This window comes from Paenibacillus sp. AN1007 (assembly GCF_040702995.1).
Classification (GTDB): Bacteria; Bacillota; Bacilli; order Paenibacillales; family Paenibacillaceae; genus Paenibacillus.
Genome location: NZ_CP159992.1, coordinates 5557844 through 5615514 on the forward strand (window position 1 = coordinate 5557844; position 57671 = coordinate 5615514).

General features: G+C 45.8%; 49 protein-coding genes and 1 other RNA gene (2 of these 50 running past the window's edge). 14 read left to right on the top strand and 36 right to left on the bottom strand.

Annotated features, from left to right (window positions below; translation table 11 throughout):
• From ABXS70_RS24995 to ABXS70_RS25040, 10 genes are all read right to left on the bottom strand, one after another.
• Positions 1-1340, bottom strand: the 5' end (the start) of a protein-coding gene (locus ABXS70_RS24995) for a glycoside hydrolase family 3 C-terminal domain-containing protein (RefSeq protein WP_366291724.1). 1444 nt of this gene lie to the left of the window's left edge; 1340 of the gene's 2784 nt are visible here — the first part of the coding sequence; it begins with the start codon at positions 1338-1340; the stop codon falls past the left edge of the window.
• A 298-nt stretch (positions 1341-1638) separates the two neighbouring features.
• Positions 1639-2727, bottom strand: a complete 1089-nt coding sequence (locus ABXS70_RS25000) for a low temperature requirement protein A (protein WP_366291727.1) — start codon at positions 2725-2727, stop codon at positions 1639-1641.
• A 148-nt stretch (positions 2728-2875) separates the two neighbouring features.
• Complete coding sequence (locus ABXS70_RS25005) at positions 2876-3835, bottom strand: ring-cleaving dioxygenase (RefSeq protein WP_366291730.1); 960 nt, start codon at positions 3833-3835, stop codon at positions 2876-2878.
• 176 nt (positions 3836-4011) lie between these two features.
• A complete protein-coding gene (locus ABXS70_RS25010; RefSeq protein ID WP_090924289.1) occupies positions 4012-4239 on the bottom strand; it encodes a DUF896 domain-containing protein in 228 nt (75 codons plus the stop codon).
• 360 nt (positions 4240-4599) lie between these two features.
• Entirely contained in the window at positions 4600-5622 is a 1023-nt protein-coding gene (locus ABXS70_RS25015) for an SPFH domain-containing protein (protein WP_366291733.1), read from the bottom strand.
• Between the two features lie 92 nt (positions 5623-5714).
• The gene (locus ABXS70_RS25020) at positions 5715-6515 is read right to left on the bottom strand and encodes a TPM domain-containing protein (RefSeq protein WP_366291736.1); all 801 of its coding nucleotides are present in this window, start codon (positions 6513-6515) and stop codon (positions 5715-5717) included.
• Entirely contained in the window at positions 6512-7543 is a 1032-nt protein-coding gene (locus tag ABXS70_RS25025; RefSeq protein ID WP_342553758.1) for a TFIIB-type zinc ribbon-containing protein, read from the bottom strand. The genes ABXS70_RS25020 and ABXS70_RS25025 overlap by 4 nt, the downstream gene beginning before the upstream one ends.
• A gap of 30 nt (positions 7544-7573) precedes the next feature.
• Entirely contained in the window at positions 7574-8281 is a 708-nt protein-coding gene (locus ABXS70_RS25030) for a PspA/IM30 family protein (protein ID WP_366291740.1), read from the bottom strand.
• A gap of 82 nt (positions 8282-8363) precedes the next feature.
• On the bottom strand, positions 8364-9200 hold the full coding sequence (locus ABXS70_RS25035; RefSeq protein ID WP_366291743.1) for an alpha/beta hydrolase: 837 nt from the start codon (positions 9198-9200) through the stop codon (positions 8364-8366).
• A 113-nt stretch (positions 9201-9313) separates the two neighbouring features.
• Positions 9314-9535 (bottom strand): hypothetical protein, encoded by a 222-nt coding sequence (locus tag ABXS70_RS25040; RefSeq protein WP_342553755.1) that lies wholly within the window; start codon positions 9533-9535, stop codon positions 9314-9316.
• 221 nt (positions 9536-9756) lie between these two features.
• On the opposite strand from ABXS70_RS25040, the gene ABXS70_RS25045 reads away from it, so the two are divergent.
• The 4 genes from ABXS70_RS25045 to pdxA all read left to right on the top strand — a co-directional run bounded on the left by ABXS70_RS25045 (position 9757) and on the right by pdxA (position 15075).
• Positions 9757-11445, top strand: a complete 1689-nt coding sequence (locus tag ABXS70_RS25045; RefSeq protein ID WP_366291746.1) for a PrpR N-terminal domain-containing protein — start codon at positions 9757-9759, stop codon at positions 11443-11445.
• Between the two features lie 290 nt (positions 11446-11735).
• A complete protein-coding gene (locus ABXS70_RS25050) occupies positions 11736-12722 on the top strand; it encodes a 2-keto-3-deoxygluconate permease (protein ID WP_342553753.1) in 987 nt (328 codons plus the stop codon).
• Positions 12723-12781: 59 nt separating this feature from the next.
• Entirely contained in the window at positions 12782-14077 is a 1296-nt protein-coding gene (locus ABXS70_RS25055) for a four-carbon acid sugar kinase family protein (protein ID WP_366291749.1), read from the top strand.
• Positions 14074-15075: a 4-hydroxythreonine-4-phosphate dehydrogenase PdxA gene (pdxA, locus tag ABXS70_RS25060; protein WP_366291752.1), complete on the top strand. Its 1002-nt coding sequence runs from the start codon at positions 14074-14076 to the stop codon at positions 15073-15075. The genes ABXS70_RS25055 and pdxA overlap by 4 nt, the downstream gene beginning before the upstream one ends.
• A 114-nt stretch (positions 15076-15189) precedes the next feature.
• Here the strand turns inward: pdxA and ABXS70_RS25065 are convergent, their stop codons facing one another.
• The 5 genes from ABXS70_RS25065 to ABXS70_RS25085 form a co-directional block, all read right to left on the bottom strand.
• Positions 15190-15513 carry a type II toxin-antitoxin system PemK/MazF family toxin gene (locus tag ABXS70_RS25065; protein WP_366291755.1) on the bottom strand — a complete coding sequence of 108 codons (324 nt, stop codon included), beginning with the start codon at positions 15511-15513 and terminating at the stop codon, positions 15190-15192.
• Positions 15514-15702: an AbrB/MazE/SpoVT family DNA-binding domain-containing protein gene (locus tag ABXS70_RS25070; protein ID WP_366291758.1), complete on the bottom strand. Its 189-nt coding sequence runs from the start codon at positions 15700-15702 to the stop codon at positions 15514-15516.
• Between the two features lie 4 nt (positions 15703-15706).
• The gene (locus ABXS70_RS25075; protein ID WP_366291761.1) at positions 15707-16333 is read right to left on the bottom strand and encodes a hypothetical protein; all 627 of its coding nucleotides are present in this window, start codon (positions 16331-16333) and stop codon (positions 15707-15709) included.
• 164 nt (positions 16334-16497) lie between these two features.
• The gene (locus tag ABXS70_RS25080) at positions 16498-17310 is read right to left on the bottom strand and encodes a hypothetical protein (protein WP_366291764.1); all 813 of its coding nucleotides are present in this window, start codon (positions 17308-17310) and stop codon (positions 16498-16500) included.
• Between the two features lie 156 nt (positions 17311-17466).
• Entirely contained in the window at positions 17467-17850 is a 384-nt protein-coding gene (locus ABXS70_RS25085) for a RidA family protein (protein WP_366291767.1), read from the bottom strand.
• A 105-nt stretch (positions 17851-17955) separates the two neighbouring features.
• On the opposite strand from ABXS70_RS25085, the gene ABXS70_RS25090 reads away from it, so the two are divergent.
• From ABXS70_RS25090 to ABXS70_RS25105, 4 genes are all read left to right on the top strand, one after another.
• A complete protein-coding gene (locus tag ABXS70_RS25090) occupies positions 17956-18291 on the top strand; it encodes a helix-turn-helix domain-containing protein (protein ID WP_366291770.1) in 336 nt (111 codons plus the stop codon).
• A 154-nt stretch (positions 18292-18445) separates the two neighbouring features.
• Positions 18446-19012 carry a TetR/AcrR family transcriptional regulator gene (locus ABXS70_RS25095; RefSeq protein ID WP_366291773.1) on the top strand — a complete coding sequence of 189 codons (567 nt, stop codon included), beginning with the start codon at positions 18446-18448 and terminating at the stop codon, positions 19010-19012.
• Between the two features lie 111 nt (positions 19013-19123).
• A complete protein-coding gene (locus ABXS70_RS25100) occupies positions 19124-20245 on the top strand; it encodes an ABC transporter permease (RefSeq protein WP_366291776.1) in 1122 nt (373 codons plus the stop codon).
• Positions 20245-20931, top strand: coding sequence for an ABC transporter ATP-binding protein (locus ABXS70_RS25105; RefSeq protein ID WP_366291779.1), 687 nt, complete (start codon positions 20245-20247; stop codon positions 20929-20931). The genes ABXS70_RS25100 and ABXS70_RS25105 overlap by 1 nt, the downstream gene beginning before the upstream one ends.
• Before the next feature lie 213 nt (positions 20932-21144).
• On the opposite strand, the gene ABXS70_RS25110 is transcribed toward ABXS70_RS25105, so the two are convergent.
• On the bottom strand, positions 21145-22080 hold the full coding sequence (locus tag ABXS70_RS25110; protein ID WP_366291782.1) for an AraC family transcriptional regulator: 936 nt from the start codon (positions 22078-22080) through the stop codon (positions 21145-21147).
• A 217-nt stretch (positions 22081-22297) separates the two neighbouring features.
• Here ABXS70_RS25110 and ABXS70_RS25115 point away from each other — a divergent pair, with 217 nt between their 5' ends.
• Positions 22298-25471 (top strand): alpha-mannosidase, encoded by a 3174-nt coding sequence (locus tag ABXS70_RS25115; protein ID WP_366291785.1) that lies wholly within the window; start codon positions 22298-22300, stop codon positions 25469-25471.
• Between the two features lie 186 nt (positions 25472-25657).
• Here the strand turns inward: ABXS70_RS25115 and ABXS70_RS25120 are convergent, their stop codons facing one another.
• The 10 genes from ABXS70_RS25120 to ABXS70_RS25165 form a co-directional block, all read right to left on the bottom strand.
• A complete protein-coding gene (locus ABXS70_RS25120; protein ID WP_366291788.1) occupies positions 25658-26509 on the bottom strand; it encodes an aldo/keto reductase in 852 nt (283 codons plus the stop codon).
• Positions 26510-26630: 121 nt separating this feature from the next.
• Positions 26631-28577 (bottom strand): AraC family transcriptional regulator, encoded by a 1947-nt coding sequence (locus tag ABXS70_RS25125; protein WP_366291791.1) that lies wholly within the window; start codon positions 28575-28577, stop codon positions 26631-26633.
• Between the two features lie 227 nt (positions 28578-28804).
• Positions 28805-30058, bottom strand: a complete 1254-nt coding sequence (locus ABXS70_RS25130) for a mechanosensitive ion channel domain-containing protein (RefSeq protein WP_366291794.1) — start codon at positions 30056-30058, stop codon at positions 28805-28807.
• 334 nt (positions 30059-30392) lie between these two features.
• Positions 30393-31013 carry a polysaccharide deacetylase family protein gene (locus tag ABXS70_RS25135; protein ID WP_366291797.1) on the bottom strand — a complete coding sequence of 207 codons (621 nt, stop codon included), beginning with the start codon at positions 31011-31013 and terminating at the stop codon, positions 30393-30395.
• A 265-nt stretch (positions 31014-31278) separates the two neighbouring features.
• A complete protein-coding gene (locus tag ABXS70_RS25140) occupies positions 31279-32157 on the bottom strand; it encodes a carbohydrate ABC transporter permease (protein ID WP_342553739.1) in 879 nt (292 codons plus the stop codon).
• A 15-nt stretch (positions 32158-32172) separates the two neighbouring features.
• Entirely contained in the window at positions 32173-33042 is an 870-nt protein-coding gene (locus tag ABXS70_RS25145) for a sugar ABC transporter permease (protein WP_342553738.1), read from the bottom strand.
• A 233-nt stretch (positions 33043-33275) separates the two neighbouring features.
• The gene (locus ABXS70_RS25150; RefSeq protein WP_366291801.1) at positions 33276-34595 is read right to left on the bottom strand and encodes an extracellular solute-binding protein; all 1320 of its coding nucleotides are present in this window, start codon (positions 34593-34595) and stop codon (positions 33276-33278) included.
• Positions 34596-34730: 135 nt separating this feature from the next.
• The gene (locus tag ABXS70_RS25155) at positions 34731-36350 is read right to left on the bottom strand and encodes a response regulator (protein WP_366291804.1); all 1620 of its coding nucleotides are present in this window, start codon (positions 36348-36350) and stop codon (positions 34731-34733) included.
• A complete protein-coding gene (locus ABXS70_RS25160) occupies positions 36338-38428 on the bottom strand; it encodes a sensor histidine kinase (RefSeq protein ID WP_366291807.1) in 2091 nt (696 codons plus the stop codon). Before ABXS70_RS25160 ends, ABXS70_RS25155 begins: the two co-directional genes overlap by 13 nt.
• Before the next feature lie 322 nt (positions 38429-38750).
• The gene (locus ABXS70_RS25165) at positions 38751-39113 is read right to left on the bottom strand and encodes a hypothetical protein (RefSeq protein ID WP_366291810.1); all 363 of its coding nucleotides are present in this window, start codon (positions 39111-39113) and stop codon (positions 38751-38753) included.
• Between the two features lie 402 nt (positions 39114-39515).
• On the opposite strand from ABXS70_RS25165, the gene ABXS70_RS25170 reads away from it, so the two are divergent.
• The 3 genes from ABXS70_RS25170 to ABXS70_RS25180 all read left to right on the top strand — a co-directional run bounded on the left by ABXS70_RS25170 (position 39516) and on the right by ABXS70_RS25180 (position 43725).
• Positions 39516-40628, top strand: a complete 1113-nt coding sequence (locus ABXS70_RS25170) for a DNA cytosine methyltransferase (protein WP_366291813.1) — start codon at positions 39516-39518, stop codon at positions 40626-40628.
• A gap of 110 nt (positions 40629-40738) precedes the next feature.
• Positions 40739-41878: a restriction endonuclease PLD domain-containing protein gene (locus ABXS70_RS25175; protein ID WP_366291816.1), complete on the top strand. Its 1140-nt coding sequence runs from the start codon at positions 40739-40741 to the stop codon at positions 41876-41878.
• Positions 41875-43725 carry a Z1 domain-containing protein gene (locus tag ABXS70_RS25180; RefSeq protein ID WP_366291819.1) on the top strand — a complete coding sequence of 617 codons (1851 nt, stop codon included), beginning with the start codon at positions 41875-41877 and terminating at the stop codon, positions 43723-43725. Before ABXS70_RS25175 ends, ABXS70_RS25180 begins: the two co-directional genes overlap by 4 nt.
• Positions 43726-43828: 103 nt before the next feature.
• Here ABXS70_RS25180 and ABXS70_RS25185 read toward each other — a convergent pair whose 3' ends face one another.
• Positions 43829-44926 carry an endonuclease NucS domain-containing protein gene (locus ABXS70_RS25185; protein ID WP_366291822.1) on the bottom strand — a complete coding sequence of 366 codons (1098 nt, stop codon included), beginning with the start codon at positions 44924-44926 and terminating at the stop codon, positions 43829-43831.
• A 305-nt stretch (positions 44927-45231) separates the two neighbouring features.
• On the opposite strand from ABXS70_RS25185, the gene ABXS70_RS25190 reads away from it, so the two are divergent.
• Positions 45232-45534 (top strand): DUF2089 family protein, encoded by a 303-nt coding sequence (locus ABXS70_RS25190; protein WP_366291825.1) that lies wholly within the window; start codon positions 45232-45234, stop codon positions 45532-45534.
• A gap of 439 nt (positions 45535-45973) precedes the next feature.
• On the opposite strand, the gene ABXS70_RS25195 is transcribed toward ABXS70_RS25190, so the two are convergent.
• From ABXS70_RS25195 to ABXS70_RS25205, 3 genes are all read right to left on the bottom strand, one after another.
• Positions 45974-46273 (bottom strand): hypothetical protein, encoded by a 300-nt coding sequence (locus tag ABXS70_RS25195; protein ID WP_366291828.1) that lies wholly within the window; start codon positions 46271-46273, stop codon positions 45974-45976.
• A gap of 746 nt (positions 46274-47019) precedes the next feature.
• Positions 47020-47586: a hypothetical protein gene (locus ABXS70_RS25200; protein WP_366291831.1), complete on the bottom strand. Its 567-nt coding sequence runs from the start codon at positions 47584-47586 to the stop codon at positions 47020-47022.
• Between the two features lie 219 nt (positions 47587-47805).
• Positions 47806-48123: an RNHCP domain-containing protein gene (locus ABXS70_RS25205; protein WP_342553725.1), complete on the bottom strand. Its 318-nt coding sequence runs from the start codon at positions 48121-48123 to the stop codon at positions 47806-47808.
• A 652-nt stretch (positions 48124-48775) separates the two neighbouring features.
• Here ABXS70_RS25205 and ABXS70_RS25210 point away from each other — a divergent pair.
• Positions 48776-49081, top strand: a complete 306-nt coding sequence (locus ABXS70_RS25210) for a hypothetical protein (RefSeq protein WP_342553724.1) — start codon at positions 48776-48778, stop codon at positions 49079-49081.
• A gap of 408 nt (positions 49082-49489) precedes the next feature.
• Here the strand turns inward: ABXS70_RS25210 and ssrA are convergent.
• The 6 genes from ssrA to gpmI form a co-directional block, all read right to left on the bottom strand.
• Positions 49490-49854, bottom strand: a transfer-messenger RNA (tmRNA) gene (gene ssrA, locus ABXS70_RS25215).
• Between the two features lie 600 nt (positions 49855-50454).
• The gene (smpB, locus tag ABXS70_RS25220) at positions 50455-50937 is read right to left on the bottom strand and encodes an SsrA-binding protein SmpB (protein ID WP_342553708.1); all 483 of its coding nucleotides are present in this window, start codon (positions 50935-50937) and stop codon (positions 50455-50457) included.
• Positions 50938-51206: 269 nt separating this feature from the next.
• Positions 51207-54020 carry a ribonuclease R gene (rnr, locus tag ABXS70_RS25225; protein WP_366291836.1) on the bottom strand — a complete coding sequence of 938 codons (2814 nt, stop codon included), beginning with the start codon at positions 54018-54020 and terminating at the stop codon, positions 51207-51209.
• A 600-nt stretch (positions 54021-54620) separates the two neighbouring features.
• On the bottom strand, positions 54621-54854 hold the full coding sequence (secG, locus tag ABXS70_RS25230) for a preprotein translocase subunit SecG (RefSeq protein WP_111270229.1): 234 nt from the start codon (positions 54852-54854) through the stop codon (positions 54621-54623).
• A gap of 270 nt (positions 54855-55124) precedes the next feature.
• Positions 55125-56411 (bottom strand): phosphopyruvate hydratase, encoded by a 1287-nt coding sequence (gene eno / locus ABXS70_RS25235; protein WP_123066178.1) that lies wholly within the window; start codon positions 56409-56411, stop codon positions 55125-55127.
• Positions 56412-56689: 278 nt separating this feature from the next.
• Positions 56690-57671, bottom strand: the 3' portion of a protein-coding gene (gene gpmI / locus ABXS70_RS25240) for a 2,3-bisphosphoglycerate-independent phosphoglycerate mutase (RefSeq protein ID WP_311281926.1). Its footprint extends 563 nt past the window's final position; the window shows 982 of its 1545 coding nt (coding positions 564-1545); its start codon lies off the right edge, out of view — the gene reads right to left on this strand; the stop codon is at positions 56690-56692.

Sequence of the window (57671 nt, forward strand, 5' to 3'; positions counted from 1 at the left end):
TATGATCCATCTGCCTTGCGAATGCCCGGTTTCATACGCGTAAAATCTTCTGTTGGCGCCATCGCTTCCTGCAGCTGCTCCACCAGTTGAACCGTATCCACAACGTAGCCATCTTGGCCATCGATGTCAACATGCTCTACCTGCTTCACACTCGTACCCACATGCAGACGGTATGTTCCCGCTTCAAGCACGTACGCAGAAGCATATCCGGTTACCCCCGCTTCATCATACGAAGCCATGCGATTTACCGGGAAACGGATCGTCAGCAGCTCGGAATCGCCGGGCTGCAGCAGTCCTGTTTTGCCAAAAGCCGCCAATGCTTTCACCGGTTGTCCCAGTTCTCCCTGCGGTGCTTCATAATAAACCTGAACCACTTCTTTACCCGCATAGGTTGTACCGGAGTTAGTCACGTTCACGCGAACCTCAATAGAAGTTTCCCCATTGTTGATCACCGTACGAGCTTCCTCGATTTGTGTGGCAAAGGTCGTGTATGACAAGCCATAACCGAACTCAAATTGCACTTTTTCAGGTCGAAACGTTTCGAAAAAGCGATAACCCACATAAATATCTTCCTGATACAGGTTCTTGAACTCATTTCCATAGTTGCTTGTAGAAGGATAATCTTCGATGGAATACGCAATCGTATCCGTCAGTTTACCGCTTGGTGTCACGTCTCCAGCCAGTACGTCCGCAATCGCGTTACCGCCTTCCATGCCTCCGTGCCAAGAATAAATCACGCCTTGAATCGGATGCAGAACCGTTTCGTTCAGCCAGCTCATATCCATAATATTGGAGACGTTGAGTACCACAATTGTATGCTCAAAATGGTTCGTCACATGCTTCAGCATAGCCTTCTCATCGTCTGTCAAACGATAACTTCCCGGTGCGTCTGCATTATCCTGGTCTTCCCCTGCAGTGCGTCCAATGACAATGATCGCTTTGCTGGATTTACTTCTGGCTTGAGCGACCAGCTCGTCTGTGAGCGGCATTTCCTTCTGATTCCACGGCTCGGCTGCCCAGACTTTTCCACCATCGTCAAACGGATTTTCCTCGATCCATCTCTCATAAACCGCTGCCAGTTCTTCATTAACGGTAATGTTCTTTTTACTGCGCAGTCCGTCCAGCAGATTCGTTGTATACGCGACATGAACGCTTCCGCCTGAACCTGTGCCGCTGCGATAATAATTCACTTGGATTCGTCCAAAAACTGAAACGTTTTCGGAATCGCGAAGTGGAAGTATCTGTCCTTCATTTTTAAGCAAAACCGCTCCTTCGGCAGCTACCGTACGGCTAAATTCTGCAAACCCTTCCAATGGAACACCAATTTGATTTGTACTCAAGTGATTTCCCTCCTGAATGTCATCTCCATATCTGTGAAACGGCTATTTATAAACAAGATTAGATCGTACCCCAATCCACTACGATGGCAAAATAACCTTATTATCGCTCTTTCCCCGGCTAAGCTCATTTAAAAAATAGAACTAACTTCATGGATATGGCAGATTTACTTGTACCTACTCCCATCTTAACAGATTGCAAGCATGAAAATATATGAGAAATATTTATGTTCTTATAACAAAAATAAAAGCTGCGAACAGGGGCTGTTCGCAGCTCTCGCTTCTTTTATATACATACAGGTCAGGTCGTCAGCTTCGCATACACCAGAAAGAACAGCATGTCCTCACCCATAATCACATATCCAGGAACACGATAGATCAGGTCCACTACTACAAAGACCGCTAACAGCCCCAACATGACCACCATATGAGTTGGACGAAGGCGAAGATGCGGGTGTCTGTAGCGATGAAATACCAAGGTTGTCGACAAGAAATACAGCAGTACCGAGCCAAATACAAACGCAATCATAAACTCATAGTTCAGCAGATTCTGGTACAGCAGTTGAATTGATGCGGCGATCATACTCAGGGAGATGTAGATAAATAGATGCCCGTAGATGATGGCCTGCCCGGCGGTCTGCATCTCTTTGCTCACCTTTTTTTCCACGTTATCGAAGTACTGCCACCACATGGCAATGACAAACAGGGACGTAAAGACCGTGAAAAGAATGGATTTCAGGTCCCATTGATCGGCTGACAGCACCGCGATGATGCTCACAACGGATTCACCGAGCAGAATGAGCGTAAAAAGAGCAAAACGTTCCAGCAGATGATGTGTCTGTACAGGTACTTTCACTAGATTTTTACGGCCCAGCAGCGGCAGAATAATATCAACGGCAATCCCCGCATACAAAATCACGTAACGCACCCACGAATCAAAGAACAGCGAACCCGATGAGATCACGATGCCAATGATAAACGAGAAGCCCAAGAAACGGGCCGCCTGCTGCTGATGCTCGCTTTTCGACTTGTGGATCGTCAGGTACTGAATGGCGGTAAACGCTCTGGAACCGATGTAACCTATGAAGAAGGAGAGATAGTGTTCGTCAAAATGAGTAGAAAGACTTGCCGTCATAATGAGAACGGACAGCAGTTGAAGGATGAGGAAAATCCGGTGGCTCAGAATATCCTGACCATAACGGTTAATGAATAAGGTCTGACCGACCCATGCCCACCATACCGGGATGAAAATTAACACGAACTTTAATAAATATTCAAATGTAATGACGCCGTGCTGGGCATGTAACAAGACATGGCCCGCTTTGGATACTGCCGCGACGAAAAGCAAATCGTAGAACAGCTCCAGCCAGGTGACCTTTTTCTCCATCATCCCTTAATGCTCCTTTGGGTCTAGTCTCATATTTCTTTGCAAAAAAGTTCAACTTATATTTAAGTTGCAAATATTTGGTGATATACCCGGAGATGTACTCCGGGTACATTTATCTTGAATCTTAATTCTACCTCTTTATATCTCTGCCTCACTCCGTTACAGCTGTGACAGGAGTAAGGGTTCTCACCTGAATTGGCTGCAGATTGCCTTCAATCTGAGTCCGGTAGGGTTCAAACCATTCCGGCAGCATCAGTTTCTGTCCAAGCGATTCGGCTGGTTCGTCCCGCGCAAAACCCGGGGGATCCGTTGCGATTTCAAACAGGATGCCGCCAGCTTCTCTGAAGTAAATCGCGTTAAAATACTGACGATCCCGCACCGGAGTTGGCTGGTATCCGTAATCACGCACGGCTTCACTCCACTGTGCATGCTGTGCATCATCGACTGCGCGCCATGCGATATGGTGCACAGTTCCTGCGCCGCCCATACCCAGCGGTACGCGGTTGACCGGCACATCCACGATGTTGCCAATGTCTCCGATGGAACGGAAGCGGGCAAACTCTTCATTTTCGCCCACTTTCACAAAACCGAGAATACGCTCAAGTGCATCCATCGTACGCTGCGGATTTACACTGAACAGTACTGCGCCGCCAAACCCTTTGATCGCATGCTCAGCCGGAATCCCTTCCTGTACCCATGTATTCGCAGCACCTTCCTCCCGCTCCACAAGCTCCAAACGGAGGCCTTCGCTGTCTTCAAACTGCAGCAGTTCTTCATCAAAACGTTGGGTTCTGGTTACGTCGATATTAAAGCTTTCCAGACGATTCTGCCAGAAGTTTATGGAGCCTGGTGGAATGACATACGAGGTGATGCCGACTTGACCGCCGCCAATCTGCCCCCGTGGCGAGCCTGCTGCCGGGAAGAAAGTAATGATCGTTCCCGGGCTGCCGTGTTCATCTCCAAAGTACAGATGGTATACATCCGGTGCATCAAAGTTAACTGTTTTTTTCACCAGACGGAGCCCCAGAACTCCAGCGTAGAAGTCGACGTTAGCCTGCGGATCTCCAGCAAAAGCAGTAATGTGGTGAATACCTGTTGTTTGAATGTTCATGATTATTTCCTCCTTGGTTTGAAAAATACGTATATATTTCATTTTAATTATCTTTAAATTAAGATATATAATCTGCTGCACTAGTGCTGGATCGGAATTGAAACCCGCACTAGTGGTACAGTGGTATGATTAGTCTAGCAATCAGGAATTTGTTTGATGCCTCTTCCGCGCATACCCTATGGATTCTGTCTGGAAGCCTGTTCTTGTTTCAACTTATCGGGAGTCACGTCATCGCCGTTTGGATCGTAGATGGTGGCATTCAGCAAAATGTCGTTGACCGAACCACGGAAAGTCTGCAAATACTCCTGGCGAAGGCGAGTCTGTTCTGCCTGCTCCATCTCCGTCAATCCACCCGCTTTCGCTTTTCTTGCGAGTTCATTAATTCGTGTCAATGTTGGGATCATCATCTGGATCTCTCCTCCTCTATATTGAAATTGAGATATTTATTTGAGTATATTCTTGTATTGAAGCTGCGGTCACTTACATTCAAATTAAATATCTTAATATAAAGATAAATGATTTCGGATTCATTGTCAACACTTTGTTTAATTTAAAAAATAAATCCTCCGTTACGCCCTACTCCGTTCAGCTCCTTAACGCTGAGACAAAAGGGATCAGCCCCACAGGCTGCTTATCTCCTGCAGAACTAATCCCCTAACTTCTTGATCCAATCAACGCCGTGCTCGATATAGTCTAACGTATTAAACCAACGATTCAGACAGACTACTTCGACAGCAGCTCACTTTCTAATTGGCAGTATTCCATTATGCAAGCTTTTGTCCGCAGTTCGAACAGAAGTTGGCTCCTTCATTTTTGGCGCCGCAGTTCGGGCAGAAGTTCGGCTTTTTGCCATCAGCATTAGATGATTGAGATGCACCTTCACTGCTGCTCTGCTGCTGGCCTTGGTTTTGATGATTTGAGTTCTGGTTGTTCTGATTTTGATTCGGGTTCATGTTCTTCAGCATTTCATTCGCCATGTTCATGCCCATCATCATGCCCGCCATATCCGAAGCCGCGCCGCCGCCCTGTACTTTACCAGAGGAGATGCCGTCCGTCATGCTTACCTGCTGGTACTTCTGCAGATTGCCGATCATCTCGTGGGAAGCCGTTTTGGTGATCATATCCTGAATTTCCTTCGGATAGTTGAAGCTCATCACCTGGAAGCCGGTAATGCTGATCCCGATATCCATCATCTGCATATCCAGATCCTCCTGAATACCGCGCGCAATATCAGAAGCATTCGCCTGCAGGTTAAACATATCCTTTCCTTCACGGCTGATCCACTTCATCAGCAGCTGATCCAGCACAGACGTGATACGGATTTTGACATCCTCCACCAGATAACTCTGTTTGATGCCTGCGATTTTATCGATCAGGGTAACATAGTCACTCACTTTAAAGTTAAACGTTCCGTTCGCCCGAATCGGCATACCGCCCGGAAGCTGCGGTGTCGGGATCAACACTGGGCTTTGCGTGCCCCAGCGTACGGTGAACTCTTTGGTGTTTACAAACAGTACCTCTACACGCATACCGCTGTTGAATCCGAACTTGAACCCTTTCAGCGTAGACAGAAACGGAATGATCTCCGAATCGATATTAAACGAACCTTCATCTTCAAAAATACCTTCCACTTTGCCGTTATTCAGAAAGATAGCATCCTGCCCCGCTCGAATAATCAGCTTACTGCCCTTCTTGATCTCCCGGTTACTCCACTTCCAGAAGATCATATCATCTCTGAATTCTTCCCATTCCACCACGTTGGAAAACTGATTTCTGAAAAATCCCATGCTCGATCCCATCCCTTCTATAGTAAACCTGTGAGGTCTCATCAACTTTACGCTATAACCGATTCATGCTTGTTATACTTCTATGAATGTATTTAGAAAGATCGGCTGCTGCCGCTGTGTGAATGTCCACCCGCGGTTGTACCTCCACCGCCGCCGCCTCCGCCGTTATTGTTATTCTTCTCGATTTTGGTCTTCGTGACCGTTGTGCGGATATATCGGTCCTGACGATCAATTACATGCGAATTCTCCGAATCCTCATAGGTTGCTCGATTTACCGTCACACGCCCACCCGAACGATACGTCATGACACCAACAACAATACCGCCAATGGCCAGGGATGCAGCAAGCTGAAACCATGTCTTAAACAGAATATTGTCCGGGTTCACCCCGGGTTTGAGATCCAAATACTCGTAAGACAGATTCAAAAACTTTTCAAAAGCCATCCGATAATTGCCGTCTGACAGATCTGGAGCAATTTTGGCCGTAATTTTATCTACCCTGCTGTTATCAACGTATTCTTCACCCTTATAAAAACCAGCTGCATATACATCCCGATTGTACATATCCAATGTCAGCATAACGGTGTTCCCATGAGGTTTATCATACCCTGGTGCCCGGTTATCATAGAATTCCTCGGTAAGCAGCTCATCACTTTTCTGTTCCTCGTTATTGGTAGTATAGATAATCAAGTCCGTCTGCCGTTCCGCCGAATACTGGTTTGCCAGTGCATTCAGCTCATTGCGGTCCTGCTCGCTTAGCAGATTGGCCTCATCAAAGATGAGATTTTTATTCTCCGCTGCGGATGCCGATGACATAGGGAAGATCGGAGCGAGCAGGGTGACTAGAAGTACAATTAGCACAGCCATCGCAACTAAGGGTCTTTTTTTGCTCACAGGAATCCCCCTCCCATCATCCAGGATACCAGTTTCAGCGACAGCAGCGAAACGGCAGATACCCCTGTGAACCATCCGGCCACTTTAGCTTTACTGATCGGCGGTTTGCCGACAACCTTCCCCGTCTGTCCATTCATGGCGAAGGTGTACTGTTTGCGGTTGTAATCATAGTTGACCATCCATACCGGTAACAGCACATATTCTGCATTCTTGAGCGTGGTATCGATATCTTTATTGGTGTAGCTCACACTTGTATATCCCGATACGGTAGAGGCAATGTAGGAATCAATATAGGACCTTGTTTTATCCTTGGCCCGTGGGAAAAGCTCATCTTCGGTATAGCTGTATTTTTCCGCAATATATCCCGCCAGATACGGAGTTTTGAACAATTTTAACTCATTGTAAGGAAACGGCTCCAGTTTATCCATCAGTTCGTCGTTCATTTTCTCCGAGGCATCGATGGGCAGATTCACATATTCCAACCGAATTTTACGGTAGATATCAAAATGCTGTGTCTCCGTATAATGGTAGTCACCTTGAGTATAGGACCGTACTTTGGTTCCTTGGGCGTGCACTTCAATTCGGTTATGTAGATCATACAGCCAGAACGGAACGTAGATGCCGGTAATGCTCTGGATGCGATCTGCGGTCATGAAGCCGCCTGGCGTCAGCAGACCGTTCCTGCACCACTTTTTGAAAGCCTGTTTCGCCTGCTCTTTGTTGATGGAAAAAGGAATCACCATCGCCGGGGCCAGACTGCCCGTAAGCCGATCACTAAGAACCACCGCCGCACCGCAGAAACTGCATGTCGTTGCACTTGTCTCCGGTTCGGTTACGATGTCTGCTCCGCAGCTGGTGCAGTGGTACTCTTTCACTTCACCCTCGGTGAACACCTGTTTCTTCAAGGGATCGGGCAGCTGCTCGATGTTGTCCTGACGCCCGCAGCTCGGACAGGATAATGCACCAGAGACACTGTCAAAGATCATTCCACTGCCGCAGTTCGGACATTTATACTCTAATACCGGCATTTGTTCACCTCCGTGTCTAAATTGGATGTTTTACTTCCGCAGCTTCTCCTGGATTGCCGCCAGTTCCTCATCCGCACTTGGAGCCTGATTCTCCTTCTCCCTATTACCCGCATCTGCGTTCATATCCCGCTCCAGTTGTGTAATAAGTTCATCCAGATCGTCTTCCTGCGTGCCTGCGCGAAGCTCTGCCAGGGCTTCGGCTTCGTTCAGTGCCTGATTCGCTTGATCTTCCATCGCTTTAAAGGCGGATTCAGCACGACCTGCAGACGCATTACGTTCATTAGACTGCTGCTGTGCCTTCGCGCTGGCCATGCGCCCTTTCAGCTCCGCATGTCTGGCCTCCAACTGCCCCAGATCTGCGACGAGCTTGTCGTTCATATGTTTCATCATCTGCGCTTTGGCAGAAGCACGGTCATAAGCCGCCTGCAGTTCATTACGTTTGCCCGTCAGCTTCACTTTTTTCTCCAAAAAACTGCGTGCCTTATCTGCATCGCCTGACTCTGCTGATTTCTCCGCGTAGCGCTGCAGCTTATTCACCTCAGCTTGGCACTCATCCAGTGCCCGCTTCGCCCGATTTTCATCCGACAGCACCGCTGCTGTCTCTGCTTTCACCTGTCCCAAGTCACTGTTCAGGTTGCGCATATACTCATTCACCGTTTTCTCCGGGTCGCCTGGCCGGCTAAGCATATGATTCACGTTGGCTTTCATCACGTCTCTAAACCTCGATAAGATTCCCATCGTTGTTCCTCCTTCGGGTATGTTCATATGACTATAATACATGAATAGGACGGCATACGTTTCATTTTTCATAATCGAATCATCACAGCTCTGCAATAAATTTAGCACTTTCCTCAGCTATTTGTTCCGTATTTGTATTATGTAGATAATGTCCACCTTCGATGATCAGGTATTTGCCATTCTTCAGAGCTTCGCTATACATAGCAAGATCTGCCTGCCAATTTTCTACGGGCAACTCTTCACCATTGGATATAAAAAAGTACATCGGCACATCCGGAACGCCTTGTTCAGCTGCCTTCTTGGCATTTGCCTTAATCATCCTGATTTCCTCATTCATGTTGGATGTCTGTGTGTTCCTATAGAATAAAGCCCGGTACAGCTCCTCATCATGGGGTGACAGCTGATTCTCCTGAATGGCGGCAGAGGAATCTGCGATCGCCGGAAAAAATCGTGTAATCCCTATGCGTGCTCCCAAAGTTACGACATTCAACATCAGCTTTGAGGGCAGTGGATATTTCTCATACACTTCTGGAATTGCAGGATCTAGTCCAATAATAGCTCTTACTTCATCAGGATACTTTTGTGCCCAATATACAGCCTCGACACCCGACATGGAGTGTGGAAATAGTATATATGGCGGACGCTGACCAGCCCTATTCAAGGCTGCACGTGTCTCTTCTAACATCATGTCAATATCCCGAGAGACATCTGCTGCTTCGCTAAAACCGTAACCCGCTTTCTCCACTACAGCAATTCGGTGTTGTACGGATAATTTCGAGTAAAGTGCCTTGAAGTCTAATACGGGTGCAGATGTACCCGCCCCTGAAAGAAAAACGAGCGTCTGCAGCCCGAACCCCTCAGTATAAACATGCATCATATGATCGTTTACAGAAACCATAACACCTGGTGGGCTTAACATTGCGGATTCCTTCTTTAATTTGATGTGATGGTTCGTAAAACTGATAATCATGAACAGGAACAAAACTCCAATTATTGCGCATGTTGTATACCCTATTCGCTTGAAAGCAGTTTTCATGATATCTCCTCTGGCAGGCTCTCTACCGCTGTAAAAAAGACATCCAGCAGCTCCACACCATACACAGTCCGCACGTATTCTGTGATTATCGCTAAGTCTTCTTCCTGCTGATATTCCAGGCAAGGCCGACCTTCACTCCACAATACCCTGCACGGGAACCTCTCCACAACATGTTGAATAATGTGATCCGGGTCTGCCGCTTTATGCATATTTGGCATGTGTACCCACTCCTTTTTCTTAAATTCACTTACAGCATCCAAATGTACCTCTCGCTTAAACGATCAAACACCCCTTTTCCATAATGCTTTAATTTTGAAATAGATGTTCTTTCGATTCAGTGCAGTTCATCACATCGCTCTTCGCATCGCTCCAAAGATGTCTTTCCTGTGCAAGTTAGCTATAATAAAGGGATCAATGATTTTATGAAGGCAGGAACATTATGCGTACACGAGTTCATTTCATCGCTCCTTATGAGTCGATGATTCCTATTATAGAAGAATGCATCCCTCGTTATCCTCAGCTATCCGTTCTAACCGAGGTGGGTGACTTGGCGAAAGGCGTTGAGCTGGCCGTACAGGCTGAGAAAAAGGGAGCAGAAATTATTATCAGCCGTGGGGGAACCGCCCAATTAATCAAACAAGCCGTTACCGTACCGGTTATTGATGTGCAGCTGTCGGGTTATGACATGATTCGTTCACTTACCTTAGCCAGTCAGTATAACGGACAGACCGCGATCGTTGGTTTCTCCAATATTACATCCGGTGCACAATCCATTATCGATCTTATGGATCTGCCGCTCAAAGTGTATACGATCCACAGTTCGGAAGAGGTTGCACGGCTGCTGCTGGAATTGAAGGCATCCGGTTACCAGCAGATTGTAGGTGACGTTATTACTGTTAATACGGCCAAGGCCTATGGTCTGGAAGGATTATTGATCCAATCCGGCACAGAATCCATTCGCAGAGCGATGGAAGATGCACAGCTGGTCTACCGGTATTTGAGTAAAAACCAGACCTTATCTGTCATTCTAAATGATCTGGTTACACAGGAGCATCCAAATCTGTTGATTTTGGGCGAACAAGATGATGTGGTTTTTGAGAACCTAACCGATTTTGACCGCAATCCGCTGACCGACAATCATCTGTACCTGATCAATACCAGTCTTGAATTCCATCAATCCAGAATCCAGAACGTGTTTATGGTGGACGACTACCAATTGACAGTTCAGGCGTACGAAACAACGCTGGATGACAAGAGTTACAAGGTATATCTGCTGGAAAAGGGGGAGCCCTATGCCTTTGCACAATTCGGCATTATGACCTACACGGATTCCTCCATGGAACCCATTGTTGCCGAATCTCCCGCCATGCAGGCACTGTTAAAAAACATCCGTGCGTTGTATGCCCATCATGAACCCATATATCTGCTGGGCGAAGCGGATTCAGGGAAATCTTTTCTGGTCAAACATATGCATCAAATGCACTCCGGCGGCGGCCTGTTATTACAGATTGATCTATCTCAGGTTCCCTCGGGCCATTTGCATAAAATCCCGCTGACCAAAGTGAAAACGGTAGAGCTGAATCAGATTGAATTGCGCCTAAATGACCCCGAGCTGCTGACCTTTATTGAAGCTTGTCTCCAAAGCAGCATCGGCCTGTTTATTCTGAGCGAGCACGTGCCTGACCCGAATTGGACACTTAAGCTGAGTCTGAACATGCTCCTTATGCCGAGCCTTGCAGACCGTGCTGAGGACCTCGAACCATTAATGCAGCATTTCCTGACGGGGTATTACAACAAATACGGAACGACCGCTGTGCGAATCAAGGAGGATGCGCTGCAGCTGATCCGGGATCAAGCCGCACATATGAACGTCAATCAGTTGAAACATCTGATCAAACAAGCTGCACTTAACGAGCCGGATTATGTAATCACAAGCGAAACGTTGAACCGGCTGCTGCACCAGCAGTCTGCTGCGAATGCAGGTGCAATGAAACTAAACGGTACTTTGAAGGAGATTGAGAAAGAAATTATTCAGCTGGTGCTGCAGGAAGAAAATAATAATCAATCCAAAGCTGCTGAGCGCCTGGGGATTAACCGGGCCACATTATGGCGTAAACTTAAAGATTAACTTTAAGTTTACGTCTTTTTTTGGCTTGTTTGAGGTTGTTCTGCCGGATGCTGCATGAATCTGCTGTAGATTAGGTTGGCTTTGATCTTCATCGGGATCCGGCTCATCCACACGATATTTCTCATGATATCTATCGTGGCTGCTCATATCATTAATGTGTTGCATTTTTAAACATTATTAGTCTTAATTTAAATTAGAAATAATTTATTGTTGCTAAATGAAACGATATGGGATAATATAATCCCTGCAAGCGCTTCAAGAAAACGATTACTTCATAAGGAGCTACGACTATGAATATTAAAGCAACTTTAGATCGCATCCCTGGCGGTATGATGGTTGTTCCCCTTTTGCTGGGTGCAACGATCAATACATTTTTCCCGAATGCCCTACGCATCGGGGGATTTACTGAAGCTCTCTTTGTAAACAGTGCCAGTACACTCATTGCGCTTTTCCTGTTAATTGCCGGTACGCAGATTACGTTCAAAACAGCGGGTTCCTCCGTGGGTAAAGGTTTGACCCTTCTTACATTCAAGTGGGCAATCGGTGCAGGTCTTGGTTTTATCGCTATATTATTTGCTGATTCGAATGGGTTATTTCTAGGACTAGCCCCACTGGCCATTATTGCAGCGATGACGAACTCTAATGGCGGTCTGTATATCGCACTTGCAGGCCAATACGGTAAAGAAGATGACAAAGCAGCCTACCCGTTCCTCGCACTTAGTGACGGACCATTTCTAACCATGGTAGCGCTCTCGATCTTTGGTGCCATGGGTTTTGCGAACGGTATGTTCTCTCCAATGTCCTTTGTCGCGGTATTGCTTCCACTGATTGTTGGTGTCATTATTGGTAATCTGGACCGCAACCTAGCTGAATGGCTGCACAAAGGCAGTGATAAACTTGTCCCGTTCTTTGCTTTTGCACTCGGTATGGGGATCAACTTCTCCTCCATTATCCAAGGTGGACTTGGCGGAATTCTGCTCGGCGTGCTGACCGTGCTTCTTACAGGCGGAGTTGGATACTTGCTCTTCAAAGCCATTGGCTGGAACCCCATTGTCGGTGCATCCGAGGGCTCTACAGCAGGTAATGCGGTGGGCACACCGGCTGCGATCGTAGCTGCCAACGCTTCATTTGGTCCCATTGCGGAGATCGCCACAGTGCAGATTGCTGCAAGTGTGGTTACGACAGCAATTCTGCTGCCGATCTTTATCGGCTTCCTCTCCAAACGACTGGAGAAATCAGGCGGTGTCGCCAAATATAATGAACGACCGACCACATAAACGTAGACGTGGATTAAGTAATTTCATTCATAATGGATTTTTAAAGGAGGGATGACTGCATGAAACTGGCCATTATTGCAGATGATTTGACCGGTGCCAATGACAGCGGGGTGCAGCTAGCCCGGCATGGCTTGAAGACAAGTGTTCTATTTAATATGGACGAGGCATCACTGGCCTCTTATGATACCGTTGTTTTTGATACAGACAGCCGTTCCATTGCAGCGGAAGAAGCTTATGAGCGTGTGTATCGTGCAGCCAAACTGCTGACAGAGAACGGGTTTGATACCATTTTCAAAAAAATGGACTCTACCATGCGCGGTAATATCGGCATCGAGATGGATGCCGTATACGATGCTGTAAAACCTGATTTTATGATGATCGCTCCGGGGTATCCGAAAAATAACCGCACCATTCAGGAGGGCATTCATTACCTGAACGGCGTGCCTCTTGCGGAGACAGAAATCGCTCTTGATCCGAAGACACCCGTGACCATCTCCTACCTTCCGGACCTGCTCAAACAGCAGACTAATTACAGCGTAGGTAAGATTACCGTCACCGATCTGGAAGCCGGATCGCAGCAGGTTCATGCCAGACTGGAGCAGTTGAAACAAAAAAGCGTCCCGTATGTGCTGGTGGACTCCACCGAGGAACGGCATTTGGAACTGATATTGCAGATGACGAAGAGCATGCCGTACACTTTTGCCTGGGCAGGTTCTGCAGGTATTGCCAACTACCTTCCGGCTCACTACGAACTGGAATCCAAATCCGCTGCACTAACAATCCCGCCGAATTCCGGACCGATCCTGACCGTGGTGGGCAGCGTCAATAAAAACTCTCGTGAGCAGTTATATCGCCTGCTTCGTCAGTCCCGGATCGCATCCGTGTCCTTCCACTCGTTCAAAGCCGTATCTGCAGAAGCAGACCGTGCAGCAGAGATGGAACGTGTCTACGACGAGATCAGAACCAAAGCGATGGAGGGACAAGATGTGGTACTCTACTCCACCGCTGAATCCATCGATATTGAACTGGCACGCGCCACAGGCGAGAATCGGGGCCTGAATCACACGCAGGTCAGCAACGAAATCGTACGTGCAATCGGTGAAATCTGTGCCCGGCTGCTGGAGGAAGGACTGTTCAAAGGAGTGTCCATGACAGGCGGCGATACAGCCAAACAAATCTGTCTGAAATGGAACATCAGCGGTTTCGAGCTGCTGGACGAGCTTGAAATTGGCGTCCCAATCTCCAGATTTATGGGTATTGAAGATTTATATGTGATTACTAAAGCTGGGGGATTCGGTAAACCCGACGTCTTTATCCATGCGATTCAAAAACTAAAAGGGGGCATTCTCGTATGAAACCCACAGTAGGTATAACAATGGGCGATGCCGCAGGCATTGGACCCGAAATTATTATGAAAGCACTAGGACATCAGGAGGTATATGACCAGTGCAATCCGCTTGTGATCGGTGATGCCAAGATGTTGGAGCGTGTGCTGCCCGTGATCGGTTCCAGCTTAAAAGTAAATGCCATCCATGAACCTGCGGAAGCAAAGTATGAGTTCGGCACCGTAGACGTCATCGATCTGAATCTGGTGCCTGCCGATTTGGAGTACGGTAAAGTATCCGCTGCAGCAGGTGACGCAGCATTCCAGTTCTTAGCGAGAGCTATTGATCTGGCAAAAAAGAAGCAGATTCACTCGATCTGCACAGCACCGCTGAACAAGGAGGCTCTCCATCTGGGAGGCCATCTATATCCGGGCCATACGGAGATTTTGGCAGACCTGACGGACACCGAGGACTTCTCCATGATGCTGACCACGCCAAATCTGCGCGTCATTCACCTGACCACGCATATGGGCCTGATCGATGCTATTGCGAGCATTAACCCGGAAAGAACCTATACAGTTGTGAAGCTGGCTCATGATACGTTGAAAAAAGCAGGCTTTGAGAATCCTCGCGTCGCGGTATGCGGGATTAATCCTCATGCCGGAGAGAACGGCTTGTTCGGTAACGGGGAAGAAGAAGAGAAGCTGCAGCCGGGCATTGAACGTGCGCAGCAGGAAGGCATTAACGTCGTTGGTCCACTCCCGGCGGACACACTCTTCTTCCGGGCGGGTCGCGGCGATTTCGATATCGTCGTAGCCTGCTATCACGACCAAGGTCATGCCCCAATCAAGGTGATGGGCATTGAAGAAGGCGTGAACATCACGGTTGGACTGAAAGGCGGCATTATCCGCACATCCGTGGATCACGGAACTGCCTTTGATATCGCTGGCAAAAACATTGCTGATGATAAAAGCATGCTGGCGGCTATCCGTTCCGCCATTGAACTTGCACCGAAGGATTTGGTGTAAGGGGAGCACTATTATCACGTATACCTATACAATCATAGTAAAGTTAGGAAAAGAAGCAAACCCGTTATTAGCGGGTTTGCTTCTTTGAATTTAATTTATGTATGACTCAGATGACTACAAAAACGTACGAATTTTGTTCAGACATTCTCTGATAACTTCATCGGAGGCCTTACCAACAATATCTATTTGCTTAGCTTTCCAGTCGAGATTCTTAATTTGATCTGTTAAAATGACCCCTTCAAAGAATGACCCTTCTGGCAGCAATACTTCAAACCCCCAGCCTCTTACCGTATGTGTTATAGGACAAACCGAGACAAATCCTGTTGCTTCATTAAATGCTGCTGGCGACAGCACAATAGCAGGCCATCTGCCTGCCTGTTCGTGACCGGTTTGTGGATTGAAATTTATCCAGACTAAATCTCCCCGTTCAGCACTCATTTAGATTAATTCTTTCCCTTCTCTGCCAAAATCAATTTCGTTATGGCGATTCTCTGGTTTGCACTGTGCCAGCAATTCTTCTAAGGTTGGTTTTTTCTTTTGAGGTACCACGAGAAGTGTGTGATCATCACTTACAATCAAGTCAACTTCAGTTCCTTGGTACACCTCAATTTTTTCAGCAACTTTCATCTTACTATTCTGCAATGAATTGTTTGCTATCCCGATCAAAACGGTATTCAACGGTTAAGGTATCTCCTTCTCCTCTGGTATCTCTCGTCGTTACAACCAACTTTTCATTTTCATTCTCAGGAGTGCTGACTTTTTCATAATTCACAGTCTCCCACACTCTTGCAGCATTTTTGAAAGTAATCGCAAATGCTTCTCCACTTTTTTTATCTATACCAAAAGCATAGGCATTATATCCTCTTGATGCTGTGTACTCAGGCGTAAGCAGGAATACATCCATCGCCTGGAAGCTTATCTTTTTGAACGAAGCAGGCTTCTCGGAAGGTTGAACAAAAACAAGATCCAGCAGCTGTTTTATGACCACTTTATCCTGGTTATGTTCGTAAATCACATCGTAATCCCCTTGATAAAAGTAGTCCCCTTCTACCCCCAGAACACTGGGTATGGCGACATGTCCAATGGCTTCTTTTCCGTTTGATACCACATATAACTCACCATTGTCTGTTTCGATTCGTGCTCGAACGGTCGGTGTTTCCTGATAAACATCAATTTGAACAACCTTACTGTAAGGAGAATCCGGTGTTAACGTTCCAACTTCATCGTGCTGACTCGTCTCCTCCAAAGTATGATCCATTGTAGGGGTAACCTGCTCTGAACTTACAGAAGAACATCCCGGTAATAAACTGCTTACCGATATGATGAAACTTAGGAACAACAAACACCTCTTATAGATTAGAACGACCTCCATTCTATGAATAGGAATCTTTAAGCTGTTTTATTTTACCTCATACTCCTTCTCTAACCAAATAACCAGCTCAGAACAATAATACCCAGCCAGATAAAGAAAGAGGCTCCGCAGGCTATAATTTCATAGAAATGAATCTGAAACAGCCTGAACGTCCCCTGCTTCGTTTGCCGAAGTCCAAAGAAATCACTGTGCTGGTTGATATAGATTAGTCCACAGGCAAAAGTTAAACCCGATGAAATGAAAGCAGCAGTGGGCAAACTCATGACATAAAGCGGATTACCTCCTGTCTCAAAATGGAGCTCCCATCCCAAACGTCTCGACATCAAGAAGGTCAGCACAATGATTATAAAGACAAAAAGCCCTAAACTGAAAGGATGCTGCCTATAATCAATCAGGCGTACGACGGTTTGCATGAAAGGACTCTCGGGCTTCAAGTCCTCTTCCTGTTCCTTTAAGTCGCCTCTATCATCATTCATAATATAGAAGAACGCAAATAATATCATACCCGCAAAAATACTGACCTGCAGCATATGTAAAGCCAAACCCAGATCGAAGATAGCAATCATAGCAAGGACCACCAGAAGAAACAGAATCATTTTGCCGCCTATCATCTCTCGTTCTCTCCAGATCCGATTTACAAATTGCTGCGCATCCGTCCTCTCTTCTTGTTTTCGGCTCACTTTATCCTTCGTAGAATCTTGCTGTCTCCGCTGTTGTTTATGTTGAATCATGAAATAAGCAAGCAGCATTAAACTCAGTCCGATCGCCAAGAGACTCCATGCTGATCCAGGGTAGTTATCATAGACATCATATGTCTGTACAATCCACAGCCCGTCCAAAATGACAATAAAAATACCCAGCATAAGTATGTAGGGTGATACTTTATAAATGATTCATCCTCACTCCTTTAAGGCATGTTATATGCATATTGAGAAATGTTTATTTTTACCCTGACGGGGAGAGGATGAATCGAGATAAATGATATCACGAGCAGTATTCCTTTGATTCCCTACTCCACACTAACGAACATGGGCAACGGCTCGAATCTCCACCCATTGTTCCGGGAATGCCAGATAATTCACCCCAATCAAACTGCCCGCTGGCCGATGCCCACCGATATATTGTTTGAACATTTCGATGGCGATTTCCCCGTGCTTCTGCGCCTGAGTCAAGTAAATTTCAACATAGGCGAGATTAGACTTTGCTGCACCAAACTGTGCTAAGACGGTATCCAAGTTCTCTAGTGTCTGTAATACTTGTGCCCGAATATCACCCTCTCCAACAAAGCTGCCTTCTGCGCTGTGGGAGAATTGTCCAGAGATGTACAGCGTATTGTCGACACAGTATCCTTGAGAGATGCCGTGATCCCAGAGATCATGATTGTACGTTTGAATTGTGGTCATGTAACTATCCCCTTTACTTTAAATTAAGGCTAGTATAGACTGGGCAAAAAGATTAGGATAGTACGCACAATAAGGATAGGTACTATCTGAAAGGATAGTGTAAACATGGGCATATCCGACTTTAACGGCGAGAATACAGCTGTTCAAGACACACCTTTTGGCTACACTATGTCAGTCATCGGTGGAAAGTGGAAGATGATTATTTTATACCTGCTCGCTGCCGAGCAGCCGGTTCGTTTCAATGAAATGCAGCGGCAGATTGGAGCAATTACGTACAAAGTTTTAAGTGCGCAGCTCAAGGAACTTGAGGCTGATGGATTAGTTACGCGTAAAGAGTTCCCGCAGATCCCGCCCAAAGTAGAATATTCGTTGACACCCAAAGCACAATCTCTCATACCTGTGCTGGAACAGCTGTGTGAGTGGGGCGAAAAGAATCGTTAGATGGGGATGTGGATTTGTTATCATTTCTTATGGGCTTTACTCGAGATTGGGTTATCTTATGCTAAACTGAGTATAATCAGTGAAATGGGCAGTACCCTGTACTATTTCAATACCAAGAGAAACGTTTTAAATCATATGAAGGAAGAGATTGTAAATGGGAAGAAAGCAATCGTTTACGGAGACAGAGCTGCTGGATATGACCAAAAAGTTGGTGCTGGAGCATGGGTACGACGGTTTTCACCTCAAGCTGCTCTCTCAGCATCTCTCTGGAGCTCGGAGTACCATCTATCAGTATTACGCCAATAAAGAAGAGATTGTGGCTGCTTGCATGAAGCGAGTCATCGCTAATGTATTGGAACATGCATCAGCCGTTGATGAGTCTGACCCATTAAAAGCGCTGGAAGAACTGCTCCTCGTTTACGTTGAAGAGGCTGCACTCCATCAGCTTCTGGGTGATGCGAGTAAAATTAATACCTCCAATTCTGCTGCGGCAGCGAGGGATCTTGAATTTATTGAAGATGCGCATCAGACACTCAAAATTCAATTATCACGTTTGTTTGAACGTGCTCAGCAGAACAAATCCCTCCGCCAAGATATCCCTCTACCTGTACTTATTGGTGTCTTTTTCAACTTGTTTAATACACCTAACATGATGAATTTGCCTACAGCTGATTGGGGCAGACTGCTTTTTCAAACATGGATTGGAGGGGCCAAGAGCTGAGTTTTTTCTTGGTATCAATTTGACACATGTGTCATTTATATTGTTTAATAAATGAGAACGTGTGTCGCGGCACTTCAAATCTGACACAAGTGTCATAAAGGAGTTGAGAGAGTGTTTTTAGCTGTAAAAGAGTTAATGCATAGCAAATTGAAATTTTTAATGATTATCATTATTTTTGTATTGATCGCTTGGCTGGTATTTATTTTATCTGGTCTAGGCAATGGGCTGTCCACGCTGGCTGCATCTACTTTTAAAAATATGAAAGCAGACTATGTCATTTTTGAAGAGGGCTCCCAGTCTTCCATGAGTAAATCTTTACTATCTGGTCAACGGGTGGCTGAGGCGGAGAAAATGCCTAATGTCGAAGCAGCTGCACCCATGGGCAGCACAATGGCGACAGCCATGAAGGGAGAAAGTTCAAAGAACGAAGATAAGGTCGATATTGCGATCATTGGTATTCTTCCAGGAAGCTTCCTAGAACCGAAGGTAGTCGAAGGTCAACCTTTATCTACGAAGAACCCCACTGATGTAGTGGTGAACACTTCCCTTAAAGATGAGGGCTTCAAACTCGGGGACACGTTTCAGTTAGATGGTACGACCGAATCCCTAACCATTATCGGATTTGTGGAGAATGAGACGTATAACCACGTTGCATCCGTATTTACACCAATGGATCAATGGCGGAAGATTGCCTTTGCCGCTCCAGGCTCGGATAAGGGTGTGGTCGAGCCGGTTAATGCAATCATGCTGCAGGGGGAAAATATAGATGCAGATGCAGTCCAAAACAAGTTGTCTGGTACGGATACCGTTACTCGGGGCGAAGCTGTGCAAGGCATGCCGGGATACAAGGAAGAGAACGGTACGATTCTGATGATGCTTGCATTTTTGCTCGCTATATCTGCCTTTGTACTGGGTGTATTCTTTTATGTCATCACGATGCAAAAGACGAATCAGTTCGGCATTATGAAAGCTATAGGTGCCAGCAATAAATTTCTGAGTAAAACGATCGTATCGCAAGTATTTGTCCTGTCGGTAACAAGCATTCTGGTCGGTATCTTACTGACTTACGGAACTGCTGCGATTATGCCTAAAGGTATGCCATTCAAGCTGGAGACTAGTCTTGTCGTGACCTATTCCGTCATCCTGCTCGTGATTGCGATGTTAAGCTCGTTGGTATCTGTTCGCAAAATTACAAAGATTGATCCGCTCAAAGCGCTCGGGAGGGTTGAATAATGACGAAAGGTCTGCAGATGAATGAAGTTACGATGATTTACGGTGAAGGCAGTAATCAGATGAAGGCTCTTGATCATGTGTCCCTATCTGTAGAACCAGGAGAGTTTGCTGCTGTCGTTGGACCTTCCGGTTCTGGTAAAAGTACATTTTTGTCGATTGCTGGGGCCATGCTTAAAGCATCTGAGGGAGAAGTCAGACTGAACGGAAATCTGATCTCGACGCTTACGGAGAAGAAATTAGCTGATATCCGGTTGAAAGAAATTGGTTTTATTATGCAGTCATCTAATTTAGTTCCTTATCTCCATGTCCTGGATCAGCTCCTCATCGTAAAAAGAATGTCTGGAACCCTTAGAAAGGATGATCAGCAATTCGCCACGAAGCTGCTGGAAGAGCTCGGACTCGGACAAAAGCTGCGAAAATTCCCAGAGGAATTGTCAGGCGGCGAAAAACAGCGCACAGCGATTGCTCGCGCTTTAATGAATGATCCTAACCTGATCCTGGCAGACGAACCCACCGCAAGCTTGGATACCAAGCGAGCCCATGAAGTAGTCAGCCTTATGGCACAAGAGGTCAAATCACGCCATAAAGCAGCCATTATGGTCACGCATGATGAGCGTATGCTCGCTTACTGCGATAAGGTATACAGAATGAATGATGGAATTTTAACGCTCGCTGCAACGTCTTAGTTGAAACTTTAACCCTATTATTGAAAATGAATTACCTCCCCTATATGGTGAAGAGTCAGCTCCCTACTTGGCAGTTGACTCTTCCTGTTTTTGCGCCAAATTTCCGTTGATCCCGCTCATACCCCATACTTCAGACACTCAATCCGACTCTTACTCATACCTAATTAAGATGATACAGTTTTCTTAATGCTCCTTAATCCTCCTTACCACTCCTTAAGTCACCCTATGCCCTTCAGCTTCACCTACAAAAACCAACTGACGCTCATCCTGCGCTGGTCTGCTTCTGCGATAGGCACTGGGCGACATCCCGTTCTGCTTATTAAAAATACGATTGAACTGCGAAAAGCTGGTGAAGCCGCATTGGGCAGCAATATCCGTAATTTTCTCACTGGAATGCAGCAGCAATTGTTGGGCATTTCGAATCCGGGTCATCTGCACATATTCCGTAAACGTGAAACCTGTGACTTTGTTGAACTGGCGCGATAAATGATGTGCACTGACATAAAATCGTCTGGACACGTCCTCCAGCGACATCTCCTGCTGATAGTGGCTGTGAATATAGGATGCAACAGCATACATTCGCTGGGTCATGGATGATCCTGTTTCCTCACGTACATAGCCATTCTCCGCCGCATAACGATGAAGACCACATAGAAATTCGATAAATTTATGATGGATAGCAACCGATTGAATGGGAGAAGGCTGCTCTGATATCGCAAAAATGTCGTTGATCGGTGCAAGGACTTCCTTCCTTCGCTCTTCCGAAAAGCGGAAAATGGGAACCTGCGCATTAAATATCGTAAACAGCTCGATGTAACCGTTCTCAAGTCCAGGCAAATGGCGAGGTATAGCAAAATTAATGATTAACCGTTTGGGCGGCAGCCCCTTTGGATATTGGGTTTTATGCAGCAAAGCCGGCCGGAGCAGTACGATATCATAGGGCTGAATCTCGTATAAACTCCCTTCTATAATATGCGCAGCAGTGCGATCGAGCAGAATGAAAATTTCATAAAAATCGTGAAAATGCTGAAACTCCATATTGAGATCATGTGAACGCTCATCATAATCCAGGTGATAAAAAAGCGGTTCCCCCGGCTGGTTCACATGGATCGCATATCCCCTCTCATATGCCAAAACCGATGATGTCATGGACAGGCTCCTTCCCTAATCATTCATACCTTCATTTTAGCATGAAATGCAATAAAAAGACGGCATTTTCAGCATACATTACATAGTTTCTAGCATTTCTCGTTTGATATGATGAAGTTAAAATGTCAGCGTTTTCAACGTTCTAGTCGAAGCTTCTAATGTTGTTCAAGTAACCCTCACAGCTTGTACTTACTAAATACCAAGGTGGGAAACACATATGAAATTGAATTCCTTGTCTACTCGAATCCAAACGATTGTGAAACACTTGGAAAGTGCGCGATTAACGTCAAAGACATATATACCCGAGCTTTACCATAAAGAGAGCGGATACCATACATGGGACCTCGTGCATGAAGACCCTTCCTCCTGGAACGTATTCCGCAAAGGGGACGGCTGGGGCGGCAAAGATGTACACAGCTGCTTCAAAACCCGCATTCGTATTCCCGACCACTTGGAAGGAAAAAAGGTGGTCTGCGCCATCGTTACCGGTGCCACAGATATCTGGAACTACGATAATCCGCAGTTTCTGGCCTTCCTGAATGGCGAGCTGATCTGCGGTCTGGATGTAAATCATACCGAAATCGACCTGACGCAATCGGCTGTCAAAGGGGAAGAATTCGAGCTGGCACTGTATGCCTACTGCAGCACTTCCGCAGCTGATGTTTTCCTGAACGTATATATTGCCGAGCATCATGAGCCTGTCTCGAATTTGTATTATGACCTGAAGGCTGCACTGGATGCGGCAGACCTGCTGCGCGAGGATGATCTGGAGCGCCTGAAGCTGATCGAACAGCTGAACGAAGCTGTAAATCTGCTCGATTTACGCCAAGAAAACAGTGCGGCTTTTCATGCATCTGTGCTGGAAGCACGCCAGTATCTGCAAAACCATATCTATGGGGAAACTCGTCCCGAAAGTGATCATATCCCGACCGTTCACTGCATTGGTCACACTCATATTGACGTGGCATGGCTGTGGACGCTGGATCAGACACGGGAGAAGGTCATTCGCAGCTTCGCCAGCGTGCTCTATCTGATGGATAAATTTCCGGAGTACACCTTCATGTCCTCCCAGCCTCAGCTCTATGCATATTTGAAAGCCGACTTCCCTTCTTTATATGAGAAAATCAAAGAAAAAGTTGCCGAAGGCCGCTGGGAAGCAGAAGGTTCGATGTGGCTGGAAGCGGATTGCAACCTGATCTCGGGCGAATCGATGATCCGTCAGATTATCTATGGCAAACGTTTCTTCAAGGAAGAATTCGGCGTAGAGAACCGTGTGCTGTGGCTGCCCGATGTATTTGGTTACAGCGCAGCAATGCCGCAGATTATGCGCAAGAGCGGGATCGACTATTTTATGACAACCAAAATTGCCTGGAATGATACCAACCAGATTCCAAACGATACGATGTACTGGAGAGGCATTGACGGTTCGGAGGTTCTGACGCATTTCATCACGGCCAAAGACTATATCCCACACCCGGAATTCGGAAAGCACCGTTTCGAAACAACATACAATGGACGTTTTAATGCTTCACAAGTGAAAGGCACCTGGCAGCGATACCAGAACAAAAACATCAACACCGACGTACTGCAGTGCTTCGGATTCGGAGACGGCGGCGGCGGGCCAACCGAGGAAATGCTGGAACATGGCAGACGACTTGAGAAAGGACTTCCCGGCGTACCAACGGTAAAACGTACATTTGTGCGTGAATTTTTTGAAAAATTAGAACAGAATTTGGACGGCGTACGCTCGGTTCCGCGCTGGTCAGGCGAGCTGTATCTGGAATATCATCGCGGTACGTATACATCCATGGCTCGTAATAAAAAGTATAACCGCCACAGCGAATTTGCACTGTCCGATGCCGAGCTGTTCTCTATGATCCAACGTCAGGCGGATGCACAAGCCGTATATCCAACCGACGCATTGGAGCATGCATGGAAGCTGACGATGCTGAACCAGTTCCATGATATTTTGCCAGGCAGCTCCATTGAGCAGGTATACATCGATTCGCAGCAGCAGTATGAAGAGGTGCTGCGTGTCACGGACGAACTGAAGAGCAGCGCCTTGAACGGAATTATAAGCCAGATTACGTCGGACGGCGAGGCCATCGTTGTCTTTAACCCAACCGGTTTTGCACGGACAGATGTGGTGGAACTGCCTGCTTTTGCGAAAAAAGTAACGGTACACGATGGAGAGCGTCCAGTACCAAGCCAGTACACCCCAGAGGGCGGACTTGTGTTCCTTGCAGAGAATGTGCCTGCATCAGGATACAAAACGTTCCGCATCATACCGGATGCCGCTGCTAATCTTGGCAGTGCAGGTGTATCGGCTGCCCAGTGGCAATCCGAGCAGCAATCCATCGAGACCCCTTGGTATGATATTCGCCTGAATGAAAGTGCGGAATTTATATCCGTGTGGGACAAGTTGGAGGGGCGTGAACTGCTTCAATCCGGTGAGCGCGGCAATGTGCTGCAGGTATTCGAGGATCGTCCTGCGGAGTATGAGGCATGGAATATTGACGATTATTATGAACAGCATATGTGGGAGATCAATGACCTGCAGTCGATGGAATGGGTAGAAAGCGGCCCGGTACGTTTCGTGCTTCAAGTGAAAAGACAATTCCTGGAATCTGCCATTGAACAAACGATCATTTTCTACGCACATACACGGCGGATCGACTTCCGTACCTTCGTAGATTGGAAACAGGAGCATTTGTTGCTGAAAGCTGCCTTCCCACTCGATATTTGGAGTGAAAAAGCCGTCTATGAAATCCAGTATGGTAACGTGGAACGCGCAACACACCGCAATACAAGCTGGGATCAGGCCCGGTTTGAGGTATGTGGTCAGAAGTGGGCGGATCTTGCGGAGAGCGGCTACGGTGCCGCCCTGCTGAATGACTGCAAATACGGATATGACATTCACAATTCGGTAATGCGTCTATCCCTGATCAAGAGCGCAACCTATCCGAATGAAAATGCCGACAAAGAGCAGCATGTGTTCACCTACTCCCTCTATCCGCATCAAGGTGACTTCCGTGAGGGACGTGTTATCCAGGCAGCTTATGATCTCAACCGTCCGCTGGTTGGTCTGGAAATAGGTTCACAAACCGGAACATTGCCGGGAACATGGTCGCTCGCTTCTGTGGATCAGGAGAATGTCGTACTTGAGGTCATCAAAAAAGCCGAGGATAACGATGACATGATCATCCGTGTCTACGAAGCTCATGGCCGCCGCAGTCGTGCCTCCCTGCGATTGCCTGAGGGAACAGGTGCCACAGCTTATGCATGTGATTTGCTGGAGAACATCGAAGCAGAGCACCGTGTGGAGAATGCTCGCATTGCTTTTGACATCAAGCCATATGAGATTCTAACGTTCCGTATTCCGCGTGTATAAGACATCTGGCTGAGCAAGATTGTCTTCAAGTGGTGAATACCAGAAGATGTCCAAGCACAGACGTGTTCGGGAATCTTGTTAGCTGCTAGCCAATAAATTGTTCTATTTATAAAAAGAGTGCCGCTTGTCCTTATGGACGAGGGCACTCTTTTGGTATGCGTTCTATTTTAAATGCTCAGTTATCTCTTAAAATTCCTCGTACTCACTCGGGTCTTGATTCCACAACCGTCCATCCGCACGATTAAACGAAGCAATAACCTGCATCTCCTCTGCGTTCAGCTCGAAATCAAAAATATTAATATTCTCTTGCTGATGTTCTAAGGAACCGGCCTTAGGAATCGGAATAGAGCCAAGCTGAATATGCCAGCGCAATATAATCTGTGTTGGTGTTTTGCCATGCGTTTCTGCAATGCGAATAATATTCTCGTCCTTCAAAATATCCTGCAAAGCATCATTACCGCGTCCAATGGGACTCCAGGATTCGTTCACAATGCCATGCTTTGCATCCTGCTCCCGCTGCTTCGCTTGATCGAAGAACGGATGCAGCTCGATCTGATTCAAACTTGGCGCGACGCCCGTCTCCTGTACCAGCCGTTCATTGTGCTCAGGCAGGAAGTTGCTGACACCGATGGAGCGGATGTATCCGCGTTTTTTCGCTTCGATTAAAGCCTGCCATGCCTCTACATACATATCCTGCTTGGGATTAGGCCAGTGGATCAGATACAGATCATAATAGTCCAGATCGGCTCTGTACAATGACTCCTGAATCGCGACCAACGCTTTGTCATAGGCATGATATCTGCCCGGCAGTTTGGAGGTAATGAGCAGTTCCTCTCTCGCGATAGAGCTTTGTTTGATTGCTCTACCAACTGTAGCTTCATTTTCATAGTTGTATGCCGTATCAATCAAGCGATACCCTGCATCAAACGCAGACGCAATGGATCGAACCCCTGCTTCCCCTTTCAAACTGTACGTACCGAAACCAATCGCAGGCACTTTCAAGCCATCATTCAACGTGTATTCCGGGATATGATTCATTCGAGAACTCTCCTTTGTAAAAGGTAGTATGATCTTTTCTGAGCAAGACTGGAAATATAAAGCATTCTCTCGTTATTCTACCCCTTCACGCCGGCTTGAATCAATTCAGGCAGCTCACGTTCTATTTAGCATTTCCGATAATTAAATCTGTGATGATATCCAACTGTTTCTCTACCGCAACAGGGTCACTCGGAAGGAACTGATCAAAATCAATAGTGTACACATGGCCTGCCTTTCCTGCTGGAGAGGCATCGATCAGTTTCTGTACATCCTTAAGCTTGTCCTCCGCACCCTTATTCACAGCCAGGAACAGATGGTCACCGATAAACTCGGGAATCACCTCGCTGGATACCTCCCACGTTTCGCCATGAATGACGTCGGACTCTACCTTGGCTGCCGGCTTCAATCCAAGATATTTATAAATAATATTGCCCCCCATATTGGTATCTCCGTATACAAAAAGGGCATCTGGACGTACGTTTAATATAGAGAACGTTTCATCCGAACGAACATGAGGGTTGATTTCCGCTTTGTACTCCGCGATTTTCGCTTTAAATTTCTCATTCCACTGCTTCGCTTCTTCCTGTTTACCAAGAATATCACCAAACATCTCTATATCTTTGATGGGTTCATTATTCTGCTCGATCACAATGGTTGGGGCAATCTTGCTCAGTGCATCATACCCCCCCTCCACAATCTCGGCTAATGCAGGTGTTGTTACAATCAAGTCTGGTTGCAGGGACAGAATTTTCTCCGCATCTGGCGGAATGCCGATATCGGTAATGCCTGTCTTATCGCTAATGTGTGGATTTTCCAAAACATACGTCGTTGTACCCACCGGCTTCACGCCAAGTGCGACAAGCTCACCCAGATGAAAGAAACTGACGACACGCTGTGGATGCACAGGAATTTCGGTCTCCCCTTTGAGGTGCTTGTACATCCTCGTTTCCGATGCAGTGCTGTCTGATGCGGTCGCCGTCGCCGTTTGGCTTGCAGGCTCTTGAGCTGCCGCACCCCCTCCTGTGGAATTGCTTGCCTGACATGCACTAAGAATCAACGATGTACATAATACCATCATGGCTCCAAAGGCAGGTCTTGAAAATCGAAACATGGATGTATCCCCTTCCTTATCCCATTGATAATAAGACTCATTCTCATTATGAGAATGAAAGGGAAGGGAAACAATGGACGATTCCAAACGGCGTAATGGATTATTCTGAACCTGAGCGGCTGGCTTATGTTCCGTGCGAAACTGCAGCGGAGAACGACCGGTGTGTTTTTTGAATAATCGACTGAAATAATATACATCTGCATACCCCACCCTGCCTGCAACGTCCTGAATTCGTGCGTCCGACTTCAAAAGCAGCTGCTTGGCACGGTAGATACGCTCATGGATCAGATACTCGATTGGCCCCAGCCCAATCTGATTTCGGAATAAACGAGATAGATAACTTGTACTGCAGTCATATCTGCCAGCCAGCTTCTCCGCTGTAATCGGCTCCCTATAGTGTGCCCGAATATACTGAATGGCCTCGGTAACGATGTTAGGTTTGATACTCTCTGTAGGCGTAAGTGTCCGCAGCTTTTGGCTCATAACCTCATGCACCAACGGCAAAAACGTGGAGTGGGCTTGCAGCTGGTCTAACAGCTCATTGCTTTTCCACAGGCGTTCCATAGCTTCACATTTTTCCTGAATCGGCAGAAGCGTGTAAGGCGCAAAACCATAAGAATGGGCCAAACCCTCCCGATCCTCGGTCGACGCAGACAGTACTGAATATAAAACCAGATAACCGGCCCATTCCTCCGTCTGATTCGACACTTCAAAACTTATGTTCTTGTTTTCTGCTCCATGGAATACGTAAGGTGAGCGGCAGCGATATCGTGCATCAGACATCCTTATTCCAATCTCTCCATGCGTAAGAATGAAAAAGAATCCTGTATGTGCTGCAAGCTCGAACAAATTCGGGACTACCTCATGCTGCGCACGATAAGACTGAATATACTGCAGCCGCACGGCCGACCTACTCCACTGCTCGATGCGGCTGTTCCATTCCATAGATCCCCTCATCCATCTTACCTCCTGTCTTTCCCTTCATCGGTTCGTTCTACGTCCTTAAAATATGCCCTATTATATCATAGACAAAAAGCCATCAACCGGAGAGGTTGATAGCTTATTTGAATATCTTATGAGCTGCGTATTGGAGCTGTATTACACGGCTGTATTAGGACTATATAAGAATCGTTCCAGCATATTTGAACATCAATAAACCGCAATTCAATAGACTTGGCTGCCCATCAATATTCACGTACGTACTCTTTGGTGTCCTTAAGCTGCACAATATCATGGCCTGTTGGATTCTGGAAAGCACGCAGTCCAAACGTTGATGCAACCGCAAAGATATGGTCAAAAATATCTGCCTGCACATTCTCATACACAGCCCAGTTGGTGTCATTACTAAAGGCATAAATCTCAAGAGGCAGCCCCCGATCCTCAGGGGCGAGCTGTCTGACAATCATCGTCATATCTTTGTTAATCTTCGGATGATGTCTCAAATATTGATGGATATATTCGCGGAACACACCAATATTCGTGAGCTGTCTGCCATTCACATTACTTTCCCGGTTCACTTCGTGTTCGATATTGTACGCCTCGATTTCCTTTAATTTCGACGTGACATAATCGGCCAAATAGTGAATCTTCTCGAACTCGGCCACCATCTCTTCATTGCAGAAACGGATACTGCTGATATCGATATAAACACTTCGCTTGATCCTTCTGCCGCCCGACACCTGCATGCCTCTCCAATTTCGGAACGAGTCTGATATCAGTGCGTAACTGGGGATCATGGTGATCGTTTTATCAAAATTCATGACTTTCACCGTATTCAGAGTGATGTCGATAACATCCCCATCCGCGTTGTATTTCGGCATCTCGATCCAATCGCCTACACGCACCATGTCATTGGACGACAGCTGCACACCAGCGACCAGACCCAGAATAGAGTCTTTGAAGATGAGCATCAATACTGCCGATAAAGCCCCTAGTCCACTGAGAATAATCAACGGATTCTGTCCGACCAGACTGGAGATCACGATAATGCCACCAATGATGAACAGAACGATCTTAGCTACTTGAATATAACTCTTGATCGGACGAATTTTAGACACTTCATAGGTACGATAAATATCGTCAAATACATTAAGCAGCGCATTCAGCACCGTAATCATGATGACAATCATGTAAGTCATTGCCGCTTTTTCAATTAAAGCCTGATAGGCCGGGAAAACGTACGCCGTATAATAGATGATAACAGCCGGTACGAGGTGTGATAATCTCTGAAACAGCTTCTTCTGAACGACGATGTGCCCCCATTTGAACCGATTATGGCTCACAATCCGATGCACGGTCTTCAGAACAAGTCTTTTGGCGATGTAATTGGCAATCATCGAGACGAGCGCAATAAAAATGATCATAATAATATTGGAAAGATACCCGATGGAGGGTTCGGTCATGCCAAGTTCCTCTAGCTGTTTTCTGATAAAATCCATAGTTTCCTCCTGACGCAGTCTAGTTTAGCCTACTATTATAGAGTAGATACGGTTGTAAAGTAAAATGAAGTGCGATGATCCCGCTTGAGATGAAACCAGGCTCCACCGCAGGCTGCATTAACCCTTAACATACCCGAATATCCTCTCCTGTTAACATATGAAAACCTTGAAAGAGTAATACGCCCAATGAAACTTTCCGTGACTTTTCAGTTCAACATTTCATTTCGATATTTCATATGGAGGGAATCTTCCCAAATCAAAAAAAGACCCACTCATTCTATAGAATGATGGGCCTGCTCTAATTAATGCCACTTCATCTTACAACCTACAGCACTCACTTCGCCAATTTCAGCAGTTCACTCACTGTAACTAACCGATACCCTTGCGCTGTCAGTTCTTCCACCAGCACACGCACGGCTTCTACGGTCTGGGAACGATCCCCGTATCCGTCATGGAAGATCAATACACTGCCGGGCTTTACCACGGAACGGGTATGCTTCAAAATGTGTTCAACCCCGGGATTGTCCCAATCCTGTGCACCACCGTTCACCGCAGCAATGGAGTGATATCCATGCTCAGCAGCCAGGGCCAGAATGTCCTCATTCACACCAAAATATGGAGGTCTGAAGCTGCGGGCTGCACTGCCCGTGACTTCTTGAATAAGACGTTCAGCCTGCTGCAGCTCCTTTTCGGCCTCTTCCAGCGTAAGCTCAGTGAGGTTCGGATGCGTGTATGTATGATTGGCAATCTCATGCCCTTCACGGTGCACCTCTGCCGCAATATCGGGATATGCCTCCATCTCTTTACCAATCATGAAAAATGTCGCATGCCCGCCTGCACGGCGTAAGATTTCCAGCACTTGATGGGTGTATACCGGATGTGGACCATCATCAAACGTAAAGGCCACAACCTTTTCCTGCACAGATACCTGCTCGACTAACGAATGTTCCATCATGTAACCACATTCCCCTCTCTGACTGCTCGGATCAACTCCACCTTATTATTCCACGGCTGTGAGCCAGGGTCTAGTCCATATAGGTTGAACTTGATATGTTTACACGGACACTTTAATGACAGAATAACGCTCCGAGCTGTTATCCCCAGATCTTTTGATTCTCTTCTTTAATCAGTGAGAAATCCCGTGATAAGCTTATGCCTCCGATGCAGCTTTCTTGCAGAAAGCTTTGAGGTGAACGCTTCGATTTTCCTTTTTTTTAAAACTAACCTTTGATTGCACCTGCAATCATACTTTTCTGCACCTGTTTATTGAGCAGCAGGTAGATCACAACTGTCGGCACTGTCGTAATCATAAGACCCGCTCCGATAATCCCCCACTGCGTAATGTACGTCCCAACCATCGACATCATGCCGACTGTGAGTGTCTGATAGGCTGTGTTATTAATAAACGTGACGGCAAACATCAGCTCATTCCAGCATGACAAAAACGTGAAAATCGCTACCGTAGAGATCGCCGGGGTCACGAGAGGAAGAATGATAGAGAAAAATGTCCGGTATATCCCGCAGCCGTCAATGACTGCCGACTCCTCCATCTCTCTCGGGATGCCTTTGAAAAAACTGCCCAGAATGAAAACCGCCATCGGAATACCGAAGGCCACATAGGGGATGATCAAGGCCCAATAGCTGTTGAGCAGGCCCAGGTTTTTCAAAATAATAAACAGCGGCAGCAGCGCCGCATGAATCGGCACCATCATACCCATGAGAATCATCGTCATGGTCAGCCCGCTGAGCTTCCAGTTCATTCTAGTAATTGCGTACCCCGTCATCGAGGACAGGATTAGCACCAGCACGATCGAGACTACCGTGACCAGCACGCTGTTCATAAAATAGTTCAGTACATGCCCGTCAGAGAGTGCCTTGGTATAGTTGCTCCATAGAAAGGCTTTGGGCAGCCCAGCCACATCTCCGCTAAAAATCTCACTGTTATCCTTCAGGGAGAACAGTGCCAGCCAGATCAACGGGTAGATCTGAATAATTGCGATAAGAATCAAAAATGCCTGCAGCAGCACTTTGCCGATGGTTCCGCCGCCGGAACGCTCTGGCCGGGTCTTTTTTTGCAGCATAACATCCATCGTACTCATAACTCTTCCTCCCCTCTACTCTGTCTTGAATAATGAATTAATGAGGATGGTACACACCAGACATTCCACAATGATAAAGACCGAGATTGCACTGCCATATCCGTACCGGAATGTATCAAAAATCGTAGCGTACATCAGCGTGCTCGGTACCTCCGTGCTGTAGAATGGTCCACCGCCTGTCAGTACATAAATCAAGTCGAACACCTTGAATGCCCCGATCACGGAAAATACAAGGCACACCTTCAGAATCGGTTTCATCAGCGGAATCATAATGGACCAAGCCACACGCAGGCGGGAAGCTCCGTCAATTCGTGCCGCTTCCAATACATCCTGAGATACGGATTTGGCTCCCGCATACATCAGCAGCATATGATATCCCATGTACTGCCAGAGGGTTGGAATGAAGGAAGCTGCCAGGGCCGTATCCTTCTGACCCAGCCAATCCTGCGCCCAGCTGGATAAACCTATATGCTGCAGCAGTACGTTCAACAGACCGTAATCGGCATTGTAGATTTTCGACCACAGCTGGGCTATAACTACCGTCGAGATCAATACAGGAATAAAGTATACAGTCCGGTAGAAGCCTTCCCCCTTCACGTTAGATGCCAGTATTAATGCAAGCACCAGCGAGATCGGCAGCTGAATGAATACGGAGGCACCTGCAAACAGCAGGGAGTTTTTGATGGAGTTGGTCACGCGAGTATCCTTAAACATCTCTACATAGTTGTCCAGGCCGATAAATGCGCCTTTCCCTACACCATTCCAATCGAGCAAACTGTAATAACTGGAGACAAAGATCGGAATCAGCACAATGCCGCAGAACAGAATCAGCGTAGGCAGGACAAAGACAGCAATCGTGCCTTTATTGGAAAATACAGAGTTCATTGCTCTTCTCCTCTCAAAGGCGTGACCGGAATATTCCGGACCACGCCTTGTTAGGGCTTTATTTTCATTGTTATAGATGGCAAATGGGTTAGGCTTGGGAAGTCTAAATTTACAAGAAAGCCTATACGTCAGATAGGACACTCCAGCAGCTTCACTCAGAGATCTGTAAGGACATGTTAGGGTTTATCAGCTTGCCCGCGTACAGATTTGCCTAAGCTCGCTGCCAGTTTAACCTACAGACTCAGCTCCGTTGGTTTCAGCTGCGCCATTTGTTTGCAGAATTCTTCCGGTGTCACGTCACCAGCCAGCAGCTGGGCAATCAGATTTTTATGTGCCTCGGCAGACTCGGCAGGCAGAATGTTATCCCACCAAGCGATGAACGACGTTGCCGTTTTCATGATATCGGCCGCAGACAGATCGAGAGAGGACAAGCTGGAGGTGTCGAGTGAATCGGTTTTCCAACTTGGCAGTCCCGCTCCCGCCAGGAAACCCTGCGTGCCGAGCTGCTCGCTCAGATACATCAGGAATTCCGCAGCTTCCTTCGGATGCTTGGTCGTCTGGCTGATATAGAAACCGTCGACTGCTCCGCCGAAGATTTCAGTACTGGTGCCTTTGCCATCCTCAAATACCGGGAATGGAATCACCTTCACTTTGCCTTTGACTGCGGAGGAAGACGGGTCTTCAATGCCTGCATTGACCCAGTTGGCTTGGAACATCATTGCTCCTTTGCCCGCATTAAACGCCCCCAGCATCTCGTCATAGCTCATACTGAACATACTGCTGTTGAATGCTCCGGCCTGAGCCAGCTGCTGCATCTTGGCTGCCGCCGCAACAAAGTCCGGTGAGTCCCACTTGGACGGATCTTTGAACGCTTCAATCACCGCCGCATTGCCTGCCTGACGCATCGCAATCATGTCATACCAGTACATGCCCGGCCAGCGGTCTTTCTCACCGATTACTGCCGGAGTGATCCCTGCTGCCTTCAGTTTGGTCACAGCATCTAATAGCTCATTATATGTAGTCGGAATTTTGGCACCCGCCTGCTCGAACAGTTCTGTATTCACATACAGGTTGGCAATGTGTGTGTACACAGGAAGCGTATAGATTTTGCCGTCCATATTGATTGCTTCAGCCATCCCTGGGCCCATGCGCTCCTTGATATCGTCTGTCAGATAACTTGTAATTTCGAGTACGTTACCAGATTTAATATACGGCTGCATAAAGCTGCCGCCACCCATGCCGTAGAACAAGTCTGGTGATTCCCCCGCTGCGATAGATGTTTTAACCTTGGTCTTGTATTGTTCGCCAGTTGTGCCTGTACGTTCAACCTGGATGTCGGGATGCTCGCTGTTCCATTTCTCAACAATCTCTGGCAGCAGCTTGGCTGATGGGTCCGTCGTGCCAACGGATTGATCCCACAGTGTCAGTTTGATCTTGCCATTGCTCTCCCCCTGTGCCCCGCCGGATGATCCGGACGAACATGCCGCCAGACTTCCTGTAAGCCCCAGAGCCAGAAACAGACTTAAAGATTTCTTTAATAGCGCTTTCATCATATGACCTCCCTGATCTTTGTATTGGTTCTATCCACATTTTAGTAATTGGACGCGATGTTCTCCATTTAGAAAACAGGCATTTTGTTGTAATATTCAAACACAAATGAAAGCGTGACCATTGAATAAATTATAAGGTTAACTTCTGACGTTCCGATATTCATTCATTGATCGGCCGACATGTTTTTTGAACAGCACGCTGAAATAATGCGGGTCCGGGATGCCTACCTGCTCTCCGATCTCGTACCCTTTCAAATCAGTCTGCTTCAGCAGCGATTCTGCTTTTTTCATCCGAAGCTGTGTTAAATATTCCACAAAGGTCTGGCCGGTTTCTTTTTTCATCAGCCGCCCCAAGTGGCCCGGACTCACATAAAAAGCTGCAGCCGTACTCGAAAGCCCCACTTCCGCATTGCCCATCTGCTCTTCAAGATATGCCTTAATCTGATCAATCAGATTGCCTTCCTTGGCTTGACGTTTTGCTTGAATAACATCCGCGACCGCGCGAACATGCTGCTCTAACATCATTCTCAGCTCGGGTAGATGCTCTGCCATAAACATCCGGGTAACCGCTTCTTTGTTGAACACCTCTTCACCCTCAAGCTGCTGTTCCATAACGGCACGCTGGCACTCCGTAACCACATCCATGGCTGCCATGCGGAACTGGGCTGCGTTGGAGAATGGGGCAGCTAGGATCTGTTCAAGTAAAGACGCAGCTTCCTCACCAGCACCAACACTGATGCAGAACTGCAGCTGCTCTAGAAGTCCTTTATCCGATCGATACGGCTGGCTGCGTTTATCGCTTTGGATCACGAGATCCTCGAAGCAGATGACCTGGTTTTTCCCCGCAAACGTCTGGTAATCCAGAGCACGACAAGCTTCACGGTAAGCAGTGCAGACTCTCCCCCACCCGGAGTACAGCTGTCCGATCCCGATCGTTACGTCTGCCTCAGTACCGTCAACCTTAAGCAGACATCGAAGTTCTTCCAGAAGCTGCTCAGCCTGCTCGGTTAGCTTGGCATCAGGGTTGGTCGCGAGAATGACAATACGATTATGTGTGTCCATGACAATGATTGTGTATATATCCTGCTGGTAATAGGCCTGTACGTGCTTCAAACCCTCCATTCGCATCAAAATCTGGACTTCCTCTGCAGCAGTCTCCGCTTGTGTAGGTGCAGATGCCTGTACCTCGATGATGGCTATTCGAGACTGCGGATGGTCCGCAGCGATTGGAATGCCGTAGAAACGCACCTGCTCCCGTACTTCATCCTCATGCATCAGGCCTTGGAGCCATTGATTCACGAATCTTTCCTTGAGATACGGCAGACTGCGCTTCATTTCTTCCCGCAGCTTAGCCAGTTCATATTCGCGCCCTTTCTCCTGTTCAATGCCCGCTCGCAGCTTGGCTGTAACATGTAATAACTCGGAGGCACGAATTGGTTTTAAAATAAAATCGGATATGCCCAGCTTGATACTCTGACGTGCATATTCGAATTCGTTATGTCCTGTCACAACTACGATTTTGACGTTGGGATATCGCTCCAGAATCAATCCACTCAGCTCAATCCCATCCATCCGCGGCATATAGATATCTGTGAACACGATGTCCGGCCGCAGCAGCTCAACCTGCTGCAGTGCCTCTGCAGCATCGGAAGCTTCGCCAACAATGGTCATGCCCTGCTCCTGCCAATCGATACGCATACGCAGCAGATTTCGGATGAGATATTCATCATCTACAATCAAAACTTTTAATGGCTCCATAATGTACCTTCTCCCTTCGGAATCGTAATCGTTATAGTGGTGCCCTTTCCTGGAGCACTCTCCAGATTCAACACATCTTCTCGATCATAGAATATTCGCAGCCGCTCCGCCGTTCCCCAGAGGCCAAAGCTGGCATTTACATGAGAGTTCGCATTAGGGTTAGGTGCTGGAGTCAGCGGCGAAGAAGATTTATAGGAATCCGGAGCATTGGTGGGATCTGTCTGGTCATTAAGATAACAGGAATGAAGGGGATCAGCCTGTATCGACTTTGATAACGGCACGTTGACTATGTTCTTCTCTGTACACTGGATCTGCTTCATTTGTTCCTCGGACATACCCGCCCCATCGTCAAAGATGGTCACTGTGACAGCATCCGCCGTCTGCCGGGCCTGAATACGTATAATGCCTGAACTGCCTTTGGCACGAATACCGTGATACAGTGAATTTTCCACCAGCGGCTGCAGTACCAGCTTGGGCATCATCACCTGCTCGCAGTCTGGAGCTATATCGAACTGCACTTCGAACACATCCGGATATCGAACCTGCTGAATGGTCAGATAATGACGTACAATCTCGACCTCTTCCTGCAGTGTAATGACTTCATTGCCTTTGCTCACACTAAGCCGATAGTAACTTCCGAGAGCCTCCAGCATCTCGCACACCTTGTCGTTCATGCCCGACATCGCGAGGGAAGTGATCGAATCCAGTGTGTTGTACAGAAAATGCGGCTTGATCTGCGCCTGCAGCATGTTCAGCTCAGCTCGGCGGATCAGCTGCTGTTCCTGAATAATGCGCCTCAGCATCTGATCGATCTGCTCAATCATCTGGTTGTATCCACTATACAGCTGTTCGAATTCGTAACTGTTCAGCTCAACTTTGACTTTGCGAAAATTGCCGCTTGGCGCTTTTTGCATGGAACGAAGCAGTTTGTGAATCGGCTTGATAACACTGCGGGAGATGATGAAAGAGCTGATGAAAAATACAGACCCGTTCACTGCCAGCAGCATGAGGGCTAGAAAAACCAAGGATTTATTACGCGTGTCTGCCGCACGAGATGGACTTATACTGACGTATTTCCACTGATTTTCACCAGCAGAGCGGTAGGTCACCACATAATCCTGACCACCCGAATGCAGCATTATGGAGCCAGAGGGCTGCTCTTGAAATGCTTGTTTTAACTCAGCTTTGTTGGCTTCCAAAATGCTGTGTATACCTGCTTGTTTCTGAGCCGCAGGCGTAGATGCTTCAGCTTCAGATGCTGCAGGTACGGATTCTTTCGGCGCAGTTGAATTGCTGGCAATGACTTGCTGATGCTCGTCCAAAATAGCCACCTGAAACGAATCCTGTGCCGGCAGATTGGCATAGGCCTGAGCTATAGACTTCTCCTTAATGTTCATGACAAGGAACCCGAGCGGGGAGGTATCATCCAGATCCCGCATCAAACGAATGAAAGAAACGACTTTCTCTTTTTCTGTGCTCTTCGTGTTGGCTGCAATTTTGCTGTTATTTTTGATATCATTGCTGTCGTTCTCCACGATCGTATTGTCGCCGCCATTGAGTCTGAGCAGATATCGCCCTTTGTAATTTAATGCCTGCTCATACCAAGGCGCATCCTCCACGTTAGCTTCAAGAAATGCAGGCCACTCCTGCGTACCTACCGAAAATCGATGCCCCGAATTGTCGTAAATATAGACCGAATCAATAATTGGAACCGCTTGCATAAGATTGGTTAAATACGCGCTGACCTTGGACTGTGTCTGCAAATTGGAATACACATTCCCCTGCCGAAGCAAGTTCTGCAGGTTGGGATCGGAGAAGATCATTTTCGAGTAATTGTTCACGTTCTCCATCATGAGATCCACGTTGGTCTGGATGGACGTAATCGTCTGCAGAGATGCTTCGTTGATCTTCTGCTGCGCGTCATTTTCCGAAATCCGGTTCAATACCAGGGCACTGAACGCCACCGTTAGCAGAATAATGACAAAGTACGCAAAGGGGATTTTAAAAGCGAGTGTCTTGGGCTTGCGCAGCATAAGCTCTTTCAAACGAAATGGTAGATTAAACTTCCTTTTCAACATTAGACCCTCCGTTAGCTCAGATTCCGGGGCTTGATGCTCTCTCGGATTTTATACAATTGTATATTATATGCCTGGTTCTGGTGGACCCTCAACTATTTTTATCGCTTTCTGCTGGTTTAGGTTAGTGAAGTAGGTTGGGCCTATGATGCTGGCAGAGAAGGGTGGAACGTCAGACGGATTTAAAAAAGCGACCTTCACTATGAGATGTGAAGATCGCTCCAATGATATCTTGAGAGGTGAGGAGACAAGCAGGGGATACGCAGGTGAATACAAATATAAGTAAGCGTAAGCTTCGTTTCGTCCGCAGTCTCGTCTCGTAGATCTAAAGCGAGAATTCGGTAACACCCTTTTTGGAAGCATATTTCAGCGTATAGTTTCCTTCTGTGCCGTAAGGCATGGTACCAATCTGGAGGCGGGTGTAATCCAGCCGGCTCTCCCGCAGCACTTTTTTGACCAGGGCTATCGCCCGTTCTTCGTCGGTGACCACACAGAAGATGTTCATTACATATTTCGCTGGATCGACTGTACTGCTTCCCTGATCACATCCATCGACTTCCCCCAGCTCATGCTCAGTCAGAGCAGCATCCAAGTATTCCATCACCTTCTCTTTCAACCATTGATCCCGCTTGCTGCCCTTCGCACTCTTCAGCGGATACTGTACGGCAAGCCAGTGTTTTTCGCTCATGTGCAGTCACTGCCTTTCGATAAATTTATAAACTAAAATCCATACAGTACGTGCCTTGGTCTATCTTGTATGCCCTAGTTTTATTTCTTCCATAGTCTCTAAGATGTTTATTCTCAACCCGTTCTTCCAAGAAACCCCCAGCCGCTGTGAAAATAGATGCCCATCATCCGTATGTATTTCAAACACGCTATTTCAAGAGGGGATGAATCCAGCATCAAGTCATATATCCTCTTCCAACTTATGAAATTCGCCTCTCTATCAAAAACAGCTGCAAAACCAGCTAATTCTATGTTAATCTTTAATATATCATTACGCACGTGAAAAATTCATGTTTCTTCTGATATTTAAGAACAAGAGTTCTTATTCATGGTATAATAGATTGTATGTAAGGAGGTCCTATTCATGGAGTTTAAAAAGGGCGAATTGTTTAACGGACCTGGTGGATTTGCGCTTGGCGCCGCGATGGCTAAGGTGACAGCCAATGGGACTGAATACAGCGTAAAACATAAATGGTCCAATGACTACAAAGAAGATACTTGCAACACCTATCGGCATAATATATGCCCGAATCAACCAGAAACTGTACATCATGGAGATGTTCGTGAACTGGACCTGACGCAGCTTGGAGAGATTGATTGTTTCATATATGGATTCCCGTGTAACGATTTTTCGCTAGTTGGAGAGAAAAAAGGAATAGACGGTACCTTCGGCCCTCTATACACTTACGGTATTAAAGTCCTAAACCATTATCGACCGAAGTGGTTCATTGCAGAGAACGTTGGCGGATTACAAAGTGCGAACGACGGACAGGCCTTTATTCAAATTCTCAAAGAGATGAGAGATGCCGGCTATCGTCTAACTCCACACTTATACAATTTTGCTGACTACGGTGTCCCGCAGGCCAGACAGAGAATTATCATTATTGGCTTTAGAGATGACTTGAATATGGAGTATCATGTCCCAGCCCCAACTCATGGACCGGGAAGAGCGCTGCCCTATCGTACAGCTTCAGATGCTCTGCTTGATCCTCCAATATCATCAGACGCTTACAATCACGAATTCACCCGCCATACACAGAAGGTCATTGATATGCTCAACCATATCCCTCCTGGCGAGAACGCGTGGTACCAGGGAATCCCTGAATCTTTGCAGCTGAATGTGAAGGGTGCCCGCATGAGTCAAATCTACAGACGTCTCCATCCAGATTCACCCTCCTATACTGTTACAGGAAGCGGAGGCGGTGGAACCCATATGTATCATTGGTCTGAACCCCGCGCTTTAAGCAACAGAGAACGGGCCAGAATTCAAACGTTTCCTGATGATTTCATTTTCACAGGTGGCAAAGAAAGCGTCAGAATGCAGGTCGGCATGGCCGTACCACCATTAGGTGCGAAAGTCATCGTAGAATCCGTTCTCAAAACGTACGCTGGTGTGTCATACGAATCCGTGAAGCCCAAATGGGACATTGATCAGCTGCTCAGCCAGACTACACTTAAGGAACTTGTTATTGTATGAAATGAATACTATTACCTCCCTCCGATTCCTATGGGAGGTAATATTTTTATTTATGCTGGAATGCACATAACGAATAGCACAATGAAATAGGATTGGAGATCATCATAGACATGAGATTACTATGTTCAGATATTTTGCCGCTCCGTATAGAAGATCCTCAGAAAGCATTTATCGATTATTTTAATGAAGCAGCTTCATCATGTGACCACTTGGAAATTGCCGTTGGTTATGTATCAAAGGCCTCACTTAAAGAGCTGGGCAGGATTGTTGAGGAATATCGTATCAAAAAAGTTTGTTTAACCATCGGAATGTATTTCTTAGAGGGAATGCCAGAAGGTACATATCATACAGCTGTATCCCTTCACGAGGCATGGCAGAACTCTGATATCGACGGTGAAGTGCGAATTGTAAGAGCCTTTAGTTATCATGGTAAACTTTATACTTTTTACAAAGAAGGCCAGCCCATAGCGGGAATCATCGGTTCTCAAAACTTAGGCGCTATTAAACTGGAAGCATCCAACTTACGTCAATACGAGGTCGCGGCAGTGACTGAGGTTCCCGAAGAAATAGAGGAATTAACAGGTATTATTAGCAAACTAAAACGACCAAACTGCTCCGTTCCAATTCAGGATGTACATATAAAGCTCCTTCGTGAAGTAAATCGTGAATTAGTAGATCAAGAATTTGTTACAAGGGTTTCCTCGGATGAGGTTACTGCATATCAGAATCAAAAGACTGACATTTCGTTCGAGATTCCTTTAAAGGTGCCTTCCAACCATGATGATCCCCAAATGCGGGGTTCTAACATCAACGTGTGTTATGCAAGAGGACGTAAACGTGTATGGTGGGAAGTTGAGATTGTAGTTGGCAAAGAAATTAGAGACTTACCGGGATATCCAGAGTATCAAGTACCGTTTATGGTCGTAACAGATGACGGTTGGAAATTTCAAGTATGGACCTGTGGACAGAATAATAAAAACCTCTACTCCAAAGACGATCTGAAGATTATGGGACGCTGGATTAAAGGCCGTCTTGCGGCTGCAGGATTGATCGAATCCATAAACCAGGTAGAAGCAGATACGTTATTCGAGGGTCTGATTACCGAAGAAACACTTGAAAAGTATGGGAGAAAGAGCCTTACACTGACCAAAACAGCATTAACAACAACGATTGACAACGGTACAGAAATTGATGTTTGGCTGCTCTCCTTTTTACCGCATACCAATGACGATAGGGAGCTGCTGCTATGAGCTATTTAGAATCTTATCTCCAAACCATTATAGAGCGGGGAAATGTGCAGCTGGCTGAATCTATCCAAAAAACGGTCAATGACGTTGTTCCTGCATATTTAGAGAACTTTTCGTTCTGTGACCATGAAGTAGGATTACTTTTTGGAAATGTTCAGTCCGGCAAGACCGGCCAAATGTTTGGACTTGTTGCAGCGGCTTCAGATTTAGGATTTCCGGTATTTATTATTTTAACAACTGACAATGTTCTTCTTCAGCAGCAAACGATTCATCGAGTCAGGACTGACCTGCAGCAGTTCTGTATTTGTGACGAATACGATTCCGAGACATTTAACAGAAATTCGCTCATGAAACCTACCATTATTGTTTTGAAGAAAAATGTGAATACCCTAAGGCAGTGGTCCAATATATTAGCTTCCACCGGCTTTATGAAGGGCAATGCATTGTTTATCATTGATGACGAGGCCGATGCTGCCTCATTAAACACGCTTGTGAACAAAAGCCGGAAGTCTTCCATTAATAAATATCTGGATGAAATCAAATCAAGAGCGGCATGCAGCATATATCTCCAAGTAACCGGAACACCGCAAGCGATTCTACTGCAAACGATGGCATCGGGCTGGCACCCCTATTTTACATACTATTTCCGCCCTGGACGTGGTTATCTTGGGGGCGATTTTTTCTTTCCTCAATACGAGGAGCCAAGATCTGTCGTATTCACTGACACAAGTGAAAATCCATTAAAAGCTGCTGTAATTTCCCACCTAATGGCTTCCAGTCAGATTTTAATCTCAGGTGGCAAGGTCTGCAACTTTTTGATTCATCCAAGTGTTCGTCAGGCAGTCCATACCCAATTTCAGAATGAAGTCTATCGGGAGCTTCAGTTTTGTACGGAGAATATTGATGATCCTGCTTTCATACTCGCGTTAAGACAAGAGTTTGACCGAGCACAGCCCGAAAAATACGAGCGCAAATCGTTTGAAAATGTCTATGCTAACATCAAACGTTTGTTGATCAACCATCAGGTAAATGTGCTTGTAATGAATGGTTCCTCAACCGTTACCAGTGAACAGTATGAGAGTGGTTCGAATATTATCATTGGTGGCAATACCTTGGGAAGGGGAGTTACTTTCCCCGGGCTGCATACGATTTTCTACACGCGTACTGCTAAAAAACCACAAGCTGATACGATGTGGCAGCACAGCCGCATGTTTGGATATGATCGAGATCAAGGCCTTATGCGAGTTTTTATCGGTCAGGAACTCTATAAATTATTTTCGGACATCAACGCGACCAATAACTCCATCATCTCTCAGGTAGAACGAGGCTTGAAGCATATCAAAATGTTTTATCCAGAGGGACTGAATCCGACAAGAAAAAATGTGCTGGATCATAAAAAGGTGAGCATGATATCAGGCGGTACAAATTATTATCCATTTACACCAGATAACAATACCATTGAAGATCTGAACCAGCTGCTGCAGCGGTTTGATGATACAGAAGACTATTATCAGGTAAGCTTGCGGCTGATGATTGAAATTCTCATCCATATGACGTCCGAATCTGATTTTCGAATCCATGCTTTTGTCAGCATTATTAATTCAATGTTAGCGGATAATCCTACTTCCCAGGGCATACTTCTTGTTCGCAGAAATAGGAACGTAGCCAAAGGCACAGGTGCCATGCTCTCGTCTAATGATTGGCAGCTGGGTGCATCCGTTCAGGATAAGGTTGTACTGACGGTTTACCAGATGACAGGCGAAAAGGGCTGGAACGGACGAAAACTATGGGTTCCCAACATTAAGCTGCCCAGTGATGTCGTTTATTATGATGTGAATGACGATGATTAAGGACACTTGTATTTGAAGTTTTCTAAAATAACAGATTCGTATTTTTGGAATTCAAGATGTAATAACCCGCTCAATGAGCGGGTTTTTAGTTCGATTTTATAGGTTACTGTATGTGCCATATCCCTTTTAGACGGTTAATGGTATGAACCCATTTAGAAGCTCGCGGCTTACAAACGGTGTTTTGATTCCCGAAGAAACCAATTTCTGATACAGCTGCACTTGCAGGCAGCGCTTGGATCCAATTCACTTTAACAATGAATTCTGCACGATCATCATCGTGTAAAAACTCTTTGAAGTAATTTGCTTTGCTGCTGAGTTGATATATCGTTTGCTCTACTCCATCCTGCGGGAAGAACACTTCGTCTGCTTTTTTTGCTGTATCCGTTACAGTACCTACACCAACATACCCTACACTTGGAATATTGGCCCAAACACGATCTCCAATTGATAGTTGATTAAGTGTACGTGAGTACCATTCCCCACCACCACCTGATATAAATCCATACGTCAAGGCATCCGACCAACTACGATTTGTTCCATCCCCGAAAGAAACATAATATTCTCCGTTCCAGGGCTCTTTATCTTTAACTACATTTGATGCATTATCTAAAGTCTCTTGGGGGTCAATCATCCATGCACGACTTATGTATTTCGTTGAGTCCTCCTCAAAGACAGTGAAGAAGATAACATTGATTGGAATTAGGGAGTCACTAAGATACTCCACAATTCTCTCCGTACTTGAATCTAATTCAGCTGCTACAATAACAATCTGGTGGGAATGATTGATATTTTCCTCTTCAAGTTTAACCTTAAATTTATTATAATACGCATCCTCTAGACTATGTTGATACTGAGGATATTTAGCTATATACGACTCATATATTACAGATATTTGACTTGCTGACAAGCCTTTAACCCACGAGGCATAATCCAGCCCCTGTGCAACAACCTCCCGACTAGTTTTATGTTTCTTTAATTCAATAATAATGATAGATCCGCTGTTATCAATTGCTAATAAATCAATGTATGTATTAAACTCTGTCAGGACCTGTCTTCCAATGATGAGCCAATTGTCGTCCAATACAGCAGGATTGGATTGAATGATCTCCTCAAGTTCAATTTCCAAATCTAAAGTTACATTTTTTACGAGTCTAACGTCACTTCCAGAAACTCTCCAAATTCCATGTTTTATCGCCAACATGCTCAACTCATTTCAAATTTATTTTTTCGCTCTCTACATAAATATGCAATCCGACCTTTCTTATCATATCATGCAAAAGTGAGTTTTTCTTTTATTTGTATCTCAAAAATTGAAGAGATCTAAAATGATATGGATGCTGTAATTAAAAGAGCGTTTCACAGCATTGCTATAGGACAATAATGTATGATTCCAGAGTACATAAATACTTTTATTGACTATTAATTTAACTTTATTTTTAATATTATTTAATTTTACTTTAACTTTATTGAATATAATGTTATTATAGATTTAAAAGGAGGGGAATTATGGAAAGAAGGAATTTGCCTGACTGGGTGATGTCCTTGGAAAATGAGGATCTCGAGTTCATAAAGAAATTTGTTCTCAAATCAGGCTCTCTGAAGGAGATAGCAAAAATATATGAAGTTTCATACCCGACAGTTCGAATTAAACTCGACCGCTTAATAGAAAAAATAAAAGCAAATGAAGCCGAAGAGAATGAAGATTTTATCAAATTCATTAAGCATTTATCCATTGACGACCGGATCAGTCTAGAAGATGCAAAATTAATTATTGAAAAATATAAATCGGAAAGGAACGATAATCGATGACTGACCTATATAACCTACTTATCATCGTTGGTATATTAGCAGCTCAATACTTACTGTCCACTCGAAATAATGTCCTCTGGGGAGCCATTATCCCTCTTGCTTACATTGCTTTCTCTACGTGGATGTTCGTTACAGACCGGTACGAGAGTGTTCTAAGCTATACGCTGTATTTGCTCTTGGGATTGATCTTCCTCATCTCGGAATGGAGTGTGGGCAGAAAATCACTTCAGCAGAAGAGAAATAAGGAACTAATGAAGATGAGAATGCAGGACATTAAATAAAGTTATACCGACATGAAATGACCACCTGATCTAGTCGGGTGGCCATTTTTCTAAATCAAAATGTGAAATACTTCATCTACCTATGTAATCTTCTACAGTTAGAATTAAATGCTGTTATTAATACTAAAGATGTATACAGCACATCTAACTTATTATATTTATTCCCCCACCAATTTCTTAAAAATCTTTTCCTGCTGCTTCTGTGCTTCTATAGCGTTACGAGCTGGTGCAAAATATTTACCGTCATCCTGATCAATGAATAGAAAATATATTTCTTCGAACCTCGAATCTCCCCATACAATATCGATCAGTTCGTGTGTAATCTCGTCCCCATTTCGTTTCTGGGTCAGGAATACTGGGAAGTCCTCGGCCCCTTCCACCTTCATATACAATCGCTCAAGAAAGCTCGTATTTTTTCCTGCCTCTACTGTCTCGTATGTATCATCATTTACTTTCATGACTCCTACATATCTGTTAGGACTAAAAAGATTCCGGCAGCCTTTCACTTCAATAGAAACTTCTATAGTCGTTCCATCTATTGAAGATGCTGTATATTGTTGATTTACATCATAGGGGTACTTATACCAGACGGTTATCCCAAGAACTACAAGCATAATAAGCAGTAAAATTCTTTTAATGGTGATGTCCTCCTAAGTTCAGGTTGATAACCCACACCTTAAGCCTTGATTGACTTCCGATATAAATGTACCATAATTTATAATAAATGTAGTTCAGTTAAGATGCTGCAGCATTTTCTTATTACTCAGATAACTATGATGATCAACGGTCTATCTGTGGAGTTCACTGATGAACCAATGTTTCTTTACATCGTGCTCTATAGTGTTTTTCAAATCACTTTCCTTACCTTAATTAAAGGAGGTATCCTGTGTTTAATATTTTCTCCAAACTCTATTCAGAGTACTTATTAATTCCCAGGCCGCTGCGTTTAATAGTTCTATGGGGATGGATCATTCTATTATTCATCGTAGGATATACATTCAATTGGTTTAACTTTTAAAATAAGCAGTCTAGGTTCTTCTCTCCGCTTTTATCAATCCTCTGATTGTTCAGAACTGTTTTCTTGACCAAGAGACAGGATAGTCCGAGCTACCCTCAGGCTTACGCATACCACACTCCTCCATGATCCGGGTTTACGTCCAATCTTCTTTCACTCGTGAGACGAATAGCCTCTTTCTTCTTCTCTTCACTGTATGGAGAGATCATTGCCCAGATGCAAACTTAATTTTCCAGTCATTCCGTGAGCGGAAGATATGTTCAAATAAAATTCTCCAGTTGGCCAAGCTTTCTCACTATAAAATGTATGTTCTTTACCGTCTGCTGAAACAGTCCCGGACATTTTCGCTGCACCAGTTGTAGATCCTTGGTTAATCGTGAATGTGATTGGTTGTGAACCTGTGTTTATAAAGCTCACTTTTACATAGTCAAATCCATCTGGAAATTTAAACTGTTTCGTAGTAGAAGTACCTGCGAGATCTTCATTATTGATTACTGTAGATGCAGGTAAGGATGTAGTAGTAGATTCATCTGCTAATTCTGGCCCTTTAATTGAATCGGTGGTATAGATGTATAGGAAGATAATTACACCGATAGAAATTAGAACTGACAGAAATATTTTTGTGGTATTTTTCATAAAAAGATAATCTCCAAATATAGAATTATTATTGTCAGGAGGAAGATAGCCCTTAGATTTGGTTTCACTCACGGTAATCATACTCTTGCTATTTCCCAGCAGCATCAAATATAATTTCAAATTGATTACCTTCTGCATCCTCACGAATGCGCCTGTTGTTCTTTATAGCCATAGCCGCGATAAGGAAGGCGGAGTGTGGGACAGCAAACACGTCAGGATCGTACTGCAGAATCATACGTATACAGGCCACGACCATTTTAAACCTGTGCTATGGGAAGAAAGCAAATACCCCTTTCAGTTCCGAATCTAAAAGGGGTGGAACTAACCATCATCTTTACTCTAATATGGCAGATTTAATGTCATAAAGCTTAAAATATCGTCTTCTTGTTTCGTATCCACAGCGATTTTATTACGCTGCATTTTTTTGCAAGATGTACATTCATGTACAATTTGATATCCTTTTTTACTAGAAAATTCGAGTTGAATGGGCTTCATTAATCCTTTACAACTACTTAAACGATCGCCTGGTCTATTGTCTAGATGCTTAGAAAATAAGCAAATTGGACAATGATTTCTAAAGCTTCCGTTTGTTAATGGTTCAACATATGCATGACAGTTTTCACAACGGAAACTTGTATTCTCAGTTTTTCTACTCAACGTATCTTCCTCCAAGATGAATTATTTCATCTGAAGAAAGGGTTCCGTTTAGTTTTCCTATCACAAGATAGTTTCAGGCTTTTAAAGGGAAGTGACAAATTCACCGTCTTGTTTTGCAAAACGATTACTTCTAGTTCCTACTTCACAAAAGCATCTTTCATCTTTTGATCCGAACCACGATTGATTTTCATGTTTTGTATCAACCACTGTAAGACGGACTTACTCCACCTTCCACTAGTAAGTGTTCACCTCTAATCACTGACAAAGGCATTCGTCCCCTAAAAGACACGTTGGCTTTTATCCAGTAAGTGCATATAAGTAAACTCCATTTCATTGAGATAATAGTTAGTTCCATATTTAATTATAACAAAATATATTTTTAGTGAATATTCAAACAAACAATAAGCCATCACATTAACCGCACTACGTACAGAGGTACCGCCATGTACATCATCAGAGATATATCGTAATCGACGTCAGAGAAGCCCGAAGCCTTAGAGCCAGAGCGGTTTACCCTCTCACTCGATCTCCTTCGGCTCATTCCGTTTAAAAGAATGGAGACCTGGTATCAATCGCATGCAGACCGTCACTCCCCTATAGGCTTCTGCATAGAATGGAGAAAATGAAAGAATCTACATTGGAGGTCATGACCATGAACTTGCAACTGCAGGGGCAACAAGAACAAACATTGTTTCGAATGGATCCAACCACGATGAATAACTTAAAATCCATTCAAGACCATGTAACAAATATATGTAAAAACAATGTTAATGCACTTGTTCGAGTGGAGACAGCAGATGGCGATGTCTTTGAAGGGTTACTCATCCACTGCGAAAGGGGAATTGTATACTTAAAACTACCAAGCCCTGTGACTAATCGAGGCTTTGTTCCTGGTTTCCACAATGATGTCGTATTACCCCTAGTGCTGTTCAATTTACTTGCCATTTCATTATTATAGGCTCGACCCGAGCCTAATCCTATAATTAAGGAGTGAAATCTTATGGCATTCATGCCGCCTCAAGGACCACAAGGAGCACAGCAGCCACCATCCTCTCCTCCTCCACAATTCACACCACCGCAACCCGCTGCTGCAGCGTTCGCCATCGACCCCGGAGCTATTGCTGGTTGTTTATTCCGCAACACATACGTGTGGCTAAGAAATGGGAACGCGTTCTGGTTCTTCCCAACCTTTATAGGGCGTACATCCGTTGCAGGTTTTAGATGGACCGGTCGATTATGGGTGTTTACTGGGGTTGATCTAAGAAGCATTGTATCATTTACATGTTTTTAGAGAAGAAGATAGCACCCCCTTTTCAACCCATCAAAAACAAAAAAGCACCCTATCGGGTGCTTTTTTTAATACTACTAATGGAGGCGAGGGGAGTCGAACCCCTGTCCGAAGATAACGACACATAAGCTTCTACGGGTGTAGTCACAGTTTTGATGTCACCCGAGTATCGCCCCGTAACCGGCTATACGTTGGGTCAGCCTGATTGTCTTCTTCAGCACACCCCAGGCGGAGATGTGACAGCGTATCCCACTACTTGTTAGCCCCTAATCCTGTCACATGGGCGATGCAGGTTAGAAGCACGCACACAGTTTCTTAGGCTGCGAAAGCGTAGTTTGTTTGTTGTTTGCCGTTTAATAGGCTTTAGCGTTGATGAAGCGGACGCGTCCCCACTACCCGCTACCTATGCTCGAACTATCCCCGTCGAATCCATAAACGCCCCCTCATATAAGAAGGGCTCCAGGATTAATCCGTGAATACGGAGCAAAGGTGCTGCACATCTAATCCCTCCAAGGTGAAAAGATGTTTCTTACATACTCGGCATTCCTGTCTGCTGCATGAATAATCATATCACAGCTCAGACTGCCGAAATAGTGCAGATTGCTGGAAGGCAATCCAGTGTATTGAGCACAGATACAAGGTTATCCAACTTGGCCTTATAACCACGCCATCAGGCTCAATCGTCTACATATTATACCGCGTCAACCATCGGAAGTAAAGTTTACCCAACTGCATATCGTATCTAATAAAATAAAACACCACATCTTTGCCGTTAAAGGTGTGCAGGCAATTTGGAGCTGCAGCGATGGGATAACACCAACGTAAACACCTCACATAAACATGCGTAGAATGCACTTTGCAGCCGTTAGTTATATTAATTTACCCACGCTTTAACAAACTTACGCAGACTATACAGAAAAACCTCACGCTCACCTGATATCAGGCAAGCCGCGAGGACTCTTCATTGCATCAAATCATCGATATGCTAAGCCAACAAGCTCAACATTTGCATACCAATTTGCTTATACGAATAGTAATTCTCTTTAACGCGCAACCTTCTGCTTTTCACGCAGAGCACGTTGGATATCACGCTGCGCATCCCGCTTCGCGGCAGTGTCACGTTTATCATACTGCTTCTTACCTTTACCCAGGCCAAGCAGCAGCTTCGCATAACCATTGCGAATATAAATTTTCAACGGCACAATACTGTATCCATCCTGCTTGGACAGTCCAAGCAGCTTATGAATCTGCACTTTATGCATTAACAACTTACGTGTGCGTGTTGGATCAATTGGATTATGCCGATTCCCTTGTTCAAAAGGACTAATATGCATATTGTGAATATGAATCTCACCGTTGCGAATCGTCGCAAACGCATCACCGATATTCGCACGGCCGTTCCGAAGAGACTTGATCTCCGTACCGGTCAATACCATGCCCGCTTCATACGTATCTTCAATGAAGTAGTCATGGGAAGCCTTTTTGTTCTGTGCAAGCACTTTACTCTGTCCATCATTCTTGCCCATGTCCTCACTCCTTCTTCGTAAAATAAACCCGTATCACGCTGTATCAGTACAGCATCCATGGTGCACCAAAACACCTGTGCCAGACCTTAATTGTAGCAAGGACGGCTGTTAAAATCAAGAAAGAGGCAGCCTCTGCCGCCTCCTCTCATTACCCTTTCCAGCTCATGCGAAACCGAATCCCATATTGATGGTTTGCAGACTTATTGATATTGAAACGCAAGCAGAAACGATTAGATCAACCGATTTTGCCCGCAGCGTCAACGTGGCTCTTACTTCTTTTTCTTGCGTACAAAAGCTGCCGTACTGTTTCCAGCTCCGCCTTTGTTCTTCTTCCGCTTGCGACGCGGTGCTCCGCCTTCTTGCGCGCCGCCCGGTGTAGCATTTTCGCCGATAAAAATACCGCTAGGTGAGGTGTTCTTACGTTTACCTCCACTTTTGCCACCTTTAACGCTGCCACTCTTACCGGATTTGAAGATTCCTTCTCCACGGCCACTTCCATTCAGGCTGCTTCCCTGACTACGCTCACCTGATCCGCTATCCTGACCCGCTGGGGATGAGCTATATCCGCCCTTGCCCGAGCCAAAACCGAAGCTCACTGCACCTTTACCACGACTACCTGAAGCGCCTGCGCCTGCATTTGCATCACTCGCACGACGTTCACCTTTAGGTCTGCCGCTGCCTTTACCAGCAAATCCACCCGCTGATGAGCCAGCACCTGCTCCGGCATTTACCGTTCCGCCACGCCCACCGCGAGCACCTTTACTACTGTCTTCTGCCGTTCTGCCCCCGCGGTCACGTTTACCGCCTGCACCAGCTCCGCCGCCTTTGCCGCCACGGCTTCCACCGAAGCCACCTTTGGCTCCGCCTCGGCTGCCTCCGCTACCAGGACGACCACCTTTACCACCGCGAGCACCACGATCGAAACCGCCATCACGTTCTCGGCGAGGTTTCATATCTACCATTTCAAAATCGATCGTATATTCTTCCATGCTTACACGGGCTACACGAATCTTCACTTCGTCACCGATGCGGAACACCTTGGAAGTACGTTCCCCAATCAAAGCCATATGCTGATCGTCAAAATGGTAGTAATCATCTGTCAGGGCACTGAGGCGAATCAAACCTTCTACCGTGTTCTCCAGCTCAATAAACATACCAAAGCTGGTTACACTGCTGATGATGCCTTCAAACTCTTCACCAACTTTGTCGAGCATGTATTCGGCTTTTTTCATTTTCTCCGTATCCCGCTCAGCTTCAACCGCTACACGTTCACGTTCCGAGGACTGCTGTGCGATATCCGACATGCGGCTTGCCAAGTACTCCTGACGGTTTTCAGGTAATGCTCCGTTATTCTCAATGACCTCTCGAATGACGCGGTGAATAACCAGATCGGGATAACGACGAATCGGAGATGTGAAGTGACTATAGAATTCTGCCGCCAGACCAAAGTGGCCCGACATTTGCGAGTCATATTTAGCCTGTTTCATGGAACGCAGCATCATCGTACTAATGACTGTCTGCTCCTTCGTGCCGTTAATATCCTCGAGCAGCGATTGAAGCGCTCGTGGATGAACAGAATTGCCTCGTCCTTTGACATGGTGTCCAAAATTCGCCGCAAAGGCGAGAAAATTTTGCAGTTTTTCCTGATCTGGATCTTCATGCACACGATAGATGAACGGCACTTTGAGCCAGTGAAAATGTTCAGCTACTGTCTCATTGGCTGCAAGCATGAATTCCTCAATGATTTGTTCCGCAATGGAACGCTCCCGTTTCACAATATCCACCGGTTTACAGTTCTCATCGACAATAATTTTGGACTCTTCAAAATCAAAGTCAACCGCTCCCCGGCGCATACGCATCGCACGAAGCTTCAAAGCAATCTCTTTCATCAAGTGGAAGTCATCCACCAAATCTTTATAACGCTCAAGCAGCTCCGGCTCTTCGCCTTCGAGTATTTTACGTACGTTAGAGTATGTCATACGTTCTTTCGTCTTAATGACACTTGTGAAAATATCGTGCTTCACAACTTTCATCTGATCGTTAAACTCCATCTCACAGGACAATGTCAGACGATCTACCTGCGGATTCAAACTGCAGATCCCGTTGGACAGCCGCTGCGGCAGCATCGGAATAACTCGGTCAACGAGATACACACTGCATCCACGGTTATACGCTTCTTGATCCAGTTTGGAGTTCTCACGCACATAGTAACCCACATCCGCAATATGAACACCCAGACGGTAGTTTCCGTTTGGCAGTTTTTCCACGTTAACGGCATCATCCAGATCCTTCGCATCCTCACCATCAATCGTAACGATGTTCAGACCACGCAGGTCACGGCGTCCCTGCTGAATAATCTCTTCATCTGTAATGGAATCCGGCGCTTTTTCCGCTTCTTCCATCACTTCTTCCGGGAAAGCTTCAGGCAGCTGATGCTTGCGAATGACGGACAAAATATCAATACCCGGCTCATCCTTGTGTCCCAGAATCTCAATAATTTCCCCCTCAGCTGCCGCACGGCCTTCCGGATAACTGACAATTTTGGCAACGACCTTTTGTCCATCCACTGCACCAGCAAAATTCGTACGCGGGATAAAGATATCACGATTAATCCGTTTATCATCCGGAATGACAAATCCATACACTTCGTGGCTCTGGAAAACACCCACAACTTGTGTGATTGCACGCGTCACAATCCGTACGATCTCGCCTTCAAGACGACCACCGGACGGTCCTTGAGAAGTCACTTTGACAAGCACCGTATCTCCATTCATTGCACTTTTCATATCGTTCGCATGGATATAAACATCCGGGTGTTCCCGATCTTCAGGAATAAGAAAAGCAAACCCTTTTGCATGCGCCTGCAGGCGCCCACGCACTAAATTCATGCGTTCCGGCATGCCATAGCGGTTGTTACTTGTGAGCAAAATTTGGCCGGATTCCTCCAGCGTATTCAGCATAATCAAAAAGGCTCGGAAATCAGCAGCATCTTCAATCTGAAAGTGCTGTTCCAGCTCCTGATAAGTCATTGGTTTATAAGCGGTCTCCCGCATGAAGTCGAGTAATTGTTGTTCGGTTATCATTATTTTTCACCTCGGGAAACGTAAGAGTGTAGTCTGTTCTCTTCTCTTTATGTATCGGAATCCGTGCCGTATTCGAACAGATGCCATACGGTTCATTTGTTGATGAATTTCCGAATACCGCGGCCTTACTATCTCATACCCTAGTATACACGAATTCAATCCAGCCCATCCGTACCTGCTCAAAAAACAAAACCACCTTTGGCTGACTGCTGCTTCCAGCCTGACATTTAAGTATGGCTGTTTCAAACAGTTTATGCAGGGAGTACACTGCCCGATCTGATCGGGAACAGACTTTTTGGAAAAATCAGTACAATGCAAGAAGGTACCATTAGAATGCGCAGCGACTGGCAAGGACATGCCTGCCTTACTAAAGGAACTTTTATTAGTGAAAGGGGCATCGAACGGAGTGAGAAGTCAAACCAGTGTTTAGCGTATTAGAGTTTACATGGAGGACTTCGGCGACGAACAGCATTGTTGTTTTGGTAAACTTTGGGTCAATAAAAATCTATTAAAAAACCTCCGTTTCTGCACGAAACGAAGGTTTATCCGTTAAGCCATTGGCTTCAGCTATTCGATTTGATTCGACGGCTTAAATCCAAGTTACTTGGAGACCACCGTAACAATAATAGCCAAGATCATAAATCCTGCACCCAGTACTACTGTGGCACGTTGCAAGAAAAGATCCAATCCGCGCGCTTTCGTTTTACCGAAAAGATGTTCCGCACCACCGGAGATGGCACCCGCCAAACCAGCGCTTTTCCCGTGCTGCAGCAATACTACAGTGATTAGACCGATCGAGAAAACAACGAGCAGCAATTTCAAAGCAATATCCATTCTTTCCACCTCCTACCCATGTGGGCATAACATCTCACCATAAAAACAGTTACTTTAATTGTAGCACAGCTGTGGTTGTACTACAAGTAGTACAATGCATGCAATTTCTATTTGAAATAGCCATCTTACAGCTTCTGAAGGGCATGCCATATCAAACTTTATCCACGTAATAACCTGCCTACTCATTAGACCCAGCCTCTTACCTGCTGCACCATCATCAAAAAAAGACAAGCCGGTTACCCGGCTTGCCCGAAAAGCTGTGTAAACAGCTTATTTTTTGAGGTTGTAGAACCCTTTAAGACCATTGTATTGAGCAAGCTCATCCAATTGATCTTCGATACGAAGCAATTGGTTGTATTTTGCGATACGGTCTGTACGGGAAGGAGCACCTGTTTTGATTTGACCCGCGTTAGTTGCAACAGCAATGTCAGCGATTGTGCTGTCTTCGGACTCACCGGAACGGTGAGAGATTACAGCTGTATATCCTGCACGTTTAGCCATTTCTATTGCATCAAATGTTTCAGTCAATGTACCGATTTGGTTTACTTTGATCAGGATGGAGTTACCGATACCTTGCTCGATACCTCTAGCAAGACGCTCCGTGTTTGTTACGAACAAGTCGTCACCAACGAGCTGTACTTTGTCACCCAATTTTTCAGTGAGCAATTTCCAACCATCCCAGTCATCTTCGGACATACCGTCTTCGATTGTGATGATTGGGTATTTCTCAACCCATGAAGCCAGAAGGTCAACATACTCTGCGGAAGTGTAGGATTTACCTTCACCAGCCAAAGTGTATTTACCATCTTTGTAGAACTCAGTGGAAGCAACGTCCATACCCAGGAATACGTCAACACCTGGTTTGTAACCTGCTTTTTCGATTGCTTCGATGATTGTAGTGATTGCTTCTTCGTTAGACCCCAAGTTTGGTGCGAAACCACCTTCGTCACCTACAGCTGTGTTCAAGCCTTTGGAGCTCAGTACGGATTTCAGGTTGTGGAAGATCTCTGCGCCTACGCGAAGAGCTTCTTTGAAGCTTGGTGCGCCAACTGGCAGTACCATGAACTCTTGTACATCGATGTTGTTGTCCGCGTGCTCACCACCGTTGATGATGTTCATCATTGGTACCGGCAGTGCTTTTGCGTTGAATCCGCCCAAGTAAACATACAGCGGCAATTCCAGAGCGTCAGCAGCAGCACGTGCTACAGCCATGGATACAGCCAGGATTGCGTTTGCACCCAATTTACCTTTGTTTGGCGTACCATCCAAAGCGATCATCAATTTGTCGATACCCAGTTGATCCAACGCATCCATACCGATAACTTCTGGAGCGATGATTTCATTTACGTTTTTAACAGCTTGCAGAACGCCTTTACCGAGGTAACGGGATTTGTCACCATCGCGAAGCTCAACAGCTTCGTGGGCACCAGTGGATGCACCGGATGGAACGATTGCGCGTCCGATTGCGCCGGACTCCAGGTATACTTCAACTTCAACTGTAGGGTTACCGCGGGAGTCGAGGACTTCGCGAGCGTACACGTCAGAAATAATAGTCATGTGTGATAATCTCCTTTAATTTTTGAATTTATTTTAATACGTTCAGAATAGGTGAGTTTCACCAAGCCACTCCGCATGCAGCACCATCTTCCAATCGCTGTTATCCCCGGATTCCTTTGAACTTATTTTCATAAGTTGGAATCATGTGATAAAGGCGAAGCGTATGCTTACGATGCCAGCTTTCTTTCGAAAGCTTTTAGCTAACGCTTCTTCAGATTGGTTCTGCCCGCTTCGTTCCAAGTTCCACTCTGTCTTATTCGACAACCTATTAAAACGAATTACTTACGGGTAGCAATAACGGACGTTCCCGTCATTTCTGCCGGTTGTGGCAGTTGCATCAGGTCAAGAATAGTTGGCGCAATATCGGCCAAAATTCCGCCCTCACGCAGCGTTACATTTGGATCAGTCACAATAAATGGAACCGGGTTTGTGGTATGAGCTGTGAACGGACGTCCCTGCTCATCAAACACCATATCCGCGTTACCGTGATCCGCAGTGATCAGCACTACTCCGCCTTTGGCAAGTACCGCGTCTACAACGCGACCCATGCACTCATCCGTCACTTCAACCGCTTTGATCGTTGGCTCCAGCATACCGGAGTGTCCAACCATGTCGGGGTTAGCAAAGTTCAGGATAATCGCATCGTGTTTATCCGCTTCAATCTCACGGACTGCTGCATCTGCTACTTCATAAGCGCTCATCTCTGGTTGCAGGTCATACGTTGCTACCTTAGGTGAGTTGATCAGCACTCGAGTTTCGCCCGGAAGCTCTACATCGCGGCCGCCGCTGAAGAAGAAGGTTACATGCGGGTATTTCTCAGTTTCAGCAATACGCAGTTGTTTTTTGTTGTTCTGTACCAGCACTTCACCCAGCGTATTGTCGAGGTTCTTCGGCTCGTAAGCCACATAACCTTCAACCGTCTCGCTGAACAATGTCAGGCACACAAAGTGCAAGCCCACTGGGAACTTCGGTCCACGATCGAAACCGCGGAAGTCGGAGTTCGTGAATACTTGCGACAACTGGATCGCACGGTCAGGACGGAAGTTCAGGAAGATAACGGAATCGCCGCTCTCTACCAGACCTACCGGTTCACCGTCCGCTTGAACGATAACCGTTGGTTCAACGAATTCGTCGAATACGGATTTCTCATACGATTCTTCAACCGCTTTGAGTGGATCCGTGTATTTCGGCCCATCACCATAAACGATAGCGCGGTAAGATTTCTCCACACGCTCCCACCGTTTGTCACGGTCCATAGCA

Excerpts from the sequence above, each read along its gene's own strand:
- ABXS70_RS25085 (WP_366291767.1), bottom strand. The coding sequence starts at position 17,850 with ATGACCACAATTCAAACGTACAATCATGATCTCTGGGATCACGGCATC.
- pdxA (WP_366291752.1), top strand. The coding sequence starts at position 14,074 with ATGAAACCCACAGTAGGTATAACAATGGGCGATGCCGCAGGCATTGGA.
- ABXS70_RS25185 (WP_366291822.1), bottom strand. The coding sequence starts at position 44,926 with ATGTTGGCGATAAAACATGGAATTTGGAGAGTTTCTGGAAGTGACGTT.
- ABXS70_RS25195 (WP_366291828.1), bottom strand. The coding sequence starts at position 46,273 with ATGAAAGTAAATGATGATACATACGAGACAGTAGAGGCAGGAAAAAAT.
- ABXS70_RS25115 (WP_366291785.1), top strand. The coding sequence starts at position 22,298 with ATGAAATTGAATTCCTTGTCTACTCGAATCCAAACGATTGTGAAACAC.
- ABXS70_RS25130 (WP_366291794.1), bottom strand. The coding sequence starts at position 30,058 with ATGGATTTTATCAGAAAACAGCTAGAGGAACTTGGCATGACCGAACCC.
- ABXS70_RS25065 (WP_366291755.1), bottom strand. The coding sequence starts at position 15,513 with ATGAGTGCTGAACGGGGAGATTTAGTCTGGATAAATTTCAATCCACAA.
- smpB (WP_342553708.1), bottom strand. The coding sequence starts at position 50,937 with ATGGGCAAGAATGATGGACAGAGTAAAGTGCTTGCACAGAACAAAAAG.
- ABXS70_RS25090 (WP_366291770.1), top strand. The coding sequence starts at position 17,956 with ATGGGCATATCCGACTTTAACGGCGAGAATACAGCTGTTCAAGACACA.
- ABXS70_RS25165 (WP_366291810.1), bottom strand. The coding sequence starts at position 39,113 with ATGAGCGAAAAACACTGGCTTGCCGTACAGTATCCGCTGAAGAGTGCG.
- ABXS70_RS25210 (WP_342553724.1), top strand. The coding sequence starts at position 48,776 with ATGAACTTGCAACTGCAGGGGCAACAAGAACAAACATTGTTTCGAATG.
- ABXS70_RS25045 (WP_366291746.1), top strand. The coding sequence starts at position 9,757 with ATGCGTACACGAGTTCATTTCATCGCTCCTTATGAGTCGATGATTCCT.
- ABXS70_RS25075 (WP_366291761.1), bottom strand. The coding sequence starts at position 16,333 with ATGGATCATACTTTGGAGGAGACGAGTCAGCACGATGAAGTTGGAACG.
- ABXS70_RS25120 (WP_366291788.1), bottom strand. The coding sequence starts at position 26,509 with ATGAATCATATCCCGGAATACACGTTGAATGATGGCTTGAAAGTGCCT.
- eno (WP_123066178.1), bottom strand. The coding sequence starts at position 56,411 with ATGACTATTATTTCTGACGTGTACGCTCGCGAAGTCCTCGACTCCCGC.
- ABXS70_RS25110 (WP_366291782.1), bottom strand. The coding sequence starts at position 22,080 with ATGACATCATCGGTTTTGGCATATGAGAGGGGATATGCGATCCATGTG.
- ABXS70_RS25145 (WP_342553738.1), bottom strand. The coding sequence starts at position 33,042 with ATGAACTCTGTATTTTCCAATAAAGGCACGATTGCTGTCTTTGTCCTG.
- ABXS70_RS25000 (WP_366291727.1), bottom strand. The coding sequence starts at position 2,727 with ATGATGGAGAAAAAGGTCACCTGGCTGGAGCTGTTCTACGATTTGCTT.
- ABXS70_RS25030 (WP_366291740.1), bottom strand. The coding sequence starts at position 8,281 with ATGGGAATCTTATCGAGGTTTAGAGACGTGATGAAAGCCAACGTGAAT.
- ABXS70_RS25135 (WP_366291797.1), bottom strand. The coding sequence starts at position 31,013 with ATGATGGAACATTCGTTAGTCGAGCAGGTATCTGTGCAGGAAAAGGTT.
- rnr (WP_366291836.1), bottom strand. The coding sequence starts at position 54,020 with ATGATAACCGAACAACAATTACTCGACTTCATGCGGGAGACCGCTTAT.
- ABXS70_RS25005 (WP_366291730.1), bottom strand. The coding sequence starts at position 3,835 with ATGAACATTCAAACAACAGGTATTCACCACATTACTGCTTTTGCTGGA.
- ABXS70_RS25015 (WP_366291733.1), bottom strand. The coding sequence starts at position 5,622 with ATGGGATTTTTCAGAAATCAGTTTTCCAACGTGGTGGAATGGGAAGAA.
- ABXS70_RS25095 (WP_366291773.1), top strand. The coding sequence starts at position 18,446 with ATGGGAAGAAAGCAATCGTTTACGGAGACAGAGCTGCTGGATATGACC.
- ABXS70_RS25155 (WP_366291804.1), bottom strand. The coding sequence starts at position 36,350 with ATGGAGCCATTAAAAGTTTTGATTGTAGATGATGAATATCTCATCCGA.
- ABXS70_RS25125 (WP_366291791.1), bottom strand. The coding sequence starts at position 28,577 with ATGAGGGGATCTATGGAATGGAACAGCCGCATCGAGCAGTGGAGTAGG.
- ABXS70_RS25160 (WP_366291807.1), bottom strand. The coding sequence starts at position 38,428 with ATGTTGAAAAGGAAGTTTAATCTACCATTTCGTTTGAAAGAGCTTATG.
- ABXS70_RS25035 (WP_366291743.1), bottom strand. The coding sequence starts at position 9,200 with ATGTTAAGCCCACCAGGTGTTATGGTTTCTGTAAACGATCATATGATG.
- ABXS70_RS25180 (WP_366291819.1), top strand. The coding sequence starts at position 41,875 with ATGAGCTATTTAGAATCTTATCTCCAAACCATTATAGAGCGGGGAAAT.
- ABXS70_RS25190 (WP_366291825.1), top strand. The coding sequence starts at position 45,232 with ATGGAAAGAAGGAATTTGCCTGACTGGGTGATGTCCTTGGAAAATGAG.
- ABXS70_RS25050 (WP_342553753.1), top strand. The coding sequence starts at position 11,736 with ATGAATATTAAAGCAACTTTAGATCGCATCCCTGGCGGTATGATGGTT.
- ABXS70_RS25055 (WP_366291749.1), top strand. The coding sequence starts at position 12,782 with ATGAAACTGGCCATTATTGCAGATGATTTGACCGGTGCCAATGACAGC.
- ABXS70_RS25105 (WP_366291779.1), top strand. The coding sequence starts at position 20,245 with ATGACGAAAGGTCTGCAGATGAATGAAGTTACGATGATTTACGGTGAA.
- ABXS70_RS25040 (WP_342553755.1), bottom strand. The coding sequence starts at position 9,535 with ATGCCAAATATGCATAAAGCGGCAGACCCGGATCACATTATTCAACAT.
- ABXS70_RS25025 (WP_342553758.1), bottom strand. The coding sequence starts at position 7,543 with ATGCCGGTATTAGAGTATAAATGTCCGAACTGCGGCAGTGGAATGATC.
- ABXS70_RS25010 (WP_090924289.1), bottom strand. The coding sequence starts at position 4,239 with ATGATCCCAACATTGACACGAATTAATGAACTCGCAAGAAAAGCGAAA.
- ABXS70_RS25175 (WP_366291816.1), top strand. The coding sequence starts at position 40,739 with ATGAGATTACTATGTTCAGATATTTTGCCGCTCCGTATAGAAGATCCT.
- ABXS70_RS25070 (WP_366291758.1), bottom strand. The coding sequence starts at position 15,702 with ATGAAAGTTGCTGAAAAAATTGAGGTGTACCAAGGAACTGAAGTTGAC.
- ABXS70_RS25150 (WP_366291801.1), bottom strand. The coding sequence starts at position 34,595 with ATGATGAAAGCGCTATTAAAGAAATCTTTAAGTCTGTTTCTGGCTCTG.
- ABXS70_RS25140 (WP_342553739.1), bottom strand. The coding sequence starts at position 32,157 with ATGAGTACGATGGATGTTATGCTGCAAAAAAAGACCCGGCCAGAGCGT.
- ABXS70_RS25170 (WP_366291813.1), top strand. The coding sequence starts at position 39,516 with ATGGAGTTTAAAAAGGGCGAATTGTTTAACGGACCTGGTGGATTTGCG.
- secG (WP_111270229.1), bottom strand. The coding sequence starts at position 54,854 with ATGGATATTGCTTTGAAATTGCTGCTCGTTGTTTTCTCGATCGGTCTA.
- ABXS70_RS25080 (WP_366291764.1), bottom strand. The coding sequence starts at position 17,310 with ATGCTGGGTATTTTTATTGTCATTTTGGACGGGCTGTGGATTGTACAG.